Consider the following 57,671-nt stretch of genomic DNA (forward strand, 5'->3'; position numbering starts at 1 on the left):
TTGAGCGCCAGTGCTCGAGCAATACCAACCCTTTGTTGTTGTCCACCCGATAGCTGTACTGGATAATGCTCCAATCTATCTTGAAGACCAACTTTTTCTAGGATTTCTGCACTTACCTTCTTCGCTTCATTCGAACTTATATTCTTCACACTTGTTAAGCCGATCATGACATTCTGTAACACTGTTAAATTTTTAAATAAGTTATACTGTTGAAAGACCATTCCTGTGGATAATCTTAAAGACTGAATATCTACCTTTCTAGCGGATTCAACATTTACTCTCTTTCCACTAATTTCAACGATGCCATTTGTAGGTTGTTCTAAGAAATTGACACAGCGTAACAAGGTTGATTTCCCTGAACCACTTGGTCCTAAAATAGAAACAACCTCTCCTTTATTAACGGAAAAATTTATCCCTTTTAACACATGCTGTTGGTCAAAATATTTATGGAGATTTTCCACTTTAATCATGAGACAACCCCTCTTTCATATCTCCGGGCACGCTTTTCTACTATAACTAGCAATCTCTCGACTATAATACAAATGATCCAATAAATAATAGAAACTGCTATATAGACTTCAAAAAAGGCTAAACCTCGAGAACCAAGAATTTTGGCTTGTCCCATGATATCAATAACTCCAATAATAAAGACTAGAGAAGTATCTTTAATTGTACTTATAAACATGTTACCTAAATTAGGTATGGCTACCGATAAAGCCTGCGGGAAAATAATTTTCAGCATCATTTGAGTGGGACTCAACCCTATAGCTTTAGCTGCCTCAAACTGACCACGATCAACAGATTCAATTGCTGATCGTATCGTTTCAGACAAATAAGCACCTAAATTAATTGAAAAGGCTAATAAAGCATATACTTCCGGTGCAATGATATTTACATCAATATTCAGAAGCCATCCATATTCAGTTTGAAAAAAGTAAATCACTTTTGGTATTCCATAAAACACAAGATATATCTGCACTAAGAGAGGGGTTCCTCTAACAAAGGAGACATAAAAAGAAGAGATTGTCTTTAATACGGGTACTCGATAAATTTTTATCAGTGCTGTAGTAAGCCCAATAAATAAACTAATAATCAACGAACCCACGGCAATTCCAATTGTAATAGGTAATCTTGTAACTATCGCAGGAAAGCTCTCTATTAAAAAATGAATATCCAATAAATTTTCCATTTCTTCCTCCCTTCCCAGCCTTATTCAGGGACGTATTCTCCACCCGTCCATTTGACTGACAGGTCAGCTAATGTACCGTCTTCTTTGAGTTCCTTTAGAATAGGATCAATTAATCCTTTTAACTCTTCTCCCTGCTTTCCATCTTTAAAAACAATCCCAATCTTATCATTTACGATAGGCTGTCCTACAACTTCTAAATCTAAATTATATTTTTCTATAACAGAATGAATCATAATTGGATCATTTACATAGGCATCCACACGTCCATTTTGTACATCTTGTAAAATTTCTGAAGGGGTTCCACTTTCGCTATATTTTAAAATAATATCATTTTCTGCTTTTTTATTATGTTGTTCAAGTAATAATGTATAAGAATCACCAGCTAAAGCTCCAACTTTTTTCCCCTCTAAATCTTCTACTGTTTGAATATCTGTTCGACCTGATTTCACAACAATAACGGTTTCTGCAGCAAAATAAGATTCGTCTGTAAACAAGTACTTTTCTTCACGTTCAGATGTTTTCGCCACCTGGTCGGCAACGGCCTGAATTTTATTTGATTCTAGTGCAAGAAACATACTGTCCCATGGAGTAGCAACAAAATCAAAGGTATACCCCTCTAATCTTTCATCAATTTCTTTTATAACGTCGATATCATATCCGATAAGTTCATTACTTTCATCCGCATAAGCGAAAGGAGGATAATCATTTTGAGTTCCAACTAAAATAACCTTTTCCTCCGTTCCATCTGCTGTAGTTGTTTCTTTAGAGGAACAACCATTTAATATACCAACCAAACCTACTAGTGCAATACTTGATAACAATAACCTAGATCTCTTTTTCATTTTACTATCTCCTTTAAAATAAATTAATTATTATTATTGAATGAGAATCTAAGTCATTACTTATATCCAATTCAAATCACTAAAACGGAAACAGAACAATAAAATAAAAAAGCCTCTTCCAATCAGAAAGAGGCTTTTCATCTAAACCTTATCTCTCAGAATGAAACACTCTGCAGGATTTAGCACCTTTCATCCTTCATCGAATGATGGTTGCTGGACGTCGTTGGGCCTGTCCCTCGGTCTCTCGTGATAAGTTATTCATTTTTTATGTTGTTTTTTGTATATTATGATAATATTTAATATTAATACTATTGTCAACTACTTTTTTACTATGTACAATTCACTAAATGATCTGATTTTAGTGTAAACACACTAAATCTTATAGATTATGAGAATTCAGGATAAAAAGATGGGAGAAATGAACTTGAAAGAAGAAGCCTATTTTGATGTAGCAATTATTGGTGCTGGTACAATGGGAATAGCTGCTGGTGCCTTTTTAGCTCAACAGAAAGTAAATACTGTGTTAATCGATGCTTTCGACCCACCACATCATCATGGAAGCCATCACGGAGATACCCGTATGATTCGACATGCTTATGGTGAAGGCAGACAGTATGTAACATTAGTAAAACGTGCACAACAATTATGGGAGGAATTAGAACAGCACACCACCTATAAAATCTTTGAAAAAACCGGTGTTCTTGGATTAGGTCCAAAAGACTCTTCCTTTCTTCAAGAAACGATTGAGGCTGCTAATAAATATGATTTGCCATTAGATATCCTAAATAGCAAAGAAATAAAAGAAAGATGGCCTGGTTTTTCCGTACCAGATCATTTTATTGGTTGTTTTGAGTCAGAGTCAGGCCTCATCTATAGTGCGAATGCCATTAAAGCTTATAAAGAAATCGCCATTAATAATGGAGCAAAACTTGTTACAAATACACCCGTACAGCAAATTGAGATGGAAGATATGGACAATATAAAAATCTCAACTGAAAACCAGGTTTATTATGCGAAAAAAGTGATTGTTACAGCAGGGGCATGGGTAGCCAAACTATTACCAGACTTAAATCTCCCTATTCAGCCAACCCGTAAAGCCTTCGGCTGGTTTGACGCCCCTGCAGACCTTTACGATATCGCCAACTTCCCCTCTTTTTACGTAGAGGACGATACGAATATGTGTTATGGATTTCCTTGCAAAGATGGAGCAGGCCTTAAGATAGGAAGATCAGATGGAGGTCAAGCTATTGATCCTAACCAACACAAACAGAACTTTGGTCAATACGAAACAGATGAAGAGGAACTAAGATTCTTCCTCCGAACCTATATGCCTAAAGCAAATGGAGAATTAAAACAAGGAAAAACATGCTTATATACCATCTCAAGTGACAATCACTTTATCATTGATTATCACCCTGAACATGAAAATATCATCATTGCATGCGGTTTTTCCGGCCATGGCTTTAAGTTTGGAAGCGTTATGGGAGAAGTGCTCGGCCAACTGGCGCAAAAAGGGAAAAGTAGTTTTGATATTTCTTTATTCTCTCTTAAGAGATTTGATTTGTAATATGTCATCAGTAAATAGAATAACTTAGTCATAACTAGACCAAGATGACCCATAACACGCTAAATCGATCTTTCATGTAATAAGTGTCTATATTTCCAGAGATGCTTATTACATGATAAATTAATTCTACAATTTTTACCTAATTCACCTTCTGCTCTCAAAAACCAAAAAACAGAAACCTATCAGGCTTCTGCTTCTTCTTTCAAAACTACCTTTGCCACTGCCCCACAATGGCTTGAATGGTGATCGCTGTCTATTTCAACACTAACTGCGACACGCACTCCACGTGCCTGGTTCCAATACCGGGTATATACAACTTATAAAATTAATTAAAAAAATGAAGTTATGTATCGGCTTAATTACACTTTGGATAGCAAATAATAAGGCAACTACAACTAAAACCAAAAAGGCTTTGGATGCATTTTTCCAAAGCCTTTTAATATTTATTAATAACTTTGACTAAATAAATTTATTTAAAATTAAATTTCTATGAGTTTTTTTACTTAAATTTTGTAATCATTCAAATTCATTTGCCTTCTTAAAAAGAAAAATTTTTTATTTAAACCAAAAATATATGTTGAAGGTTTTATTTTATAAAGCTTTTTTAAAAATAAGGAAAAAACTATAACCCTGAAATTTATAATCGTATGACGGCTTGCCGGAATACGTAAGTAAATGGTGTCCTCAACCATACAACCATGTTTGAAAGAATAATGTACATGGTTTAATAACTCGTATATATCATTACACAATAAATTAGGAGTTAAATAAGATTTTGCAAAGAGTTTAAGAACTTACTTTAATTAAAACTTCCCACAAACAATTGATACACATGGAAAAATCATAAAAATTCAAGTTCATCTGATGTCCAATTATATATGGGTAAAGTTCATACTATGTCCAATAAAAATAAAATAAAGTTCAACTAGTGTCCAATAAATTGATATTAAAATCGTTCAACAATAAAAAAGAGTGGTTGCCCACTCCATAATTTACATTTTATGTTGTTTTCTCAACTGCTCAAACTGATATTTAATAGCATCAAAGTAAGTAAAATTATGGTCCTGTGAGTCCATTCTTGCAAATAGCTCCGGATTCACCATATATTTTTCATTCTTCCCTCGACCAAAGAAAGAAATAATAAAGTTTTCATGTAGTTCCTTAATATACCGCCTTATTTGCTTATCAGACTTATTTATTAATTCTAATAATCCTTTTCTTGTTAAATGTTCGACTTCAAACATTGTTCCATTTTTAATATTGGATTCTAGTGTCTGCTTTGCATCCATTTTTAAATCGATGTTAGGATTTAATGAAAGGTAATAAGTTTGATAATGAATTTTTGTCATTATCATATACAATAATCCTTTTGCTTCAAGAGATAAATTTGCTGTTAATTCTTTTGCCTTTATTTTATACGTTTTAGTAAAGTTCATGGTCATTTGATTATCATCAAATCGCCCCATCCAATGAAAACTTTTTTCCACCCGATACGCATTGGCAGTAAAAAATTCAGTATCGCCCTTTTTAATCCCTTTCTTTAGATTGGATTTTTGAACAACCCTTGACATTTTTCTTCTTTCCCAATTCAAAATTCCTAGTTCCTTAAATTTCTTTAAATATTTAATTAAAGTTGTTTTCCCTAAACCAGTTACAGCAATAATATCTTCTAAAGTTAAATAGTCACCTGAAATCTTTAAATAACCTTGACTACCAAGGTTCATATGTAAAATCAATTCAAATAGTACACCAGCTTCTGAAATATCAAGCTGAGGAACAATACTCTCAATAGATTCATGAAATGAATTAATATAATGTTTTGATAAGTTTTCCCTTTCCTGCAACCTTTTCTGAATCATTTTTCGAATTCTTTTCCAAGAATCTCTTTGTGCCTTCGTTTTCTTCTTAAAAATTGCATCCCCAACTTCAGTTGAGAAAGTTTTAAGACGAACCATATTACCAAAAGTATCTTCAATAACAATATCACTTAACCCTGCTATTTCCAATAAATGCAAAACATCATCAACATTATACATGTTAAATTGAATATTTAATGCCTTTGCAATAATTCTTAAATTCTCTGCCTGCCTTGTATTTCTAACTATTATATTTTCACTTACTTGCTTAATATCCATAAAAACCTCCATAAGTTAAACCAATTCATCATTACGCTTTGTTAATAATTGTTGAATTTTTTCATTAATCCTTTTTTTCATCAATTAAAGCGCAGTGGTTTTTAAACTTATGGATAATCTTTATTAATAAAAAAAGCCCCTTTGGGCTTTTTTGGTTTCTATTTACAAAGTTTCTTCCAATTTTCAAAGGTATTTACTTCATCAATTAAACCTGCTTTTTTACTTTCATATATTCTGTCATCGATTTCTTGTAGAAAAACTTCTTTGGCAGCAGCGAATATTCTAAGCACTTCCTTTTTATCTTGAATAATAATTTCACTTGCATCTTTTAAAGATATTTTTTTATCTAAAGCATAATTTATTATCTCGTCTATTAAGTTATTTCTGTTATTCATATTTCCTCCCAGAGTGTCCTACTTTATTATTATTTTATCATGTTTTTTAAAATAATAATAAGATATGTAAAAATTTAGGGGGACTGGGTATTAAGGTGAGCGAAAAATAAATATATATTATCAAATCAATAAGAAACTTTTGATAACCATCCTATAAAAATTGCTTTTTCTACAATTTAATTACCTTCTTCAGATTCGTCATAGTTTTTCAATGTCCTTAATTTTGTATTAAAACGTAGTTCTATCCTTTTAAGCAGTATTCCATTTTTTTTGGCTTGGGCTACTAAATACTCGGCAAGTTGATTTTTTTGCCCTAGAACGCCCTTATAAGCCGGAAAACCATTTATTAAATTAAAGGTTTGTTTCATTTTATATTTATTCTTTGTTTTCGCTACATTATAAAGCATATCTTTTAAACCACGATAAGTATCACGAGACAAAGTAACAGATACTTTTTTATCAACAATTTGTATTTCAAAAGCAGACAAATCACTGATTTTTAAAAAAACTGGTGAACGTCGAATATCAGAAAATTTATCATCATAAAGAAACTCTCTTGGAACCATACCTTCGGTATGCAAAACCAGAACAAGATGTTCCCATCGCAGATAATAGAAATTTGCAATGCCTTTGCGCTTTTGTCTATGACGTTGCCATTTGTTTTTATCTGTCTGGTACTTTCCAATAAATTTTGCGTCTATATCCCCCCATTTAGATTTTTTATTGACCGGAAGTTCCGTTATATGATAGTAGTAATATCCCTTGCCACAGAGATTTACCAATAGTTGAATCAATCCTTGCCAGGATGAAACTAAGTAATTTTGTTGTGCCATAAATACCACCTCCCGGTAGAAAAAACAACAGCACTATTAAGTCCGCCAGGACAACCAGATTGCCACATCCAGCCCTTTCACTTTTTCTGCATATCCCAATCGCTTTCAGTCGTCTCAAATCCAGAAGGTCGCCAAACCCTCACAAGAACTAACGCACCCACTGCTTACGCAGGTTTGTTAAAAACCTAATTGCGAAATCTCCCACCGTTGGCATTACCCAGTACGGTTTCCCATTTTAGTCATACTCTTCAAAAACAAGCTCAGGTCGGCTCCAAGATAAATCTCAAGGACAGAATATGGAAGCTTCCTCTTACTCGCCCAAAAGGGTTTTCGGTCGATTCTATCTCTTCACAGCCAGTTCAGCATCCTCTTCTTGTTTTTTTACTCGGTTGGTCCCAACTAAAGCGCTGGGTTCCTTTACTATGGAGCATGTTCCATAGCCTTTACGGGTTGAGCTATTCGTATTTGTATTCCCTTTCGGAAACCAAGCTTTTACTTGGCAAATCTATGTTTCTATAGATTTTTCCTCCCCCGCCGAGCTGAGCGTTGAGCCGTTACCGGACCTCCCCGCCAGGTGGATTTTCACCACTTTGATTAATTAGCCCAAAGCTAAATATATGACGGACAGTAATTCACATCGCCGAATTACCATCATTTCAATGTCGCCCATCATCCTGAATTTTTTCATTTCATTGGGTAGAAGCGATTTTACTCGCAGCCCCCGTTGATTCGACGCAAGCCTGTCTCCAGGCACGTCGCTTCAGGTGGACCAGGTTTCCTTTCATTAGGCGAATGAAATTCCCCCTGGAACAGCCAGCTCTATCGGATTAGCGTTCCGATATGCTAACTTGCAAAAATTAAAGTGAAAGTTTTTTTATCTAAATTTTAAAGTTGGAATTGGCGATTCCAACTGTGGCAATTTATCTAAAATTCATTAACAAAAATATGGTTGGCAGCCATATTTTCTTAACAGCTGCTGTCGGTTCCCGCCAGTCGAGCTACGCTCGAAAAGTCAAAACCTCCATATTCCTAAATAGGAGTAGCGATTTTCCATTAAATAGTTTATAAATCAACATTTCTTCCTAGTCTTTAAAATTGTAATTCAATTTTTCAAAAAAGGTTAAAAAATCTATAATCTACCATTCCTTTTTATTCTATTATTTCGCCCCCCTCTTCTGAGGTACGTTATTTCTAGTAATATTTTAAAGGCAATAAAAAAATGCCCTATCGGGCATCTCAAAGTGAACTTTCTTTCATTAGAGATTGAGAAAATTTTTGTAAAATGTTATTGGTAGGATAAACTGACATTGATGCTAACTTATTAACGGCTACTATAGGAAGTAAGGCATTTTGGAACTGGCTTGATTTTAACTCGCACAACATCCTAATAATTTCCTCTATACCCATCATGTCTTCTTTAACTGGATTTTCAATATATTTTCCAGTAGGAATAGATGCAACAACTATACTTTTATCATCAATCTTAATAAAAGCTTTTGAACCATAATTAACCCTTTCACCGTAGGAGGTTGTATCGCTATCACCATTTTTTATTTGAGAAAATATATATTTATTATTTGGTATTAAGAATTCACCCTTTTTCTTTAGCTTTTTTTCAAGTAATAATGAGTGTTCAAAGAAAGCACCTGACTTTTCAATACCCACTAAGTATAATTCTACTTCCTTTTGCTTAATAAAATCTAAGAATTCTCTAATTGGTTCAACTAATCTTGAAAACTGTGAATGGAGTGATAGCGGTCCATCCTTAAGTAATAAAACTTTAGATAATTTGTTTTTTCCTTCATTAAATAAAATCCTAACGTAGCTTAAGAGTAGAAGATGTTCCATTACCTGCATTAAATTAGCAGCTATACTTTCATTCGTATTGTCTTCATAAAAATCCATATGAAGACTAATATAGTCAGTAAAGTATATTTCTTTCCCACAATCAGAGCAATTTTCTGTATCAAACTCCTTAAAAAATTCATTTTGCTTTTCGCATAGAGGACAATTAAACTTTAAAACTACATTAGGGTCACTATCCCATTTTCTATAAACTAAAAATTTTAGGGTATCATATAATATTATATTTTCTACTTTTAAAGTAATATTAACGATTCTTCTAATTGTATCTAGGGGTGTTAAATTCTTTATCCTAATATTGTTTAATGGGAGAACCGTTGCTAGTGTATCAGAATATTGAGTTATTATTTCATTTAAAAGCTTGGGATTAACTATAGGCGCTTGTGCTTTTTTTAGTTTATCTAGGCTAATCATAAGAGTAGCAACTTTAATAAAGGAAATAGACTTTTTCTGATTTAAAGGATTTGTTATGGAACTGTAACTTCCGTCGATTGCAATTACTGAATTTATTTTGGGTTCTTTTAGCTCTATAATCGACGAATAACTCGAAGAAAAATCTAAATCCTCTAGGTTTATTTTGTCAGATTCAAATTCCTTTATAATTGTAGAAATAAATTCATTTTTAATTATGGGGAGATGACCTAGTTTGCTTGCAGATTCATAGGGCATCGAGCCATTTCCAGAGTAAGCCATTTTTACACCCCAAACAACTTAATTTGTACTGGTAATGCATACATATGGGATTTAGTTGTCATACGTACAAATCCCTTAGACTTTGTTTTTTGAATATCAATGCCTACGTCCTTAAACTCATAAAATTTGGTAAGCTCTTTTATTTCGTTACTGTCATTAAGATGGGCAATAAAGAAGTTTTCTGTATTCTTCAGAAGGTCTCGACTCAAGCTTGTTATACTTTGAGTTGAATAAACAATACCGATATTTAATTTTGCTCCTTCTTTAGCAAGCCGGTTATATATATTAGTTAGGTCATTATCGTTAGATGGAAATAAGTTATGAGCTTCTTCAAAATAAAACTGTACATATTTATCTTTAAGATTATTATTCGTAAACGCTTCCATCTGCATTGAAAATACCGAATTACATATCTTTTCAGAAAAGAAATTAACGATAACTGGATTTGAATTACTTAAATCTAGAATAACGGTTTTTCCGTTATCAAGATGGTGCAAAATGGTGCTAAGAGCATCTTTAGCATTTCCGTCATGATATATTTTATAATTCATTATTTTTTGTGTTCCACTTACATTTGCTCCATTATTTTTTTTGCCGGTTAAGATGCTAAGTAAGGAAATATCTGTTTCGTTAAAGTAATTTTTCTTTTCTTTTCCAGAGGTAAACGGAGGATTATCCTTTATTTCACAATATTTATCCCAGATTTTTTGGTAATAATCCACAGCATCTTCTATTTTTACTTTCTTTTTATCAGGATAATTAGCACCAAAAACTGTCTCTAGGATATCTTTATTAAAATTGAAGTTAACCTGGTGGCTACCAGTAATTTTGAAGCCGGCTTTGTACAGGATACATTTGTATATACTCTCATGCCTTTGATATCGATTGTATCTTCCAAAATCCTCTTGTCTTAGGTCATTAATTTCCTTTTTATCTAAAACTTCAAAATTTAAGAAGCCATTAAGGTAGTCAGCTTTAATATTATCCATCTGCATTAAATGTTTTATTATTTCATGTCCTAGCTTTAAATCCTCATAAACATTCACTTTTAATGTGCTCATATTTCCTTTAGGATTGACGGAGTATCTTTCACATCTATCTTGATATTTATCATATAGTGACGTATTATCTTGCTCGTTTACATTCGCATATTCTCCATTTAAGTCAAATATTAACTGTCCTACATTTTCATAGTTTTCTAATATAGACTCAGCAATTATTTTAACGGTATTACTTTTTCCCATTCTTGTCTTTCCAAATAAAGCTGTTCTTGCAGCAACAAAATCCTTCGCTGAAACTTTTACATCCACATCTACAGCTTGATGCAATTTCGACTCTGTGTATCTTAATTTGCCGATAACAAAAGAACTTTCATTATCAATAGAATGGTTTATTAGTTTATAAAGTATATCATCTGAAGCCCGAAATACTTCGTACAAGTGAGGTGAATAGTAACTTTCAATATCTCCCGCATATTCAAGTTCACCTTTGTCATTTTCGTAATAAGTTCCTAAGACGGTTATTTTTAGTGCACTCCATTGAAGCTCAGCTCTTGTGAAAATATCGATTTCAGGCATATGATTCTTATGTAATTCAAAGTAGGTACGTGAAACATCATTAGCAAGTGGGGTACTAGTTGGTTCTTTAACTCTAGCAAGAATATAGTGCTCAGGAATTTCTATGTTTTCACCAATTCTTGTTTCTATTAACTTAATGATTACAAATGAATTCTTAGGAATTCCTTGGTTTCTAACCTTAAAGAAGTCGTTTGTTATGACCGTCCCGTCTTCATATCCTAAAGACATAACATACCCTAATAGTGCATCCTCATTTTCTTTGAAGTATTCCCTAAATTCTTTAAAAACTGATAATTCGGTATTAAGACCGTCCAAAACACTACTCATCTAATCCCCCCTATTTCAATCTATAAATTTATAATTATGTCATTTTTTTGGATACAACAATAAATAATGGACCTTATAAACATATATGCTTCATACCGATTCGTTTATGTATTGAAAAAAGGCAATTAACAACCTCCTTTTTTCAATTAAGCATGAAACGACTTCTCTTATTTATAGAGCATTCAAAAAACTATATTTTTTAGAATCCCATTTCTTCACATTCTCTAAGTAAATCGTCTGCTCTTCCTTTGTAAGCATACGCAATTTTTGCTGCATCTTCATGAGTACGATTATTAATTAATAGATGGTGTACTCCATGCATTTTTATTTTTTTACCTGTTTTAGTATTTGCTTTATTCTCTTCTGATACCATCATGTAATAAAATAAGGTAAAGAACCTTTCAACCTTATTCCTTAGAGCAGCTGGATACGTTTGAGCAATTTGCTTAATATTACTTACTACAGCAGTATCAAACGCTTTTTCTGTCTGATTATGAATATTTAATAAATCTTGATATACATTTTGATTAGAAGTACCACTTGCGATTTCATTAAAATATTTGAAAACAGTTGCATCTTTATAACTAGTTGTAAAACTCCCGTTTGAAGAGGAATACGTTACCCGCCAATTATCAATATCTCCTGTATCATAATAAATTGTACTTCCATCTGATAATGTTGTAATTTCTCTCATTTTTTCCCCTCTTTGTATTTAATATTTTGATTCCTTACCGCAAGGACTTATTACCCTCATCAAATGAATTAGATATTTCCATTTTAGCCCAAAAACAAAGAAAATTAAATAATAATTAGGCGAGTAAGATGATAGAATAATAATGTAATAGCAAAATTTAAATTGATTAGGGAGTGCTACTATGAAAAAGGGTGGATTTGGTGGTGCGTCAACAAAAACAGGACTTATTTTTGAAGAACGAGTAGACTTGTCAAAACAATTAGAATCTATTCCTGGTTACGATGTAATAGGTGATGATGTCTTTTATGACGGAAAAAAGGTAGCGCAATTATTAAAAAAGCATAAGTTATATAAAAAATTCTTAGAACCTCAAGGAGTAAATTATAAAGATATTATTTCTGCTAGATTATTACCTGATGAGGCAATATATGTGATTGACAAAAAGGAGATACATATTGTTGAAATGAAATTTCAACAAGGTAGTGGTTCTGTGGTTGAGAAACTACAAACCTGTCATTTTAAGAAAAAGCAATACATCAAATTATTGTCTCCATTAAATATTAAGGTTAATTTCACATATATCTTAAGTGATTGGTTTAAACAAGAAGGTTTAAGAGATGTCTTCGAATATATAAATGATTCAGAGTGTAATTACTTCTTCTCGGAAATCCCTTTAGAATATCTTGGTCTACCACATTAAGAGAGTAATCCATTGATGTTCACAGAGAAGAAATTGCTCAAGATTGGAAACGTAATAAGTGCATTAAATTAAAATGTTTTAAACCAAAAAAAGATGTGAGTTCTCACATCTTTTTTTGGTTTAATATTTTACAGATTAAAACTCACCTGAAAATTATCCTTGTATCTAGCAACGGTTAAATCCAAATATTCTTTTTCTATGTCTATTCCTGTATATCCCCGATTCAACAAACGAGCCGCAACGCCTGTTGTACCACTCCCGTTAAAAGGGTCCAGTATCTGGTCGCCTTCATCAGTAGAAGCCAATATTATTCTCTTTAATAGTTCTAAGGGTTTTTGAGTTGGATGTTTGCCAAATTTCTTCTCTGATTTACTAGTAGTAGAAAATTTCCAAACATCTTTCATTTGCTTTCCACCATTTACTTCCTTCATCAGTTGATAATTAAACTTATGTTTTGCTTTTTTACTTTTTCTCGCCCAAAGAATTGTTTCTGTAGAATGGGTAAAAAATCTACAACTAAGGTTTGGTGATGGATTTGACTTTTCCCAAATAATATTATTGAGGATTTTATAATCAAGTTCCTCTAGTGCCATTCCAATCGAATAAATATTATGATAAGTGCCAGATATCCATATTGTCCCATCTTTTTTTAAAAGCCTTTTACATTCATTTAGCCAAAGCTTATTAAATTTGTGTTTTTCTTCAATTGATAGGGACTTATCCCATTCCCCTTTATCAACAGAAACCATCCTGCCAGAGCTACAGGTAATACCGCCACTAGAAAGAAAATATGGTGGGTCCGCAAATATCATATCGAAACTTCCCTCTGGAAGACTTTTCATAATTTCCAAACTATCGCCAAGTATGAGATTAAAATTCTCATCTGAAAAATAATTATGGTTATTTGTATTACTTGTCATTGGTTCACCTCTTTTATAAATACAGTTTAAAATTAATGAGGGAACACTGCAAACACTAAATACTGGATAGAACTTGAAAAACTAATTATAAATACAATTGGTTTAGGTTCTTAAGCTTTTATTTTATTTTCTAATAAAATAATTTCATCAAGAATACCCTCTGAAATCATTTGTAAATTTAAGGTATAATCATTTAAAATAAAGGTTTCCTCTAGTGCAGTTCTTGCCGTATGCCATCCCATACCATCTGTAACCCAAATAAATTTAATACCTTGATTCGAAAGAAATTTTTGTACCTCTTTATACTCACCAGCAGTAGCTTTTAGTTTCGACCCACCACCACTATAATAGTTAACCTCTATTAGGGTTAATTTCCCATAATTATCAACAATGGCAAAATCAAACCTCCGATTGATTTTATCAACATTTATAGAGATATCCCAAGCATCTTTTAATTTGCTTTGTGTAGCTTGACTCATATATTTAAAATTATTTTTTGCACAAAATGCCTTAATGTATACCTCAAGTAGATTTTCCATGCTGGTACCGGTACGATTTTTCCGAGCATTGGTATCCATTCCAGCTTCTATTCCTTTACAATAATCTACTAAATTGCTAACTTCCTTATATACAAAAAACCTTTTTAATCCTGTTAAGTTAAAAAACACCTTTAAATCATTAATAATGTTTTCATCCAAAGGAACTTTAGGGTCAAATAATTCTTTTTTATTTACTGCAATCATTGTCTTAATATCATCAATTACTGGTGTTTCTGCCATTTTGTTTAGTCTTGAAGCAATAAGTAATGGTAGGACTTTTCTAACTTTGGGGTAATCCATGATAAGATTAGTAAAGATGTCTTCAATTTCATCCTGTCCTAATCCTAATAATCTATTAAGAATAAGTAGTTCTTTTTCAACTAAGCGAATATTTCCTAATACTTTATCAAAATCAACAAAATAATCCCAAGTAAATATGCTATCTTTTAATGTATTTAATAAATAGCCAAAAGCCTCTTCATTATTCGATAAATTTCTATTAGAATAGTACGGTAACATTTTCAAAATTGCATCCACTCCAAAATTAAAATATCAACCCATATAGTATATTAGTCTCATTTTTAGAGGATGTAAATCAAATTTGAAAATATTGTCTTTGGAAAGAATGTATATTTTTTCATTTACAAATAATAATTTATGATAGAATATCTAAAAAGGAACATTCGTTCCTATGGAGGAAGAAATGACTAAATTAAAACTCAAAGCAAAACCGTTTTTAAAATGGGCAGGTGGGAAAACACAATTACTACCGGTAATACACGAACGTATTCCAAATGAGGTTAAGTCAGGTAATATTAAATACTATGTAGAACCCTTTGTTGGCAGTGGTGCCGTATTTATTGATTTATTACAAACAGAAGGTTATAGGTTTGAAAAGGCATATATTTGGGACGTTAATCCAGAATTAATCAATGTTTATAATATAATAAAAAGTAAATCAGTTTCTTTACTAATTGAAATTTTAAAAGAAAAAGACGCTGAATTTAATGGTACTGAGGACAAAAATGTTAGAAAGCACATTTATTCTAGTACCAGAGATAAATTCAATAAAGAATTAGAATTAATTGATAATGAAACTACATCTAAAGATTTCTACGTTGAAAGAGCAGCGGAATTTATTTTCTTAAATCGAACATGTTTTAATGGTTTATATAGGGTAAATAAGGCAGGCAAGTTCAATGTACCAATGGGCGATTATAAACATCCCAAAATATGTGATGAGGAAAATTTATTAGCTGTACATGAACTACTTGAGAAAGTCGAAATAAACCTAGGAGACTACAGAGAAAGCCAAGCAGTTATAGGGGACATTATTGAATCAGGAGAAAAGGTTTTTGTTTATTTTGACCCACCCTACAGACCTCTAAATGTAAGTTCTAGCTTTAATTCCTATAGTAAATTTGATTTTAATGATGAGAGTCAGACAGAATTAGCAGCGTATTTTAAAGAACTGGATGAATTAGGAGCGAGCCTAATGCTAAGTAATTCTGACCCTCATAACACTGATGAAACAGATGATTTTTTTGATGACCTATATGAAGAAAATCTGCATGGTAGAAGAAATAATATTAGCAGAATACCAGCCAGAAGGAATATTAACTCTAAAGGTGATAAAAGAGGACATATTAATGAATTATTAATAACCAATTATTAATATCCCTGTGTATTACAGGGATATTTTTTCCAAATTTGACTAATATCAAAAAGGATGGGAAAGTTTCTTACCCATCCTTAATCAATTTCTTCATTAATTAATTTTTTGAAAACATCCCTCTGATGAGCAATAAAAAAGCGAGGATTTACATGGTTAATACTACCTTTAAGTGTTTTATTATGATATTCATCATCTTCATAATAAAATACCGCTTTTTTATGAAGATAATCAATTGTAAAATTACCATCATCAAATTCAGCGTGGTGACTAGGGCATAAACCAATTATGTTGCTATATTTGTCATATTCTGGGGCAGATTCAAATTTTAATACATGTGCGCCAATAACCTTTAGTTTCCCATGTCGGTTTTTTTTGTTCCAACCACATATCACACACATATTACCACTTAAAAAGACCCCTAATTCTTTTGAATCTTTATTCCTTTTACTCAATATTGATATGTCCTCCAAGGTTGATTCTGAGGATTTTTCTTGTTTAATTCTTTAATTTTGTTTTCAACAATATTATACAATATTTCCCAAAGATTGCTATCTTTGCTTGCCCTGTTAAGGTCGTTATGATACGTTGTTTTATATGTGTATTTAATCTTTTCAATTAACTCTTTTTTACATTCGTCAAATAATGTATTTGGATTATAAAGCCAACCGCAAATATGTTGCTGTACATCTAAATAAACATTTGCACGAAAACAAGCAAGTAAAGGGTATTGCAGTTGTTTTGGTAAAATATATTCTGGTTTTCTTCCAAAAAAAATGGTCTGATATTTAGTTCCACTCCTTTGGATTATTGAGGTAAAAGAAGCTAATCTTGTATCAATGTGAAAGTTACAAATCATATGTTCATGAAGTTCGATAATGTCATTAATAAGTGGATAAACATGTTCATACATTACCGCATTTTTTTCCCACTTTTTAAAAGCAGCTGCTTTTCCTGAAGCAGATACTGTTGGTTGGTCTTGAACAGAAGAATATCGACTTGAATACAGATTGACATTGAAAACATTAATCATTGCAATTAAGTCGTTTGCTTTGAGGGGATTATTATTAGGCACCACTCTTCCCTGATGCCACTCAATTGATTTTTCATAATTACTATCCATGCATTTTTTTATTCCTTCAAATAGTCCCTTCTTCTCAGCAATGCTATAAGGTAAAACAGGGGTAGTTGTATTTTTTGCAGCAGCTATCTGAGCAAGTTTTTCTTTCGAAAAGTCCCCTACAGTAATTGTTGCCTTGACAAGTGATTTAGAAGTATCAAACAACTCCTGAGCATCCATAATTGCAAGTTGTGTATGTGCTCCGTTGACAATTCCTGTACCAGGCTCAAAAGTTATTCGTACTTTCTTCCTTTTTTTGTCAACTATTTTTACATCAGTTGCAATAACATCAATCCCCAAACTATATTCATAAAAGTCCAAAGGTGAAAATCGTAGACAGTTCAACATATCACGGTATGGGACGGACTTTAAACAACTAGGTGTCCGAACATTAGCATCAATTGGAAGGGCTTTAAACTTGTGGCACTTTATATAAAGTGTATATTCAGGGTTACTTTGAGGCTGTGTATGTACTATATCATTACATTCTACTTCAACCACAATTGGAGTTACTGCTGCTTTTGTCTCTGGTGTAATAGAAACCATGTTTATTTTTCCTCCGAGTTTCGTTTTTTCTATAATTAGGTATTTCTCACCAAGATATTCATAATAAGGAAACAATATAATCAGGAAAATGTTCCCTCGGTCAGAAAATACCCCAATACCATCACAATGTAAAAAAGGGAAACCTCCAACTGATAATATATTTTTTATAGTGGAAGATGAATAGAGGCATTATACATAATAAGGAACAAAGGGAAAGGAGGTCGCCACTAGCCATCCTATATGTTTTTATTAACTATAATAGAACCATACTTTTTCTAACATTATAATAAAATGAAATAAAACAAGAAGGACATTCCTCCCCCTGCTTAACAATAATTATAAATATATGACCAGAAACCTTAACAAGATACCCCTCTTTACCCATTTATTGGTATAATGTTAACGTATCACTTTTTATCTATAAGGGGGTAATGTACATGGCAATTCTAAAGCAATATTCTGATGGTACTACCATAACTCGGTCACGAGGAAGAATTGATGATTGGTGTATTTTTGTAGATAATAGAGCACCTTATGATAGTGACTATTTTAATGAGTTACATCAATTAGCCAATGATTATGGTGTTAATAAGGTCTACAACGATTTTAAATCCATATATGATAAAACAACTGACGAAATTAACCCAGCAATATTTGACGACTTTATTCCTTCCATTGCTTCGACATACGGAAATGATAGTTTAAGAGTTGAAAAGTTATTTGGTACTTTTTACACGGTTATGCTTGCAGAAGAAAATAGGTATTTCGGAAGAACAAAAACAAAACTTGGTAAAAGAGTAAAAGGATTAGCAGCTTATCAAATCCTTTTTGAAAATTACTCCATTAAAGATGCTTGTGATTTTAGTAAAGGAAGAGGTTGGCAAGAGTTAGCGGGACTTTGCGATTCCCGTGGACTGCAGAGATAAAAATAAAAACTTAGACATTTTAAAATGTCTAAGTTTTTATTTCTAATAGATGCTTAGGCTTTTTTTGGTTATTTAACCTAGTTTCCAGTGAATTCCTTTTCTTTAAAATACTTATATTTGCTATCTAAAAGCCCAAGCATTTCATCATCTCCCAATACCTTATGTGCTAAGTGCTTAAATAATTTAACTTGAAAGGCTTGACCAGCTGCACTTCCCCATTTTTCCTTGGAAAAGTCCTCTTTGCTTAAATTACCAAAAAACTCCTTTAAATTTGCTTTTTTAAATGGTTTGTTATTAATATTAAAATGAATATAAACATAATAAAGTAACTTCATCAGTGCCCCGAATCCAGTAGTTTTTAAAAATACATAGTCTTTTTTATTTTTCCATTCCTCTGGAAACATCTCACTAATCGAAAGGAAATAACTTAAAAGTAATTGAATTATTTCTTTATTATCTTTTCCCTGTAAAAACGATTTATGTTTGTTCGTTCGACGCTCTTTAACATACTTAATTAATTCATCAATAAACGCTGATTGGGATATAGAACCATATCCGGTACCAAGCATTTTTATTTCTTCATAAAAGGGAGAAATTTCATTAATATTTAACCATTTTACAATTCCATGACAACGTTTAATTTCGTTATATTCTCCTGTATCAAATGCTTGGAGATCATATAAAAGAGATTTATTTACAGGTCTCTGGTTCCCGTTAATAGTTGCAAATATCTCTGCTTGAAGCGGTATTTCTAAGTTTAAAAAGAATGTTACAACCAAATCGTATTCTTCAACTTTATCCTCTGCTCCAACAAACGCAGCCAGTCGATGCTGACCATCGACAACGAAAGCATTAACCTGGTCACGATATATTTTTAGTGTATACATTCCAGGAACTTCAGAATCATTTAGTTCAAATCCTTCTTCGTACTTTTCTAGAAGTTCTTCTTCATTCTCGTCTTTAAACTTAGTATTTAAAGCAATAATTAAGCTATTTGGAAAAATCCCTTCTTTTTCTTTTATGTAAGTTGCTAATTTTTCTAATCGGTTTAACTCCAGTACCCTTTGTATTCCCTCTTCTTCTGAAAATCCACCATGAAGCTTTTCTTTTACTTCATTCAGATACTTATTTTTTTGACTTTCTTGGCTTCCACGCCATTTTACTGTTGCTATGCTGATTAAATCACTAGCTTTTATCTTCCCAATATAAAAAACATTATTGTTCTGTTCAACTTCGAATACATTAACAGTTATAGTTTTTTCGTTACCACTCATTTGGTTAAACCTCCCTTCTACAATTCATTTGCGTCTATTTCTTCCAATAAAGCTTCATTTTCTATTTCTAAACCATCAGAAATCTTTTGCGTTGTAGGGTTATCAATTATTCCTGATGCTTCATGTGCAACCTCAGCAACAGCTTGTTTAAAATTATCATTGCTTCCATCCTTATTAAAAACCTCAAATGCATCTTTTAATTTTGACATTATGGTGATTATCCCTACACTTTTGTTTTCAAGGTCATCAAATTTTGTATAAAATCCACCAATTTTTTCAGCTTTAACATCAATTTCTTTTTTTGTCTCTTCTATTGATGTAGCAGAAGCTTCTATTTCTGCCAGTATAGAGACTGCACTTGTTTTGGCTTCAGCTGCAGCTAATTGTGTCTCTGCGACCTGCGTTTTCAATAATGTGAGTTCCTCAAAATGTGCTTTAGCTTTCTTTGAGTTTATATGGTCATTTATTGCTAGAAATGTGGCAATACCAGCCACAAAGGTAGCAAACAAAAGCAGTGTGGAATACATGAAGTCCTTGTCAGAAGTAATTGATTCAATTCTGTCATTCATTTGGGCAACAGTTTTATCGTAAACGTCCTTATATGTGTCGGTATCTATTTTGCCCTTAGTTTCCGTCTTTAGTTCTTCTATATCATTTTCAATTTGATTAATTTTTTCATTAATTATTGAATTTTGCACTTCTTGGTTCTTTTCATCTGCTACATTAGTCTCAGCATCAACTTTAATAGAAATAGATAAGACTATCATTACAATTGTTAATATTAAAATTTTTCCTTTTATAAAAGATGAAAACAAAGCCTTCATTTTCTTCCTCCCACTTTACTTATGCTGGAAAATATCACCTACCATTCTACTTTACTATATTTGTATTAAAGGGAAAAGCATAGGATAAAGATTTTGGGTATCAAACAAAAAATAGTTCTAAAGCCCCAAAAAGTTTTCTTTAGAATTTATGTTTTTTAAGTTTAAATTCTTTATTCTAAGAATGAATGATGGTCAAGCTTAGTCAAGCCGGCTAGCAAGGATAACTTATTAAATATTATTTAAAGAATACAGCTTACCATCCAAATTATATTTGGAGGTTATTAAAAATGAAAAAACAAGTAACTTATTCTTTCGTGGCTAAATCACCTTCATTTGAATCATTATTGAAGGATTTATTAATAAAGGAACAAGATACTTTTTTTGAAGAGCTATTTCAGGAGGACAAAGAACATGAGGAAGAAAACGACGCAGCATAAGATACAGATTATAGATAAGGAATTATTAACCAAAGATAATCGCCTTAGTCAGAAAGGTATAGCAGCAAACTATGTTCGTGTTTCTACCAATCATGAAGAACAAGAAACTTCAATACAAAACCAAACAGAACTTTGTTCTGAGTATATTGAAGAACATGGTTGGAAACGTGTTATTCATTATGAAGATATTTGCAGCGGTCGTATAGGTAAACGCCCTGCATTTAAACAATTATTAGCTGATATGGAAAAAGGATTCTTTAAATATATTGTGGTTAAAGAAGGCTCCCGTCTTACTCGTAATACAACTACAGCAAACAAAATCAAGGAAATCTCAGAAAAAAACCATATTCATTTGTTCAGTGTTGATGGACAACTTAATACCAAAAAGTATGGGTATGATAACATAATAGAAGTTGCACTAGAAGCTCAAAAAGAAGCAATGTTAGCAAGTAAAAGAAGTAAATCCGGTCTCCGAATGAAAGCAAAACGGAAGGAATATATGGGTTCAATTCCCCCATATGGTTATAAGCTAGTTGAAAATACCTTAGTAGTTAGGGAAGATGCATCTCCAAATGTAGTAAAGCGTATTTTTAATGATTATTTAGAAGGAAAAGGTGCTCCAACTATAGCAAAAGAATTACAAACGGAAGGTATCCCTACTCCATCAATGGTCTTCGGAAAAAGAAATGCTACAGCTAACTGGCGCGATACTAGTGTATATAGCATTTTACGAAATGAACATTACATTGGAAATCTTGTGTCATGTAAGGAATCGACTACAGTGACCAATGAAAAATTGTATAGAATTAAAAATCAAACAGAAAATGTTGTTAGGCATGAAGATGTTCATGAAGCAATAATCACCAGTACAACATTTGGTAGAGTTCAAGAAATTCTGGCATCTAAACCACAAAAAGGGCAAAAAGAAAAGAATCACTTGTATTCGCATATATTGTTCTGTTCAGATTGTAGCAGTAATCTAGTGTATAGGAAAAATTGGAATAAAGGTTCTTATATCTGTGGGAATTATTCAAAAAATGGAGTGACTGCTTGTTCCAATCATGCTATACAGGAAAAGGAAATGTCTTTTCTTTTGTCAGAGGCTCTAGTAACTTTCTTAAAATCTTTTGACCTTGCCTCCTATTTACCAAAAGTAGAAATTGCCTTTAAAAAGAAAAAACGGTTTTTTGAAGGGCGTAAATCTGCTTTGGAAAATGAATTAAGAGTAATTGAAGATAGGATGGATACTCTTACGGACTTTCTTTTAGATAAAAAGAAAACTTTATTTCAACTTGAAAATAAGATGGAAAAATTGCAAAATGAATTAGAAGTTATTAAAGAATCTATTGAAGAAATACAAAAGAAAATATTAATCCTGGAAGATAAGGATGCCCACCTAAAGTTAAAGAACAGAATTATAAACTTCTGCTCTTTTACTGAAGTAACACCAAAGATTGTAAATATGTTTGTTAATAAAATTGATATAAATGAAAAAAAGGATGTAAATATACAATTTGGTTTCAGAATGCCATAAATAGGATAGATACGGTTAGAGCAGGTCAAAAATTGACCTGTTTTTTTATAATCATTTTTAATCCCATAAATTTCAATAAAGCTATAATATAGATATCCAAAGTGAAGCCGATGCATCTATTCGAAAGGAAGATATGAATGAGATGTGCAGGATACATTCGAGTTTCTACGAATAAAGAAGAACAGAAACCTTCTATTCAAAATCAAAAATCTCTTTTTATTAATTACATCAAGGAGCAAAACTGGATAATTTCTGATTTCTATGTAGATGTTGAAACAGGTACTACATCGAAAAGGGAAAGCCTCCAAAGGTTAATAGCTGATGCTAAGCAACGAAAGTTTGATGTAATTATAGCTAAAGAGTTATCTCGTTTGGCTCGTAATGGTAGCTTATCATACCAGATTCGTGATGTTTGCCAAGATAATAATATTGGGATAATTACTCTTGATGGAGCAGTAAATAGTGTTAAGGGGGATGTAAGTAAATACGGACTATACACATGGTTGTATGAGGAAGAGTCACAAAGAACTAGTGAACGTGTAAAATCTTCTTTAAAAACCCTTGCAGCAAAAGGTCTTTTTAAAGGTTCCAATGCTCCTTATGGCTATTTCAAAGAAAACGATAACCTTATTATCCGGAAAGATAATACTCCAAATGTAGTAAAGTGGATTTTTGAACAATATATCTCAGGAAGAGGATTTGACTCAATTGCAAAAGAGCTATACGTTAGGGGTCAACCCACACCTTCAGTTATTGCTGCAAAAACAAATGCAAGTCCAAAATGGCATGGTTCTACAATTAAAAATATTATTCAAAATCCTCATTATACAGGGAAATTAGTACAGCATCGTGAGACATCTATTAGTGCCACAAATAAAAATAGAATTAAAATATCACCTGATAAGCATATTATCGTTGAAAATACACACGAATCAATAATTTCTGAAGAAACTTTTCAACTTGCCCAAGAACTATTAAATATCAGGTCAAAAAATAGAAATACCACAAGAAAGCATTTGTTTTCAGGTTTAATTTTTTGTTCGGATTGTGGCTCAAGCATGCACTACAAAGATAACCGAAAAGGCTATATTTGCGGTGGATATGTTAAATTCACAAAAAAGTTTTGTACTCATCATGCTATTAAAGAAAATTTAATTTCACAAAGTATATTCAAGGATTTAGACATTCTGAATGAACTGATTACTAACAAAAAGAAATCGGAACAACTATTTTTAATTAGTAAAAAAGAACACGAAAGATTAATAAAGAAAAGTAGTAATATTGATGGTAAGTTATTAAAATTACAAGAAATAAAGTCAAAATTAATAAATCTTCTCATTGAAGAAGTGATATCTAAAGATGATTACCATCATAAGGTCGATGACTTTGAAAAACAAATAAACAATTTAAAAGGAGAACAAGCACATCTTCATAACTTAATTAACAGTAAAGATAGTATTGAACAAATGAATGAGCTTTTCAATCTTTCAAAAAAATTTTCGGATGAAAGATTATCTAAAGAGAAAATAATTCCTCTAGTGAAACGAATAACAGTAAACTCTGATGGTGTTCCAATAATTGAATATCGATTCAATATGCTTAATTATGTAAGTATGATTTAGGCAGAATATTTCGTTTATTAGATATCCTGCCCAAATGATTACTAAAAGGTTGAAAATTAAACATTTATTCTTTTCTATATATACTTGCTACGCATTCGACGTGTGTCGTCTGCGGAAACATATCCACAGGTTGCACTTCCACAGTTTTATACCCACCATCTTCTAAGATCCTCAAATCCCGAGCCAAGGTAGCTGGGTTACAGGATACATAAACCACCTTTTTCGGTTTCATGTCAATAATCGTTTGCAAAAATGTCTCATCACAGCCCTTCCGCGGCGGGTCCACGACGAGCACATCAGCTGAATTCCCTTCTTTATACCACTTAGGAATCACAACCTCTGCTTCCCCTGCTGCAAACTCCACATTCGTCATTCCATTAAGCTCTGCATTTCGTTTTGCATCCTCAATCGCCTCTGGAACAACTTCTACTCCGAATACCTTCTTTGCCTTTTGGGCTAAAAATAAGGATATCGTTCCGATACCACAGTAGGCATCAATGACTGACTCTTCCCCACTTAACCCCGCATACTCAAGTGCCTTTTCATAAAGAACCTTCGTTTGAACAGGATTTACCTGATAAAAAGATAGAGCAGAAATGGCAAATTTCACATCACCAATCGTGTCATAGATCACTTCATCGCCCCAAAGGACGGTTGTTTTTTCGCCGAGGATTACATTTGTACGCTTTGAATTAACGTTATGTACAATCGACTTAACTTTTGGAAGGCGTGCAGCAATTTCCTCAACTAGTTTGTCTTTGTTTGGAATATCCGTGGTTCTGGTAACAAGCACCACCATTAGTTCCCCTGTTTGTTGTCCATAACGAGCCATAATGTGTCGCAGAACACCTTTATGTGACTCTTCTTGATAAGCTGATATCCCTAGCCCACTGCATATTTCCTTCACTGCCTGAACAGCTTCGTTTATTTCAGGAAGTTGTATCAAACTTTCATCAGTATCTACAATTTCATGGCTTCTAGGCTTGAAAAACCCAGCAATCAACTTTCCATCCTTTTCACCAACAGGTACCTGAGCTTTATTTCGGTAATGCCATGGGTTGTCCATCCCTAAGATTGGGTGGACAATTACGTCCTCAAGTTTTCCGATCCTTGTCAGCACCTGACGCACTTGGTTCTCTTTATATTTCAGCTGTCCTTCATAACTGATGTGCTCCAGCTGGCAGCCGCCATATTTATGAATCTCACTATTAGGAACTTCCACACGGTATGGGCTTTTTTCATAAATTTCAATCAAACGCCCGAAGCCGTAACCCTTGTTCACTTTAATCACTTTAACCTGCGCCTTCTCGCCGGGCAGGCCGTTTGGTATGAACAACGGAAAGCCTTCCACCTTTGCTACCCCTGCACCATCGTGAGTTAAATCTTCAAATACCACATCTATATAATCATTTTTTTTAACCGGTATTGTCTTCTTCATTATTTACTTCCTTTACTCCGATTTGACTAGCAAGATTGTACCATAAACCCATTCTAATTGCGAAATCAGTCATAAATTGATTGTATACCATCTACTACCTGCATAAAATGTCGGAGCATTTTTATTTAACAATATAACAAAAGTGTTTATAATTATAACATCCCGGAAGGAGGTGGTTACGATAAAGAAGGTATATTTTCTTCCCATCGCATTGCTGCTTGCCTTCATATTCTTTTCCGTTCTTCATACTTCCAACTTATTCATTCAATCACATCATTCTAATAAAGCTGTGTTATTGATAGATGATTGGAATATGAAATCACAAACGGACGATGAAGAGAAACATTTATTTCATTTTGACTTGATCGAAGTTCTTACCCTAATCTCATTGATCGTAGTCACCATTCACAGAATCTTTTCTGATAACCACACCAGGAACTCCATTTTTCTAATCCCGGTTTTTCATCAATCCAATTATGTAATCCTCTCCCCTAAATTTATAAGTTAAAACTTACAAAGGGGAGGAATAAATGATGTGGATTCGTTTTGTGATGATTGGTGTTTTTTCATTAACTGCAGCTGGTATGCTAACCTTTCAAGGCATAGAAATTTACCATGCTTTCGTGGATTTCTTTAAACAAAAATAAAATGTGATGGATCCCGCGGGTTTTAAACACAATCCCGCGGGATTTCCTATTTATTCGGCGAGAATCGGAAATAACTCCATTAACTCTTGAAGTTTTTCCGCGGGCTCCTAAGCATAATTCAGCGAACCTTCTTATTTTCATACAAAAAAGACACCCTTTAATAATGGGTGCCTTACACTATCTATTCTGCCTTCATTTCAGCCACTTTCTCTTTTACTTCTTCAATATTCCTCATCTTGTTATCCCAGCATTTTTGGCTAAGATCGACCGGATATTCCTCAGGATTCATTGTACGTTTATACTCATCCCAGAGAGCAGCAAGATTTTGTTTTACATATTCACGTGATTCTTCCAGGCATGGCATCTCATAGACAAGCTCGCCATTTGAAAAAATCACTTCATGAAGCTCTTTTGCCGAAAAGTTTGTCACGATCTTATTCATATAGGTATGCGTTGGGTGGAACATTCTCAAGCGCTTCTCCGGCAATTTTTCATCCTCGAGCGCAATGTAGTCCCCTTCAGCATGGTTATTCTTATTATTGATAATACGGTAAATTTTCTTAATCCCCGGAGTCGTTACTTTTACCGGATTGGAAGAGATTTTAATGGTATCCTCCATTTTGCCGTTCTCGTCTTCAATGGAAACAATTTTATAAACAGCTCCTAGTGCTGCCTGCTCGTAAGCGGTAATAAGCTTCGTTCCTATTCCCCAGCTGTCAATTTTTGCACCCTGTGCTTTCAAATTGAGAATCGTATACTCGTCGAGATCACTTGAAGCAAAGATTTTTGCATCCTTAAATCCTGCCTCATCGAGCATTTTACGGGCTTCCTTTGAAAGATAGGCAAGATCACCGCTGTCTAAACGGATTCCTATGAAATTAATAGAATCGCCCATTTCCTTGGCGACTTTAATCGCATTCGGTACACCCAGACGAAGGGTATCATATGTATCAACTAAAAAGACACAATCCTTATGTGACTCAGCATATTTTTTAAATGCGATATATTCGTCTTTATATGCTTGAACCATCGAATGAGCATGCGTACCAGAAACAGGAATTTGAAATAATTTACCTGCTCGAACATTACTTGTTCCATCAAAACCTGCTAGGTATGCAGCTCTCGTTCCCCAAATAGCCGCGTCCATTTCCTGCGCTCGGCGAGTACCGAACTCCATTGCAATTTCACTTCCAAGCACCTGCTTAATACGAGATGCCTTTGTCGCGATTAATGTTTGATAATTAATGATGTTCAATAGTGCTGTTTCAATCAACTGAGCTTCACAAAGCGGGGCGTCTACGCTTAAAATCGGCTCATTTCCAAATACAAGCTCGCCTTCTTTCATACAGCGAATGGTACCTGTAAAGCGCAAGTCCCTTAAGTATTCTAAAAAATCATCCTGGTAGCCGACTTCATTTTTTAAATACTCCAGATCATCTTCTGAAAAGCGGAAGCCCTGGATAAACTGAATGACTTTTTCCAAACCAGCGAATACCGCATATCCATTCCCAAAAGGGAGCTTTCGGAAAAACAGTTCGAACACTGCGCGTTTATTATATTTGCCGTCTCTCCAATACGTTTCTACCATATTGATCTGATATAGATCAGTATGCAGTGCTAAGCTATCATCCTGATAAATGTTTTTCATCCTAACCCTCCGAACAACTACTTTTTCAACATATTAAATAATTTTACCATTATAAAAACTATTTAACCAGCGCTCCAAGTGATTGTTCAAAGTCTCTAATGCCCATTCATGTCCCTTTTGTTTAAAGGAAGCAACTGCTTCTTTATAAACCACGATTAAAACCCCGATTTTAGGTGTCTACAGCTGTGTGAAGAAACCACAGGAATGAATATTAAAAAAGGTAAACACAATAAAAATTGTGCCTACCTTTTTGAGGTACAAAAACTCTTATTTAAATGGATTTGCTGCGTTTTTAAAGGTTTCATATACCAAGCGTGGCTCTTCGTTGTCGAATCGCATTAATCCCATGGTAGAAATTCCGTTTATCTGTTGGTTATAGCCTAACCTTTGTTTATAATCTTTTAACACCCAGAACGTATATCCGGCCATATAATCTAGACGGTTGGAATCTGTTACCTGGTTCCAGTGATTTAGGAATTTAGCGGATTGCCATTCTTCGGTCCCGGACGTTGTAGGTTCTCCATGTTTGAGTTCCTCTTCTGCATAGGCCCACGTTCCATTTTCGGTAATTAGTATCGGTTTATTAGGATGGTTTCTATGAACTGCTTCTAAAGTGGTCCCTAGGTCCTCATCCTTCATATAGAAATAACCGAAATATTCATTTAAACCGATGACATCTGCCAAGTCATAGGCTGGGTCCCAACTGCTTCCAGATGCCCATGTGACAGGACGGTTTTGGATATCAACACTTTTGACAGCACTCTTCATATCCGAAAGCCAGTCACGGTAAACTTGCTGATCATCCCAAATTTGAGACTCATTTTGTAATGACCACATGATAACAGAAGGGCGATTAATTTGATTCCATGCCATACTTAATACTAATGCTCTTGAAAGTCCGTATGAGTTTGTTTGTAACGCTTCTTGCTTCGTATCAAGCCACATATTATCAACATCATCTAATACCATTAATCCATGCTTATCAGCAAAATCATATACATATGGGTGACGGTTGTAGTGACTGTTACGAATAAAGTTTGCATTTACATTCAGAACATGATTCAACTCGGTATCATACTCTTCAATTGTCATAGATTTTCCATTGGCAGCTGTTTCCTCATGCCAGTTAAGACCTTTTAAAATTACCTGTTCTCCATTTAATGTTAATTTACTACCCTCTGTAGCAATTGTTCGCATTCCATAATTTGTTGAAAGACTGTCATCAACGGAGCCAATTCCACTCTGTGTAACTTGACCTTCACCTTTTCCCTTATAAAGAGTTGCGGTTACTTCATATAGAGTAGGGGAGTCCGGTGTCCAATAGCTTGCACTCTTAATATCAAAATCCATTGAGACCACTTTTACTTCGCCTGGATTTAATTCTATTTCCTTTGACTTAGGCTTTCCTCCAGTTTGTTCACCAGGATCTACAACTAGTTGACGTTCTACTTTTTTATCTCCATGATTATATACAACAACTTTTGTTGTTAAAGTATGATCACCTGTTGCAGTAAGGATTTTACTAACATTTACATTTGATGTTGCTTCCAAATACACGCTGCGTGTAATTCCTGCATATCGCCAGTAGTCTACAGGTTTGTATGGCAGTTCCACGTCATTTGTAACAGGCTTCGCATCCGGACTTGTATAAGAATCAAAGTCTGCTCTGCGATGTACTCGAACCGCAATCACATTATCTTTCCCTGGTTGTAAATATTCACTAACATTAAGCGCAAAAGGAGTATTTCCACCTTCATGTTCGCCTACAAAATGACCATTAATATAAACCCATGCACGATAGTTAACGCCGAGAAAATTAAGTTTTACGAATTGATTTTTCCAACTGGCATCAGGTGAAAAATGTGTCCTGAACCAGGCATCACCATCGTAAAATGCCGTTCCTTCACCAAAATTCGAACCATCGTATGTACCAAACCCAGGTGTATCATAAAGATCCCAGCTGCCTGGCACCTTTTCTTGCTGCCAATTTGAATCATCATAATCTTTTTGGTACCATTTTTCAGTCATCCCTTGGCTATTGGGATCCATAGCAAATTTCCATTTCCCATCAAGTGATAAGTAGTTTCTACTCGGCTCTTCTTGTGTCCAAGTATCAAACGATGGGACTGGTTCACCATATTGGTATAAAACATTTGTTCCATCAATGGATTTTACTTGCGTGTTCATTGGCTCACGGTCTGCTACTGGTGTATTAGTAATGGCAGAAGCTCCTCCAGTAATAAGGGTAGAACTAAGAAGAAGAATGCCTATCCCGAGTTTAGTAAATTTTCGAAACATAATAAACCTCCTGTCTTACTGTAATTTTTTTTTAAACTTTTAGAGTGAATTGTTCGAAAAACATTTGATCCTTCTTCTAGAATGAAATCGGTTTCATAAAAATAAATACAAAATGAAGAAATCAAAACAAATTGGCATACATTTATTTAGCTCTTGGCATACACCTCCTTAAATATGTTGCGGGTAACTTAACTGTTCAGACACCAGCTAAAGTTTCAGGGTAGTATTATTTGCTTATTAATGAAACGGGTTTCATTTTAAAGAAAACAGAATATTTAGTAATTACCATTAAATAGTAACAAGCCTAAGCTTAATATGTAAGTAACTTATGTACTAGCTGATTATAGACAAAAAGTAGGATTTTAAAATCAGGATTACTTACATCAAGTGTGTAAAAAGTAGAATATTTCTTTTAAAAAAAGAAAAGCCCATTCCTCATCGGAACGGACTTTTTCAGCTATATCTCTGACCCGGTACCCAATCTGTTGGTTTATCGAGTGGTCTTATGTCATCGAGTGGGACAAATACCTCTAAATGCCTGTACAAGTTGGCGAACTCTGCGGGCAGCAAGCCACCGAATTCACCATCAAGATTCAATTGTACCTTTTCATTAGAATGTACTTTTATCCGGCTCGCTTTTGCATAAATGACATTGGGATCATTCACATGCTCACCGCGGATGGCCAAGGTTGCAACTCGAATAAACTCGGCCAAATTAATTTTTTTCAAGATAAGCAATGAAAATAGACCATCATTAATCGATGAATCTGGAGCAATCTTTTCAAATCCTCCGATAGAATTGGTCAGCCCTACAAGGAATAACATCGCTTCCCCTTCAAAAAGCTTGCCATCATACTCAATACTTATATCCGAAGCTTTAATGGAAGGAAGCATTTCCATCCCTTTTAAGTAGTAAGCAAGCTGCCCAAGCATCGTCTTAAGTTTACTTGGAACCTCGTATGTAAGCTCCGTGATTCTACCCCCACCAGCGATATTAATAAAATAACGGTCATTGATTCGGCCAATATCCACTGGAATCCGTTCACCTTTGGTGATAATATCGACCGCTGCGCCGATATCTCTTGGTATATGGAGAGCTCTTGCAAAATCATTCGTTGTGCCCGCTGGAATAATTCCTAATTTTGGCCGGAACTCCTGCTCAGCAAGTCCGTTGACGACTTCATTTATGGTACCGTCACCTCCAGCAGCAATAACAACATCATATTGTCGTTCAACTGCTATCCGAGCGGCTGATGTTGCATCACCTTCACCCGTCGTTGCATGGCAAGAGGCCTCATAACCGGCAATCTCGAGTTTCTCTAGTATATCCGCCAGATGGCGCTTAAGGATTTCCCGCCCTGAAGTAGGATTATATATTAATCGTGCTCGTTTCATATTCATCATCCTATTTTTTGTAATCAATAAATGGCAGCTGATGGACCTTTTCTATATTCTACCAATTTACCCCTTGGCTTACAATTATTAACCTAAGCAACAAATATTAGTCTGTCCATAACTCTGCCGACTACTATCATACCCTTTTTTTATTTTTTTGCAAAAAAATAAGATGTGAACTAATTCGAATTTAAACTAACATAAGGAGTATTGGTGATAGTAATACCATACGTGCCCTCACCTGATTGGTATACAGCGTCTACTCCTTCAACATTTGGATCCACCTTTTCGGTTATCTTCCATGCTCCATCCTTACTATTTGCTTCAGTTATTCCAAGTGCTGCAATATTCAAATTACCATCTTCAACAACCTTTATATTTAGTGAAGAGGCACCATTTATACTCCAGTTATTCTCAAGATTCCTTGGGTTTAACGTAATCTCATTTCCGTTTCCAATTACCTCAAGTTTCACACCTTTTGGGATAAGAATGGTTGAGGCAACTTCTTGATGACTATAAAACGGTCCCACTTCATTCGGAAGTGTCTTTACATTTATAAAAAGAGTATCTCCTTTTTTGTTTGCATGCACATATTCATCCGCAGTTGTTAGGAGCTTTTTCTTTTTCGTTGTCTGTGTTCGGTACGTACCAAACATTGACACTTCCTTTTCATCCGTTGCTTCGATCGTTGTTTGGTAACCTACGGTTCTTAAGACAACACGTTTTATGCTGTCATCCACCTGGTGATTAAAGTCTGGCAGTTCAAAAGACATCTCTTCCCTTGCAACCACTTCCTCCACTTTTCCCATAACCCCCGTTGCACTAAGGGTCGCAAACAGTATCCCTACCATACCTAGCAATCCAACAAAGAGGATACTGACAAAGTCATATTTTAAAAGAGGCTTCTCCTGCCTCGAGAAAAATAAGTAGAGGAGAATTTCAATCCCAAGAACGATTAACAAAATGGGCCACCAAGCCGACATCACATGAACTAGATCCAATCCTAAAAAGCGTGAGAGGGAAAGGAAGAGGCCAAGTAAAACGAGTGAGGCCCCCATCGAAAACGTACCAACACGCCAAGTTCTCATGCCTGTTCCTCCTTTCCTTTTCTAAAAATAATCCCAATTCCTGCACCGATTAAGAGGACTCCTGCTAGTGTGTTTTTCCACCGTTTCATGATCTCTTTTCCTCCCTTTTATGCTTGCTGCCTGATAAAAGCTTAATGCCGCCGCCAATTAACAGCACACAAACAATCCCCGTTTGAAAATAACTTTGTATCCAGTACATTAAATCGATTTGAATGATATTTGAAAGCATCGGGGCAAACACAGGAATGACCACATTCATAAATAGGTAATAAACCCCCAGCACGACTAGACCAATTCCAACCCACTTTTGATGATTAATTAAGTAAGAAATAATCGGAACATCCTCAATCTCTTCCTCACCGTATCTGGAAACCTTTTGCATAGCGTCAAAAAAGCTATAAAACCAGATTATCGGTATCAAGAACAAGAAAATACCAAGACGTAAAATATCTAATATATAGATTGAAAATAGGAAAGCCGCCATTAACTGAATACCGCGTTTTTGTAAACCGAGATAAAGGTGCCCTGCACCCGGGAAAATTGAAAGAAAGGTGGCAATAGATTTGCTCTTTTTTCCATCTTCTCTACGTGTTTCAAAGTCTTCGAAAATGGTTCGGTCTATCAGTTCCTCGCCACGCTGTTTCTTGTTTAATTGCTGAACGGAATCAAAAAAACCATACACCCAGATGATTGGCAAACCTGCTAAGAAAACAAGAAACTCTGAACGGCTGCTAAGAGCCGTTATGAAAATCACCATAACACCAAGGCCTAAAAATGCTGCTAACAAGGTGAGTCCTCGGTTCATCAGTCCCAGCTGAAAGTGACCTAATCCGGGGACAAACGATAGCACAATTGTATAAAATCGCTCTGAGTCTTGTGTAGCCTGTGCGGAAGGGCCATCAGGATTAGCTGCTGCCAATGCCCTCTTCTGTTTCGAAATTTTTAGGCCCAGATCAATAAAACTAACTAAATAAACGAAGATACCCACCATAAAGCATAGTACAGCTACTTCATTATTGTTGGTAGCTAACCCAATGACGGTAATGAATGCTAAACCGACCACAGACATTAAATAAAACACACCCCGAACCATGTTGCCGTAATACATATGACCGAGGCCTGGGAAAAGCGATAGGGTTAACGCTTTGGTTGAACTTTTCATTTCTTATTTGCCTCCTTTTTTTCTAGTGAGTCCATCCATGCAAATGTTTTGTCAATAACGCCTTCTGTCACTGTAAGCTTTTTCTCCTTACTATGCGGAGGAGCCTCTACTGCACTTGCGTATGTGGCAAGTGATTGAAACACCCCTGAAAAAGTAAGCAATAGTGTTGCAGCAGCTGCAATTAAATAGTGAAAAGATGCCTGTTGGAAGAATGGCTTTTTCGTTTTTATCGGCTGTTTCAAGGTGGGCTGTATCTCTGTGAACTCTTTTTGTTTAGAAACCTCAGTCATCACCAGGTCAGTAAAGTCAATCTCATTTGAAAGAACAGGAAGTGATGATTCATGTTCTGAGACAGCTTTTAAATAATCCTCTAGACATTGGTCGCATGTATATAAATGACTTTCAAATTCCTCTCGGGTCTTGACGTTAATTTCGTCTTTCACATAGCTCAACCACTCATCATAACTGTAATGCTTCATGAAAAATCTCCCTCCTTCCAATTCTTTTTCATCCAAACCCGTGCCCTGTAAAGTTTTGTTTCAATTGTTTTCACCTGTACATTTTGTTCTTCAGCCATCTGCTGATAACTTTTTTCCGCTATATAGAAACCATAGATAACATCTCGATAATTTTCGGGAAGCTCATCCAGTCTTTTTCTTACTAGCCTTACCCTTTCCTTAACAATCAGTTCCTTCTCAACACCATCCTTTGGAGTGCCAAGTGCCTCTTGCTCCAAAGCCTCCATCACTTCTTCTTTTCTTCGTGCTTGCTTTCTCTTTATATCGATGGCATGATTAACGGCTATTCTGGTCATCCAAGTCTTAAAGCCTTGATTTTCATATTGGGAGAGAGAGGAATATATTTTCATAAATACTTCCTGAGCGGCATCTTCTGCTTCCTTTTGATCACGAAGAACAGCAAAGACGGTCCGGAACACATCATTGCGGTACTTTTCAACCAAAAGGCGAAAGGCATGGTCACTGCCATCCATTACTTTTTGTATTAATACTGAATCACTAATCGCTCTCTCCCCCTTTCTATCTGACCTTCACCATAATAGACGAGATGATATTTACAAACCCCTACAGTTTTTTTAAAATTTTTTCTTCAGATAAAATAGTAGCATAAAAGAGTCAATTACTGGATTTATGTGCCGACATATACGTGCCAAAAGAAGGGTCCATGCCTCATGCTCATCGGTTAAGGACTAATCCTCCTAGAGGCTCATGTGATTTGTCCTTAAGACCCCCTATTAAGGACGAATCTTTCTTAGTAGCTCGTTCGATTTGTCCTTAAGACCCCACATTAAGGACGAATCTTTCTGACGGCCCGGGCGATTTGTCCTTAAGACCCCCTTTTAAGGACGAATCTTCTTAGTGCCTCGTGCGATTTGTCCTTAAGACCCCCTATTAGAGACGAATCTTTCTAGTGCCTCGTGCGATTTGTCCTTAAGAACCCCTATTAGAGACAAATCTTTCTAGTGCCTCGGGCGATTTGTCCTTAAGACCCCCTTTTAAGGACGAATCTTTCTAGTGGCTAGTGTGATTTGTCCTCGAGACCCTCGATTCGAGAGCACCAATCGTGTGAAAACAGCATTTAAAAATCAAAAGACGTGCGGTAGACCCGCACGCCTTAGGTATATCTATTCTTGCAGCCTTAAAATACAAACATTACATTCATGTGGAATTACAAAGGAATCCTGGTCAGATAAAGTATAGGTTAAATCCTGTAGTGCTTTTTCCCTTTCGCCTGAGTCTAACCCTGCAAGCCAGGAGATGGATTCCACCCTTTCTACCCAAGTCTCCTGGGTAAAAGCAACGTTATAGTTAAGGCTATAAAAATCACTTACCTTGAATCCATTGGTCTGCCATTCATCGAACCACTCAGCAGGAAAGCCGTTAATCCTCTGGCTGGATTCAGACTTTGTCCCTGCTGGTTTAAGTCCACCACTCACATATTTTGATAAAACCTCATATGTCTTTTCAACCACTGATGGTCCTTCAAGAAACCCAGAATCTATAACGATTAGTGTCCCTTTTGCTTTTAATATCCGCTTTATTTCTGCAATTGCCTTTTCACGGTCAAACCAGTGCCAGGCACGCATAACTGTTACCATATCAAACTGAGAATCATCTAAACCAGTATTCTCAGAACTGCCATGCAGATAAGGAATGTTATAATTTTTTGACTTATTTAACTCCACTGCATATTGTAGCATTTCTTTTGATGGATCTACCCCAGTAACATCTGCTTTCCTCATAGCGATTTTTCTTGTTAAGGATCCTGTCCCACAACCAATATCCGCAACCTTTTTCCCATCAAGAAAAATACCTCGGACATAAAGACTATCCATTAAACTTACGGGAATATCTTCTCTTGTTTTCGCATAACTTTTAGCAACTTGACCAAAATCTATCTGTTCCATTCTAGTCGCCCCTTTAATATTTCCTATTTAAGGAATTATTAAAATAATACCATTGAAGTATGGTAAAATGCTATTGTTATAGAAGATATTCTGGCAAAGGAATGATGATATGCTTTGGCTGCTGCTCCTTTCCTCCTATTTGATTGGAAGCATTCCGACTGCGCTAATTGTGGGCAAGCTAGTTTACGGTATTGATATTCGTGACCATGGCAGTAAAAATCCTGGTGCCACCAACACATTAAGGGTACTTGGTAAAGGATCTGCGATTATCGTGGTTCTTGTTGATATTGGTAAAGGAGCACTTGCTGCTTACTTGCCAGTATATTTCAACCTTGATGTTGAACCACTTTACTTTGGCCTGCTGGCTGTAGTAGGACATTGCTTCCCTATTTTTGCTGGTTTTCGTGGTGGAAAAGCGATCGCTACTACTGCCGGAACCTTAGCAGTAGCAAATTTCCCTCTAGCTGTAATTGCGTATGTTACCTTCTTTTTAATCATTTTTATAACAAAGTACGTATTTTTCGGCTCCATCTCAGTTGGTCTCAGCTTATTGGTTTACTCTTTCATTTCTCCTGAACAAAATTTTGAACTTATTTTTCTATTTTTTACTTTTTTTCTGATTTATCTTCACCGCTCTAATATTCGTAACCTCATCTTGGGAATTGAACCGAAAATAAATGATAAAAATCTTATCAATGAGCGTATTCCTCCAAAAAACAGTAATTTAAAAATGTAGAAGAAATCCCTGGCCAATGGCCAGGGATTCTTTAAATTTTACAGAAATGCGGTCATGATACTGTTTGCAACAGTTTGCCAAACCGATGAGTCAGTCTGATAAGATTGACCGAGACGTTTATATAAAGCCATTTGCTTATCCTGGAATTCCGGAGCGTCCTTATCAGGCAGTTCTGCACGGCCTTTTTCTACAAGCGCTTGCATTTCAGGGGCACGTGGTCCCCAAACTCCCACTTCATTTCCTTCTTGATCGATGAAAATAAAAATAGGAATCGCTCTTGAGGTGCCATTCGTTAAATATTGGTCCATTAGTTCAAGGTTCTGGTCCCGCAGAACAAAACGAACTTCCATTCCTGCAGCTTCAGCCAATCTAAGCAAAACTGGATTGTTAAGCATGGCGTCGCCGCACCAATCCTCTGTCAGAACAATGGCACGTAGTTTTTTTGACTGGACTGCTTCAAGTTTCTTTTTAACATCTTCAGTTAACTCAAAGCGATCATAAATAGAAGTCATTTCTTCTTTATTCCGAGTCATTGAGCTTATGTATTCATCTTTCGTTAAACCCTTTTGAAACCAAGCATTTAATTCCAAACTAAACACTCCCTTCTATTTCCTTTATCATAGCCGTTCCATTTCTTCGTTACAAATAAAAGGAATTATATCTTTTATACTGGTATTCCAAGTGTACTTTAACCTATTTTAGGAAAGTAAAAAAATACTAGTGGATATAGTTATATCCAGTTGATAGAATATTTTATATATAGAAAATATTATTGTAATTATTTTTTATCATAATAAAGGGGGAAAAAGTATGTCTAATGAAACACTACAACTTGTTTCGATTGGAATTTACCTTGCGATGATGCTTTTTATTGGTTGGTATTCTTATCGTAAAACAAGCAATCTAACAGACTATATGCTTGGAGGGAGGTCACTAGGACCAGCTGTCACAGCATTAAGCGCTGGAGCTGCAGATATGAGCGGCTGGCTATTAATGGGACTGCCAGGAGGAATCTATGTAACGGGTTTAGCAGACGCATGGATTGCGATTGGTTTAACCATTGGAGCATACCTGAATTGGTTATTGGTCGCACCTCGACTTCGTTCCTATACTCAGGTGGCAAACGATTCTATAACCATTCCAAGTTACCTAGAAAATCGTTTTAAAGACAACACCAAACTCTTGCGGATTGTATCCGGTATCGTTATTCTGATTTTCTTTACGTTCTATGTTTCTTCAGGTTTAGTATCGGGAGCAGTCTTTTTTGAAAGTTCATTTGGAACAAGCTACCTTACAGGACTTTTAATTGTTGGTGGTGTTACCATCGCCTATACATTATTTGGCGGATTTCTTGCTGTTAGTTACACCGACTTTATCCAAGGATTAATGATGCTGATTGCCCTTCTTCTAGTTCCGGCGATTGGGATTTTTAGTGTAGGGGGGCCTGCAGAAACGTTTGATACGATTCGTGCTATTGACCCAACATACCTTGATTTCTTTAAAGGAACAACGACTTTAGGGATTATTTCTGCAATGGCTTGGGGACTTGGTTATTTTGGCCAGCCGCATATCATTGTGCGTTTCATGGCCATTACAACGATAAAAGAAACAAAAAGTGCCCGCCGCATTGGAATGGGCTGGATGATATTCTCGCTGCTAGGTACCATCTTTACTGGATTCATTGGAATTGCTTACTTCCATAATAATCCTCAACATGTATTAGAGAATCCAGAGGCAGTATTTATTGAACTAAGTCAGATTCTATTCCATCCCTTATTCGCTGGTTTTGCTTTAGCAGCCATTCTTGCAGCGATCATGAGCACCATTTCATCACAATTAATCGTTACATCAAGTGCACTAGTGGAAGACTTATACAAAGTAGTCATGAACAAAAAGGCTTCAGACAAACACCTTGTTTTCTTAGGAAGAATGGCTGTTCTTTTAGTAGCAGTTGTTGCTGCCATCCTGGCTCTTGATCAAAACAGCACCATTCTAGACCTAGTCGCATATGCATGGGCAGGTTTCGGAGCTGCATTTGGTCCTATCATTATTCTAAGCTTATTCTGGAGAAAGATGACCAACTGGGGTGCTCTTTTCGGTATGATTGTGGGCGCTATAACCGTTATCGTATGGAAAAACGTTGGACTCGGTGACAGACTTTACGAAATCGTACCTGGTTTTGTTTTTAACTTAATCGTTTCTTATATCATCAGCTTACTTACGTATAAGAATAATGAAGACATTGAAAAAGAATTTAATGAAAGTGTCAGCTTATTAAAAAAGGAATAGAACTTTTCTGAAATGCCTGGGTAGCAAATCCAGGTATTTTTTTATCTATCAGTCTGACAATTTCTCCTTATTCCTTGTTAATCAATCGTTTGATTAGTTTTAATTGACCACTTACTATTAAAGGTTTCTACCTTAAAAAACCGTAGAATGATGTCATTTAACTAATCATTTGATTAAATAACGGGGAAATGCCTAAACGAAGGGCTTTCTACACAAATTGTAGTAAACATATTGTCGATTTAACAGCCCAATTCTTATAGATTATCATTTTGCCTGACGAGTTAGGAACGATTCGACATTGTTCCCAGCGTCACTATTAATCAAACGTTTGATTAAAATAGGCTTCAACCCTTAATATTAAAAGCTTTTCCTTAAAAAAGGGATGAAAGATGTCGACTAATCAAACGTTTAATTAGTTTGCCTCAATCCCCATGTTGAATGAGTTTCCTGGGAAATCTTTAGAAATTATTTGTCGAGATATTTTCGACAAAAAAACTGGCAGAATGAAATCTGCCAGCGTGGGATTTATCGTTTGCTTAATTCCTGATTCAATAATTGATTTACTACTTGTGGGTTTGCTTGTCCCTTTGTTGCCTTCATTAGCTGCCCAACGAGGAAACCAACTGCCTTATTTTTACCATTTTTAAAATCTTCAACGGATTGAGGATTTGCATCGAGAACTTCAGAAATGATTTTCAACAGTGTTCCTTCATCTGAAATTTGTACGAGCCCTTTTTCCTTTACAATTTTCTCAGCATCGCCGCCGTTTTCAATCAACTCTTTGAAAACCGTCTTTGCAATTTTGGAAGAAATCGTTCCGTTTTCGATAAGCTTAATCATACTAGCTAATCCTTCAGGTGTTAAAGCGATTTGATGAAGTTCTTTCCCCTCAGCATTCAGGTAAGCAGAAACATCACCCATAATCCAGTTGGAAGCCAATTTCGCCTCTGCTCCTGCAGCTACTGTACCTTCAAAGAAATCAGCCATTTCTTTCGTTACAGTTAGTACCTTGGCGTCATAGACAGGTAATCCCAGCTCCTCCACATAGCGCTTTTGACGCTGATCTGGGAGCTCCGGAATTTCAGCCGCAATTCTTGCTTTCCATTCCTCATCAATAAAGATATCGAGTAAGTCTGGCTCCGGGAAGTAACGATAATCATCCGATCCCTCTTTTACACGCATAAGTAAGGTAGCGCCTGTCGCTTCATCAAATCGGCGTGTCTCTTGATCGATTTTTCCGCCGTTAGAGACAACTTCACGCTGTCTTTTCTCTTCAAATTCGAGCCCTTTTCGGACAAAATTGAAAGAGTTTAAGTTCTTCAATTCTGTCTTGGTTCCAAACTCTTCTTGTCCAACCGGACGAATAGATATATTGGCATCACATCGAAGCGAGCCTTCTTCCATCTTACAATCTGATACTCCAGTATATTGGATAATCGACTTTAATTTTTCAAGATACGCATTGGCCTCATCAGGTGTACGGATATCCGGTTCTGATACAATTTCCACAAGCGGTGTTCCCTGGCGGTTATAATCCACTAATGAATAACCACTACCGTGACTGAGTTTCCCTGCATCTTCTTCTAAATGAATCCTTGTGATTCCAATTCGTTTTGTATAGCCGTTTACTTCAATTTCAATCCAGCCATGCTCCCCAATTGGCTTATCAAATTGAGAAATCTGATACGCCTTCGGATTATCTGGATAAAAATAGTTCTTACGGTCAAATTTCGTATGAGTGGCTACCTGGCAATTCAAAGCCATTGCTGCCTTCATTCCGAATTCCACTGCTTTTTTATTCAGGACCGGCAGTACACCGGGATAACCAAGGTCAATTACACTTGTATTTGTATTTGGCTCTGCACCAAAATGGTTTGGGCTTGCCGAAAAGATTTTCGAATCCGTTTTTAACTCAACATGAACTTCTAGACCAATCACTGTTTCAAACTCCATTTTCTTCACCCCCTATAGTCCTGGCTTTTGTTTATGATAATCTGTTGCTTGTTCAAATGCATGTGCGACACGGTAAATGGTCTTTTCATCAAAATGCTTGCCGATGATTTGTAAACCTAGCGGCAATCCGTTATCAAATCCACAAGGGACAGAGATTCCTGGTACCCCTGCTAGATTAACGGGAATTGTCAAAATATCATTCACGTACATTGTTAATGGGTCATCGATATTTTCACCAATTTTAAACGCAGGCGTCGGAGTTGTTGGACCAATGATGACATCATATTTTTCAAAAACATCTTCGAAGTCCTTTTTAATTAAGGTACGGACTTGCTGTGCTTTTTTATAATAGGCATCGTAATAACCTGAACTCAATGCAAAGGTACCGAGCATGATACGGCGTTTTACCTCATCACCAAAACCTTCCGCTCTTGATTTTTTATATAAATCAAGTAAATTATCGGCATTCGGTGTCCTATAGCCATAGCGGACGCCGTCAAAGCGGGCTAGATTTGCCGACGCTTCCGAAGAAGACAGCAAATAATAGGCTGCTAATGCATACTTAGAATGCGGCAAGGAAACCTCTTCCCAAACTGCTCCTTGTTTTTCAAGCACCTTTAAAGCATCCAGCACCGACTGGCGAACCGTTTCAGTAACACCCTCGCCTAGATACTCTTTAGGTACAGCAATTTTCAACCCTTTTACATCACCAGTTAATGCAGACACGAAATTCGGTACATCAACATTGGCTGATGTGGAATCCATTGGATCTAATCCGGATATAGCTTGGAGGAGATAGGCATTATCTTCAATTGTTCTGGTAATAGGACCGATTTGATCAAGGGAAGATGCAAATGCAACTAACCCGAAGCGGGATACACGTCCGTAGGTCGGCTTTAATCCTACTACTCCGCAAAATGCAGCTGGCTGTCGGATAGATCCCCCTGTATCGGAACCTAATGAAAATAGCACCTCACCTGCAGCCACCGAAGCAGCAGAACCGCCTGAAGAACCGCCTGGTACTCTATCAAGATCCCAGGGATTGCGCGTCTTTTGGTAGTGTGAATTTTCATTTGAAGAGCCCATCGCAAACTCATCCATATTTAACTTTCCAATCGTTACTGTTTCTTGCTGCTGCAGCTTTTGAACTACGGTAGCATCGTAGATGGGATTAAAATTTTCAAGAATTTTACTAGCACATGTTGTCCGAAGTCCTTTTGTGACAATATTGTCTTTAATGCCGATTGGCATTCCAAATAACAAGTTACTTGCGGGATTGGCGTTAAGCTTCACATCCAGTGAATTTGCTGTTTGTCTCGCCTTCTCTTCGTCCAATGTTAGAAAAGCTTGTACCTTGCCATCCACCTGAGCAATACGTTTATACGACTCATCAACGAGATCTGCCACTTTTAGTTCTTTTTTATGTAAAAGTTCATGTAGATCTGAAACTTTATAATCAAATAAGCTCACGTTTTCCTCCTTACTCCCCGATAATTGCAGGAACTTTAATTTGTCCATCCTGATGATCAGGTGCATTTTTTAATACTTCTTCACGTGGCAATCCCTTTTCCTTACTGTCCTCTCGGAATACATTTTTCATATCGAGTACATGATAAGTCGGTTCAACATTTGTCGTATCCAGTTCATTCAACTGTTCTGCAAATGTAATAATGGCGTCCAGTTGCTTTGTGAAGATTTCAGCTTCTTCCTCTGATATTTCTAACCTCGCTAGGTTAGCGACATGCTTAACCTGCTCGTTTGAGATTCGTGTCATTTTTTTCAATCCTCCAATCCCTTATGTCTTAGTTAATTTACTATTGATAATACCAGACTTTTCCGCTTCACCGCAATGATTCCCTCATCAGTATTGGCATATTACGTTCTTTTTAGATTGGTAGCCACAAAAAAAAGGAGCATTTTGCTCCCTTCCTATGTATTCGTCTATTGTTGAGGAATAACCTCGCCATTACCATTTAAGGCTCTAACCTGCGGGCGGAAGCCTATTCCTACATAATAGCGTTTCCCAGCTTTCTTCATTATCTTAGCTTTTTTATAATCCTCAGTATCCTGATCGGCTATTTCAATGGCAGTGATATTCTCACTTTTGATTTCTCCAAACACAACATAAATATCTTTAAGGACATTTCCTTTATCGTCATACTTGGTATAATTTTCATGGTAAATGGAATAGGTTTCGCTCTCTGCATGTTCCCAGCCATTTGGACCATCATTTTTCCATCCCTCTTCATCATTCCCTTCGAAGAAAGAGACACCCAGAACCGGCTCTTTTATATGTCTTACTTCTTTTCCTTCTGCCTTCGTAGTGTAAAGTACGATTGTGATTCCATCACTTTTTGTCTTGTACAAAACCTCTTGAACTTCAAATGGAATCGTTTCAGCAATCGCTTTTTCTAGTGTAGGATATTCGCACCCCGTAAGCGTAAGCATTAAAACAACCGCGATAAAAAGAAATTTACATTTTCTCATAATTCTCTCCTCCTAGATTTTGGCCAGATGTTATGTTAGTAATCTAGTAATCTCTAGTAAAAAGTAATAGGGAATAGAAACCCCCACCTTCTTACCTGACCATTTTTCTTTTCGTGCCCATTATGAGTTTTACTGTCCTCCTTAAATGGTAATCTACTTATAAATAATAATATTCTAATTGTTTATATAATTCCAGTTATATCCATTTTTAGGTCGTTATACCTCCTCCTATTAACCCAATAAAAAATACAAGCAGTCTAATCGACTGCTTGGTTGTTTGCCTATCATCGTTTAAATAATTTCGCAAAAAGTCCTTTGCTTTTTGGGGGTTCAGGCGGGCTGATTTCTTTTTGAGTGATATAAATCTCTTCCTTATCGATTGCATGGTCCATCGCCAGCAATAGGCCGATATCAGTGTCGCGTTCCTTATTGGTTACAATTTTATGCTCAATCTTGTGTTTGGCAGCCAGCTTTACATATTTGGATAGAGCTGTGTATTCGATATTTCCATTCAATAAGAGATTGGCCTGAGGATTTTTTTTCATTTCCCTCTCCACTTGAGGGTAAATCGTTGTTTCCATCACTTGGTTTTTCTTAAGAGCAAGAATAATTCGTTCCCGTAAAGTTCCTAAAAATTGCCGTCTTTCATCTGGCTTCGTTTCCAAAGCGCCATGAATTCCCTGTTGAAGGACATCCTCCACACTCTGCTTTTTCAAAAAAGATCAACTCCATTAAAAGGGCTACTATTATGTATGATAATACCCTAAAAAGTGTTCATTTCCAAAAAAGCATGTTTGTTGTGGTTATCCGAGGGTGTTTCTTGCTATCCGCAAGTATTTCTCGTCATCCGCAAGTATTCTCCGCCATCCGCAAGTATTTTCTGCCATCCGCAAGTGTTTTCCGCTATCCGCAAGTATTCTCCGCCATCGCGCAAGTATTTTCCGCCATCCGCAAGTATTTTCCGCCATCCGCAAGTATTTTCCGCTATCCGCAAGTATTTTCCGCTATCGGCAAGTGTTTTCCGCTATCCGCAAGTATTTTCTGCCATCCGCAAGTATTTTCCGCCATCCGCAAGTATTTTCCGCTATCCGCAAGTATTTTCCGCTATCCGCAAGTATTTTCTGCCATCCGCAAGTATTTTCTGCTATCGGCAAGTGTTTTCCGCTATCCGCAAGTATTTTCTGCCATCCGCAAGTATTTTCCGCCATCCGCAAGTATTTTCCACCATCCGCAAGTATTTTCCGCTATCCGCAAGTATTTTCCGCTATCCGCAAATATTTTCTGCCATCCGCAAGTATTCTCCGCTATCCGCAAGTATTCTCCGCTATCCGCAAGTATTCTCCGCTATCCGCAAGTATTCTCCGCCATCCGCAAGTATTTTCCGCCATCCGCAAGTATTTTCCGCCATCCGCAAGTGCACTACCTAAAAAACAAGAAGCCCCCTCTCCAATCGGAGAAAGGGGTTCATACCATTCTATTATTTTGTAAACTGTTCTTCCTCTGTTGATCCTTTTAATGCGGTTGTGGAGGATGTTCCGCCTGTAATCACCATGGACACTTGGTCAAAGTAGCCTGTTCCTACTTCACGCTGGTGTCTTGTTGCTGTGTAGCCGTATTGCTCGCTGTCGAACTCAGCTTGCTGTAATTCGGAGTATGCCGCCATACCGCGCTCTTTGTAGCCGCGTGCTAGTTCAAACATACTGTGATTCAGGGCATGGAAGCCTGCAAGTGTAACGAATTGGAATTTGTAGCCCATTTTTCCAAGCTCTTGCTGGAATTTGGCAATGGTATCTTGGTCGAGTTTCTTCTTCCAGTTGAAGGAAGGCGAGCAGTTGTAAGCAAGCATTTTTCCAGGGAACTTCTCATGAATCGCTTCAGCAAAACGTCTTGCCTCTTCAATGTTTGGCTCAGATGTTTCACACCAGATTAAATCTGCATATGGTGCATATGCTAAACCGCGGGCAATCGCCTGATCAAGTCCTGCCTTGGTCCGGAAAAAGCCTTCAGCAGTGCGCTCACCTGTAATGAACGGTGCGTCGTTCATATCAATATCACTTGTAATCAAATCAGCAGCATTTGCGTCAGTACGGGCAACTAATACAGTTGGAACTCCCATTACATCAGCAGCTAAACGAGCCGCAATTAGGTTACGAACCGCTGTTTGTGTTGGCAGTAAGACTTTACCTCCCAAATGACCACACTTTTTCTCAGAAGAAAGCTGATCCTCAAAGTGAACACCTGCTGCTCCTGCCTCAATCATACCCTTCATTAACTCGAAACAGTTTAACTGACCACCGAAGCCTGCCTCTGCATCCGCAACAATCGGAACAAACCAGTCGATAGAATTATCGCCTTCTGAATGGGTGATCTGATCAGCACGTTGTAATGCTTGATTGATTCGTTTTACTACACTCGGCACGCTGTTTGCTGGATATAAGCTTTGGTCTGGATACATATGACCAGATAGGTTGGCATCCGCTGCAACCTGCCATCCGCTTAGGTAAATGGCTTTTAATCCTGCTTTAACCTGCTGAACTGCTTGATTTCCTGTTAGTGCTCCTAAAGCATTAATGTATTCTTCTTCATTCATTTGCTTCCAAAGTTTCTCTGCTCCACGTCTAGCCAATGTATGCTCGATATCAAGTGACCCACGAAGCTTGATAACATCCTCAGCCGTATAAGGTCTAGTAATTCCATTCCAGCGTTTATCCATTTCCCAGTTTTCTTGTAATGCCTTCGCTCTTGAATTTGTCATTTTAAATTCCTCCTATTAATCTATTAAAATTTTTCATAAAAGCTTATATCCAGGTAATGTTAAAAACTCTACAAATTCATCATTTATAATCAAGCTGTCAAATAGCTTAACTGCTTCCGTAAAACATCCAGTTTTATAGGCTTCAGCGCCAATTTCCTGCATTATTTTTTCTAATTCTTCAGCCTTAAATTGCTCATACATTTCAAACGTTACTTTTCTTCCATCCGCTAACACACCCTTTGGATGGCGAATCCACTGCCAAACTTGAGCCCTTGAGATTTCAGCAGTTGCTGCGTCCTCCATTAAGTTGTCAATGGGTGCAGCTCCTCTTCCCGATAACCAGGAAGCAATATATTGAATCCCGACATTAATATTAGTGCGGACACCTTCTTCGGTAATCTTACCGCTAGGTGACTCAAGTAAATCACTGGCGGTTATCGTAATCTTTTGCTGTTTGGTTGTATGAATCTGGTTCGCCACTGGCATTTCTCTATCAAATACTTCTAACGCAACCGGTACCAGACTTGGGTGCGCTACCCATGTACCATCATGACCATCCCGCACTTCTCGCTCTTTATCAGCACGAACCTTCGCAAATGCTTCCTCATTTGCCTGCGGATTATCGCGAATTGGTATTTGTGCTGCCATTCCTCCTATCGCTGGTGCCTTCCGGCGATGACAGGTTTGAATAGTAAGCAATGAATAGGAACGCATAAACGGAACCGTCATCGTTACCTCGGATCGATCTGGCAGAATGATCGTTTCATGGTTACTCAGTTTTTTTAAGTAACTAAAAATATAATCCCATCTGCCGCAGTTCAAGCCTGCTGAGTGCTCTTTCAATTCGAATAAAATTTCATTCATTTCAAATGCCGCCATTATCGTTTCAATTAAGACTGTGGCTTTAATGGTTCCTTGAGGAATTCCAAACCTGTTTTGTGCAAAAATAAAGACTTCATTCCACAGCCGCGCCTCTAAATGACTTTCCAGCTTTGGCAGGTAAAAATAAGGACCTGTTTGTCTTGCCAGCAGATTTTTTACATTGTGGAAAAAGTACATTCCAAAATCAAAGAAGCTACCTGAAATGGGCTTGCCATTAAGCAGCACATGTTTCTCCTCTAAATGAAGTCCACGCGGTCTTACAAACAGGACGGCCGTTTCCTCATTTAGCACATATCTTTTTCCATTTTGATTTTCATAGGAAATCGTCCGATTTACTGCGTCTCTTAAGTTGATTTGTCCTTCGACGATATTTCCCCAGGTGGGTGAAGTGGCATCTTCACAATCTGCCATAAAAACTTTTGCCCCCGAATTTAGAGCGTTGATGACCATCTTTCTATCGGTAGGTCCGGTAATCTCTACACGGCGATCCTGAAGGTCTTTTGGTAAAGGCGCAATCGTCCAGTCGCCATTACGAATTTTCTTTGTTTCGGGTAGGAAATCCGGAAGAGATCCATTATTGATTTCCTCTTGGCGCTTTTTCCTGTACTGTAACAGTTCAATTCGCCTTGCTCCAAATTTTTTTTCCAGCTCCTCAATAAACTTCAGCGCCTCGGGAGTTAAAATCTCATCGTATTGCGATTTGAGAGCTCCAACTACTTCAATACCTGTTGTTTGCGTCGACATAGACTAGTTCACCTCTTTGTTATAATACAGTATATTACTATGTGTTGTATTATATAACACGATATTTAAAAAAGGAACTAGTTTTCAGAAAATTTTATAAAAATAGGTAAAATAATACATAATACCTATTTTTCAAAAAAAGGTTGTGTTAAATTTGAATGTTGATTCTCCGCTCCATTATGGAAAGATTCTTTAACTAATCACCGTAGTGACAGGCGGCCTCTGCCTGTCACGTGGCAATTCGAGGACCCTAGGGCGACGATGGGGGCCTTGGATTATCGATACTATCCTGCCCTGATTGTTACCATAAAAGGAGGAGCCTTGCATTATCGGCACCATCCCGGTCAGGTTGTTACCGAACGTAATTTGGTGACCTTGGATATTCGGGGGTCTTCGTTCCTTCCGCTCCAATCAAAAGCGCAAAATCAACACAGCCTTAAAAAAAGAGACTGTTGAAGTTATCAACAGCCTCTTCTTTCACATTAATCCTTCAAATCGCTCTTTAGCTAGGATATACATAGCGCTTCCCCATCCCAATGGGGTATTAGTGTTGTATTTTTCAGATTGAGCAAAATACAATTCGGGTAAGCTGCCATCAGGAAGCATTATATTCTCGGTTTGTGCTATATACTGTTTAGCCTTTTTGACATTTCCTAATTCTAAATGGCATAATGCAAGCCAGGGCAATCCAAATGTCCACTCTGCCTCAGTACCATAATAAAAAGATAAATCGTGATGCCTTCCTTCATGTTCAATCGTTGAATAATAGGAATCTCCCTTGTAGCGGATTACCCCCCGTTCTCGTAAAAGATGGGTTTCAATTCGGTCAACAACCACTTTCGCTTCATTGCCAGCCAAAACACGATACGGATAGATTAAACTTAATTGAGCTAAGTCAAATGGGCGCTGGTTACTTTCATGCGGGAAGATATTTGATAGAGTTTCCAAGCCATTCGTAATCCATTCACCAGGAACAAATACAATGTCTTTTACTGCTTGAAGGCCAGCAACACATGCCCCCACTGAGCTTGAATGGACCTCTCTCCATTCCTCCCACATCCCATTATCCTCGTCCTCCCAATACCGAACACACCCTAAATAGCCAACAAGCTTTTGAACAATTTCATGATCCTTTGCATCTCGGATAATCCTTTTACCTCTCTGCTGCCCCATTCCAATCCCCCATAGTATCGCTCCAATGGCATCATGCTGTGCATGGCCCCATGGGGTATCCATTTCCCTTACTTCGGAAGCAGAATACCTCGAATGAAGGTATTCCCATTGCTCTCTTGGTCTTTGAACGGTATGAATATCCAGTTTCCATTCGTATTCTCTAAATAAGTCCAGAATCCGATGATAGGTCAATTCATAAATTTGATTATTTTGCTTTAAATAAGGCAGTGACATATAAAAAGAATCCCGTAACCAAACATACTGATAATCCTGGGACGAAGAAGCTAAATACAAACCATGCGGCAAACGTAACTGATCTAGGATTTGATAGCTATTGCTTATTTTTTCGTTCATAAATTCACCCTCGCAGCTTTTTTCTATCTTTCTAGCCATTTGGTGAACTTTTTATACAAGAAAAATGATGTATAAACTATCAAATATTTGCCCATGCTGATGCTATAGAAATAGATTAGGAGACTAGGGAAGGAAAATTCAAAATGGGGAGTGAGCATTGATGAGCGTTGATGAATTAAACAAGATTATTGCTGTAAAAAAGATGGACTTAGAGGAATGTGAGCATGAACTTAATAATCGATATTACCCTTCGATTGTAAGAATAGCGATGATGAATTACATTATAAATCTACAAGAACAATTAGAGGAGTACGATAACGACGTGATAAATTTGTAAAAAAATGACGTGTGGAGTTCACACGTCATTTCTTGTGTTTTGCAATAACCGTAAAAAGTCAGCTTCACGATTCCTACTATTCAAGAACTCTCGACCAGCAATTGCGGATAATATTTTTCTTTTTCTCGATGCATCGTTCACTTCTTTCAAGACTCGCTGCCGGGCTGAAAATAAAAATTCTAGATACTCGTCAAATCCTTCATCAAATTGCTGTTCCAGCTGTTCCCTTATTTTCCTAGCCAAGGTTGGACTGGCTCCGCCTGTTGATACCGCAATGCTCAATCGTCCCCGCTGAATATGTGAGGGTACATGAAAATCCGATCCTTCCGGGTCATCAGCAATGGTGACAAGCTGTTGGTCACTCGCCGCCATTTTTATAGACTGATTTAACTCATTGTCGTTCGTTGCGGCAAAAATTAAGAACGCATCCTCCACGTCTTCTTTTGAAAAGGATTTTTCATGCCACTCTATCCTTCCGCCGCTAGCTAACTTTATAAGTTCATCTGTGGCATTGGGGCTAATCACAGTGATAAATGAGCCCGTACCAAGCAGTCCGGTAACTTTCCGTTCTGCCACTTTACCACCGCCTACCACGACTACCTTTTTACCCTCGAGCTTTAACATAATCGGATAATTCGAATTCAAGCATACACCCTGCCTTTCCTATACAATCGGACACTGGATTAAGTATTCAACTAACGCTTCCCTGGTTGGAGAAACAGGCATTCCAGCTGTTATAAGACCAACACGTTCAACTTGCTCTTTTGTACGCTGCCCCATGCAAACCACTTGGACATCTTTTAAAAGGTCGAAAACGTCAATTCCGCACTTCTTTAGGCCGTCGATAAATACATTCACCGATGCCCCGCTTGGGAATAACATCGTATTCACTTCAGCTTCCTCAAGCATGCGTTGAAAAATTGGCAGGAACTGCTGGTCGAGCTCTTTTTTACTTGTGACTAAGAAATCAGCATTTTCAACCTCATACTTACGATCGTCACCGACCACCAGCAAGCTTCCTTCTTGCGGCATGTCTTCGATGAGGCTAGCGATAAATCCACGTTCTTTTAAGGCATTAATAGATTTGCTGGAGCCGCCATAGAAATCAGCCTTTATTTTTCGAATATCGATGCCCTTTTCAATAACCGCCTGAAAAAATTCTCCAATACTTTCAGGGGATGTGAACAATATTTTATCGTAATTTGTGACATTCCCTACCTCAACAGGTAAAATCGTCTTTTTCCATTTTGGAAATTCGATTACATCAGCACCCTGCTCCATTAATCCTTTTGCCAAACCGCTTGCACCTTCACTTGTACGGGCTAGAAGAATTTGTCGGCCGTATAAAGGCATTTTTTCAAACCAGCTTATTTTTTCACGAAGGGAAATGACCTCTCCCACAAGGATGATTGACGGGTTGCTAAACTTAGCTTCCAAGACTTTATTTGAGATATCAGTTAAGGTTCCCTGAAGGGTTCTCTGGCGGCCAAATGTGCCCCACTGAATTAAAATAACCGGAGTGTCAGCAGGCTTTCCGTGAGCTATCAGATTTTCACTGATAAACGGCAGATTCGCTACACCCATGTAAAAAGCGATCGTATCGACACCACGGACAAGTCCTTCCCAATCAAGCATTGGTTTGCCTTCAATCGATTTATCATGTGCGGTTACAACGGCAAACGATTCAGCGTGTTCGCGATGGGTAACAGGAATTCCTGCATAAAGGGGGGCTGCAATCCCCGATGAAATGCCAGGAACTATTTCAAATGGAATTTGATAGAGAGCAAGAGCTGCGGCTTCTTCACCAACGCGGCCAAAAACACCAGGATCTCCGCCTTTTAACCGAACCACCACTTTACCTTCCAGCGCCTTTTGTACTAAAAGGTCATTGATATTCTCTTGGCGTAATGTATGCCGATCAGGTAATTTCCCGCAGTAAATCAGCTCGCAATCAGCTGGAGCAAACTCCAATAGCTTTGGATTGGCAAGCCGGTCATATAAAATGACCTCAGCCTGCTTAATTGCCTCCAAACCTTTTACCGTAATTAATCGAACGTCCCCTGGCCCTGCTCCTACTAAAAATACTTTTCCTGATTCCATCCTGCAGCCATCCTTCCTGTCTCTTTATATAATAATATAAACGTTATCCGCTTCGACTTCCACTTGATAGGTTTTAACTTGCCCTTCGTCTGGTGCCTGTACCTTTCCGTCTACCAAGGAAATCTTCCAATCATACACTGGACAGAAAACATATTCACCGCTTACTAACCCTTCCGTCAAGACTCCGCCTTTTGGATGCGGACTGCGATTTTCAATACCGTACACCTTACCATTTGTTACTTTAAATAAGGCGACTTCCTCATCATTCATTTTTACGGAATATCCAGACCTAACTTGAAGGTCAGAATAATTAGCAACTAGAGTACGAGTTTTTGTTTCAATCATTTATTATCACTCTCCAGCCTTAACAGTGTGTTTTGTGTAGTATTTATCTTTAATTTCTTCACTCTCAATTGCCTCGTTCCAAGGCTCAATGTATTTCTTTAACGTTTGATCCATACGCTCATTTAATTCTTTTCTAGTTTCTGCGTTTGCTAGGACTTCTTTTACATGCTCTAAACCAACACGCTCTACCCACTTGGAAGTACGCTCTAAGTAATTTGCTGTTTCACGATAGTATTGTAGGTACGCTCCGGTCATTTCCATTACATCCGCTTCTGTTTTCACTGTAGCTAAAAGGTCACCTGCACGGAGGTCTACCCCCCCATTACCTGCCACATAAATTTCCCAGCCTCCATCAATTCCAACGAAGCCAATGTCCTTAATTCCTGCTTCTGAGCAGTTTCTTGGGCAGGCTGACACACCCATTTTTACTTTATGAGGAGTATCAAGACGTTCAAACTTCTTCTCTAGTTCAATTCCCAGTGACATAGAATCCTGTGTTCCGTAGCGGCAGAACTGTGCTCCTACACAGGTTTTGACAGTGCGAAGTGTTTTTCCATATGCATAACCGGATGGCAAGTCGAGCTCTTCCCACATACTTGGCAGATCTTCTTTTTTGACTCCGAACAAGCCAATCCGCTGTCCGCCAGTTAGTTTTACAAGTGGAACCTCATACTTTTCTGCCACTTCGGCAATCTTTTTCAAGTCGGCAGCAGTTGTTACACCGCCATACATTCTAGGTACAACCGAGTATGTTCCATCCTTTTGGATATTCGCATGCATTTTTTCATTTACAAGACGGGAGTCACGGTCATCCTTATATTCATCCATGTGAATCATACCTAGGTAGTAGTTAATTGCAGGACGGCATTTCGTACAGCCTTCCTCGTTATTCCACTCTAGAACGTTCATCACTTCTTTAACACTCGTTAAGCCCTTTTCTTTAATTTCAGCCACCAACTCTTCACGGCTGATGGTTGTACATCCGCAAATGCTCGTTTTCTGCGCAGCGGATGCGTCAAATTGGTCACCTAGTGTATAAGCTAGAATGTCATTTACCATTGGCTTACAGCGCCCGCAAGAACGTCCGGCATTCGTGCAGTGACTTACTTGATCAAGAGTTGTCAGACCTTGTGTCTTAATTGCTTCAACAATGGCTCCTTTTGTCACGCCATTACAGCCGCACACCAATTCATCATTCAGCATGGAAGCAATATCACCGCCACCGCCATCAGCTGAACATTGCGATTCAAAAATGGAGATTCCTGTGATATCTTCTTTTTTTGAAAGCATTCGGAACAATCTGGTGCTATCTTTGGTATCACCATAAAGGACAATTCCCACAATCCTGTTATCACGGACCAAAACCCGCTTATAGATCCCTTCGTATTCGTTATAGACCATAATTGATTTTGTTGTACCATCTTCAAAGATCTCACCAGCTGAGTAAAGGTCTACTCCAGCTACTTTAAGTTGCGTTCCAGTTACGGAGCCTTCATATGGTGCAGCTTCTTTTCCACAAATTCTTTCAGCAAGGATTTTCCCTTGTTCGTATAAAGGTGCTACTAGGCCGTAAACAATCTCTCTGTGCTCGGCACACTCACCTACTGCATACACATTTGGTGCACTTGTTTCCATAAAATCATTAACAACAATTCCTCGATTTACATAAATTCCGCTTTCTTTCGCAACCATGGTGTTTGACTTGATCCCAATGGCCATTACAACAAGGTCCGCTCTTGCAAAAGATCCATCTTTAAAGCGAAGACCCGCGACACGCTCATCACCTATAATTTCAACTGTCTCTTTTTCCATTAAAAATCTCATGCCTTGAGATTCAAGCTCTGTTTTTAGGAGACTAGAAGCAATTGGATCTAACTGGCGCTCCATTAGACTTGGCATTAAGTGTACAACATCAACCTTCATCCCAAGGTTCAGTAATCCTCGCGCTGCTTCAAGTCCAAGAAGCCCGCCTCCAATTACTATTGCCTTTTTATAGTTTTCTGCTGACTTGATCATCATTTCACAATCTTTTATATCACGAAAACCGGTAACACCGATCTTGTCGGCACCTGGAATCGGCAGAATGAACGAGTTCGAACCTGTAGCAATAATTAAGTCATCATACTCTACTTCACGTCCCTGGTCGGAAATGACCTTCTTTGCTGCTATATCAATCTTCGTTACTGCTTCTCCTGTGAATAATTGAATATTATTTTCTTTATACCAGTCTAGTGGATTAATAATGATTTCTTCGAAGCTTGTATCACCTTGAAGAATATTCGATAACTTTATGCGGTTATAGTTCGGATGTGGTTCTTGTCCAAAGATAGTTATTTCAAATTGATTTGGTGAGAGTTTAAGAATTTCCTCAATTGTTCTAACCCCCGCCATCCCGTTTCCAATCATAACAAGTTTTTTCATGTTTGATCGCTCCCTTGTATTTGATAATCCATGAATTTACGTTATTTAAGTTTTGCTCTATAGATACATTGTAAATGCTGAGGTCTTGAAAAATTGTGAGGTACGTCACAATTGGTAGGTGCTTGTGAATAATTTCACATTATTGTCATAAAGATGGGGATGATTTATTAGGAGAACTTATTTTTGTACACTTTTTGGGGGGTTTTGGACATTTTTTCAGGAGTTTTGTACATTTCTATAATGGTTTTGTACATTTTTCAAGGTGTTTTGTACATTTAGCCATTTTTCCCCATAAACTCACCAAACAAAAACCCCTTCTCTACAAAGAAGAGGTAAAAAATGTAATATTAATACATCATGTTGAAAGATGTTTATATCGACTATATCAGCAAGGGTTAGGCCGCCACGTCTCTACGTGTAAAAAGGAGCCAGGAAATCAGATTGAACACGAGAAAATAGACAGTGAGCACTCCGATGGAAAAGGACAATGTCATTCCTTCTTGGAAAGGATGTCCGTTCAGGTACTGGGTGAGATCCGTGTTGGCGAACAACAGGTACTTGCTCCAATCAAACCGCTGCAGTGCCTCCAGAACAATATTACCCGCAAACAAGGCGCCGATGGAAAACCCGATTGCCATCGCGCTGCTTCGGAACGCGGACGAAATCGTAAAGGCCATCGTTACGTACATGACCGTCGATACACCGTTAAGCATATACGTTTTCCACAGATTGAGGACCATATTACTTTCGACGATTTCCCCCTCTGCAGTCATGCTGATCAATGGGAGATCCATGTATCCAAAGCCGTATAGAATTCCATTCACCACGATGGAAATGATAAACAGAGTGAGTAACAACAGCATACCGAACAACAGAAAAGAGATATACTTTGAGACAAGAATCTTAACCCTGCTAGCAGGCCTGATGAGCAGAAGCTTGATCGTGCCGGACGAAAATTCTCCCGCCAAGCTGTCTCCCGCAATGATGATGGTGAAAATAGTAATCACGATCATCATGCCTGCCGAACCGTTCACGCCATCCCACATTGTGCCGTCCGTTGAGCGAATATTCTGTTCCAAGTGATAGTCGTTAATGGCAATCCGCTCCTGGTAGAACGTTCGATCATCTTCACCCAGATCTGGCTGCTTCAGAATTTCGCTATATTGCTGATTCTCCTGCTGCAGTGCTGCCCTCCAGCCCACGCCTTCCGCCTTTTTCCCATCGGAATGCCATTCAATGAAATTGACAAAAAGTACGAAAGCTGCCATTAGTCCGACCAGAATCCAGGTTCGGACCCGTCGGTAAATCTTCATATTTTCATTGAGTACTAGATTAACCAATTTGTCTACCTCCCGTAATTTCCAAGAATCGTTCTTCTAGAGACTGGCTAACAACCTGGACGCCATAAATACGAATATGGTTCTTCATTAGACCGGCTAGAATGTCCGGGATGCGTTCCCGCTCAGTGTTAACTTCGACAAGCCCATCTTGAATCAGTTTGACATCCTGGACTCCATCCATCTGTCTGATGGTCAACAACGCCTGTTCCGGTGGCTGCGCTTGGATCAGATACGTTTGAGTTTGATCATTCTTGCGAGTAAATTCTTGAATTGGCATTACCTCGACCAGCTTGCCCCGCTGAAGGATAGCGACCCGGTCGCACATAAGCTCCATTTCGGATAACAGATGGCTGGAGACGACTACGCTGATTCCTTCTGTACGGGTTAAATGCCGCAAATAATCACGCAGCTCACGAATCCCAGCTGGGTCAAGACCATTTGTCGGTTCATCCAGTATGAGCAGTGATGGCTGATGCAGCAGTGCTTGGGCCACTCCCAGACGCTGACGCATGCCGAGTGAGTATTTTTTGACTTTGTCATGGATGCGATTTTCTAGCTTGACTAGCGATACCACCTCGTCAATCCGTTCCTTGGTTACCCCCGGCACCATTCGGGCATAGTGAACCAGGTTTTGGTACCCGCTCAGATACTTATACATTTCTGGACTTTCCACGATGGCACCGACGTGGCGGATTGCCTGCTCAAATTCGGTTTTGATATTTTTACCCTTTATCAATATCTCGCCCTTCGTGATTGACATTAGACCCACGATCATGCGGATAGTTGTTGTTTTACCGGCACCATTTGGACCAAGAAAACCAAAAATTTCGCCTTGCGGTACGTCAAATGTAAGATCGTCGATGATGGTAGTTCGGCCAATCCGTTTGGTCACATGACTCAAGCTGATGATAGGTTCGTTACTCATACATTTTCCTCCGTTAATCATTGATTTGGACATTTCGTCTTTTAGTTCACCAAATAAAATATTCCTACTCCGTAAGGTCTTCATCATTTTTGAGATTCACAAAGCAAGATAGGAAGTCCCAAAAGCAAAAATATTTATTATCGTTTTGACTTTAACACATTATTTATTGTTTCACAATAAATAATTATCATTTATTATAACAAAGTTATTGTTAAATGATTTCCCATTTCAATTTATACGGAAAAAGCATTTCTCTGTCAGACAGGGAAATGCCTTTTAGCTTTAAACGATTTAATTAATACTTGTGCAACGAACCTGCACCACTATTAATAACAATTTAATTTATTGCCCCGTATCTTTGATGGGTATTCAAAACGTTTATAGATCGAAGAGATATTCAAAGGGGGAGTTGTAAATGACTCTGTTTTTATACAGCAAAACCTGGAGAAATATATCAGACTAAAGGAGTAATAAACAATACTCCATAGTCACGTTTTTTT

At 37.0% G+C, this 57,671-nt stretch carries 51 protein-coding genes and 1 riboswitch (1 of these 52 only partly in view); of the genes, 11 read left to right on the top strand and 40 right to left on the bottom strand.

Features of this window, described 5'->3' with window-relative positions; translation table 11 throughout:
• The 3 genes in view from F4694_RS27160 to F4694_RS27170 are tightly spaced (at most 20 nt apart) and all read right to left on the bottom strand, a layout consistent with a single transcriptional unit that may run on beyond the window.
• On the bottom strand, nt 1-470 hold the 5' portion of the coding sequence (locus tag F4694_RS27160) for an amino acid ABC transporter ATP-binding protein (RefSeq protein WP_179603046.1). The gene continues 268 nt to the left of window position 1, outside the view; only the first 470 of its 738 coding nucleotides appear in the window; the start codon lies at nt 468-470; its stop codon lies beyond the left edge, outside the window.
• Nucleotides 467-1,189 (bottom strand): amino acid ABC transporter permease, encoded by a 723-nt coding sequence (locus tag F4694_RS27165; protein WP_179603047.1) that lies wholly within the window; start codon nt 1,187-1,189, stop codon nt 467-469. Before F4694_RS27165 ends, F4694_RS27160 begins: the two co-directional genes overlap by 4 nt.
• Nucleotides 1,190-1,209: 20 nt before the next feature.
• On the bottom strand, nt 1,210-2,031 hold the full coding sequence (locus F4694_RS27170) for a transporter substrate-binding domain-containing protein (RefSeq protein WP_179603048.1): 822 nt from the start codon (nt 2,029-2,031) through the stop codon (nt 1,210-1,212).
• 145 nt (nt 2,032-2,176) lie between these two features.
• A riboswitch (SAM riboswitch) is annotated at nt 2,177-2,287 on the bottom strand.
• Between the two features lie 132 nt (nt 2,288-2,419).
• Between F4694_RS27170 and solA the strand changes: the two genes are divergently transcribed.
• Complete coding sequence (gene solA / locus F4694_RS27175) at nt 2,420-3,598, top strand: N-methyl-L-tryptophan oxidase (protein WP_257029421.1); 1,179 nt, start codon at nt 2,420-2,422, stop codon at nt 3,596-3,598.
• 992 nt (nt 3,599-4,590) lie between these two features.
• Here the strand turns inward: solA and F4694_RS27180 are convergent.
• From F4694_RS27180 to F4694_RS27205, 6 genes are all read right to left on the bottom strand, one after another.
• Entirely contained in the window at nt 4,591-5,733 is a 1,143-nt protein-coding gene (locus tag F4694_RS27180) for a hypothetical protein (protein ID WP_179603049.1), read from the bottom strand.
• 158 nt (nt 5,734-5,891) lie between these two features.
• Nucleotides 5,892-6,128 carry a hypothetical protein gene (locus F4694_RS27185; RefSeq protein ID WP_179603050.1) on the bottom strand — a complete coding sequence of 79 codons (237 nt, stop codon included), beginning with the start codon at nt 6,126-6,128 and terminating at the stop codon, nt 5,892-5,894.
• Between the two features lie 176 nt (nt 6,129-6,304).
• Nucleotides 6,305-6,961 carry a hypothetical protein gene (locus F4694_RS27190; RefSeq protein WP_179603051.1) on the bottom strand — a complete coding sequence of 219 codons (657 nt, stop codon included), beginning with the start codon at nt 6,959-6,961 and terminating at the stop codon, nt 6,305-6,307.
• A gap of 1,236 nt (nt 6,962-8,197) precedes the next feature.
• Entirely contained in the window at nt 8,198-9,517 is a 1,320-nt protein-coding gene (locus F4694_RS27195) for a hypothetical protein (protein WP_179603052.1), read from the bottom strand.
• Nucleotides 9,518-9,519: 2 nt separating this feature from the next.
• Nucleotides 9,520-11,421 carry an ATP-binding protein gene (locus tag F4694_RS27200; protein WP_179603053.1) on the bottom strand — a complete coding sequence of 634 codons (1,902 nt, stop codon included), beginning with the start codon at nt 11,419-11,421 and terminating at the stop codon, nt 9,520-9,522.
• Nucleotides 11,422-11,620: 199 nt separating this feature from the next.
• On the bottom strand, nt 11,621-12,115 hold the full coding sequence (locus tag F4694_RS27205) for a DUF7004 family protein (protein WP_179603054.1): 495 nt from the start codon (nt 12,113-12,115) through the stop codon (nt 11,621-11,623).
• 181 nt (nt 12,116-12,296) lie between these two features.
• On the opposite strand from F4694_RS27205, the gene F4694_RS27210 reads away from it, so the two are divergent.
• Nucleotides 12,297-12,815, top strand: coding sequence for a hypothetical protein (locus tag F4694_RS27210; RefSeq protein ID WP_179603055.1), 519 nt, complete (start codon nt 12,297-12,299; stop codon nt 12,813-12,815).
• Nucleotides 12,816-12,943: 128 nt separating this feature from the next.
• On the opposite strand, the gene F4694_RS27215 is transcribed toward F4694_RS27210, so the two are convergent.
• Nucleotides 12,944-13,735 carry a DNA-methyltransferase gene (locus tag F4694_RS27215; RefSeq protein ID WP_179603056.1) on the bottom strand — a complete coding sequence of 264 codons (792 nt, stop codon included), beginning with the start codon at nt 13,733-13,735 and terminating at the stop codon, nt 12,944-12,946.
• A 110-nt stretch (nt 13,736-13,845) separates the two neighbouring features.
• On the bottom strand, nt 13,846-14,793 hold the full coding sequence (locus F4694_RS27220; RefSeq protein WP_179603124.1) for a type II restriction endonuclease: 948 nt from the start codon (nt 14,791-14,793) through the stop codon (nt 13,846-13,848).
• Between the two features lie 184 nt (nt 14,794-14,977).
• Here F4694_RS27220 and F4694_RS27225 point away from each other — a divergent pair, with 184 nt between their 5' ends.
• Nucleotides 14,978-15,949, top strand: coding sequence for a DNA adenine methylase (locus F4694_RS27225; RefSeq protein WP_218895861.1), 972 nt, complete (start codon nt 14,978-14,980; stop codon nt 15,947-15,949).
• Between the two features lie 77 nt (nt 15,950-16,026).
• On the opposite strand, the gene F4694_RS27230 is transcribed toward F4694_RS27225, so the two are convergent.
• Together F4694_RS27230 and F4694_RS27235 are read right to left on the bottom strand one after the other, a co-directional pair.
• Nucleotides 16,027-16,401, bottom strand: coding sequence for an HNH endonuclease (locus F4694_RS27230; protein ID WP_179603058.1), 375 nt, complete (start codon nt 16,399-16,401; stop codon nt 16,027-16,029).
• Nucleotides 16,398-17,687, bottom strand: coding sequence for an AIPR family protein (locus F4694_RS27235; protein ID WP_218895862.1), 1,290 nt, complete (start codon nt 17,685-17,687; stop codon nt 16,398-16,400). Before F4694_RS27235 ends, F4694_RS27230 begins: the two co-directional genes overlap by 4 nt.
• A 362-nt stretch (nt 17,688-18,049) precedes the next feature.
• Here F4694_RS27235 and F4694_RS27240 point away from each other — a divergent pair, with 362 nt between their 5' ends.
• Nucleotides 18,050-18,538, top strand: coding sequence for a DUF7004 family protein (locus tag F4694_RS27240; RefSeq protein WP_179603060.1), 489 nt, complete (start codon nt 18,050-18,052; stop codon nt 18,536-18,538).
• A gap of 77 nt (nt 18,539-18,615) precedes the next feature.
• On the opposite strand, the gene F4694_RS27245 is transcribed toward F4694_RS27240, so the two are convergent.
• Both F4694_RS27245 and F4694_RS27250 read right to left on the bottom strand, forming a co-directional pair.
• Nucleotides 18,616-19,812 (bottom strand): DGQHR domain-containing protein, encoded by a 1,197-nt coding sequence (locus tag F4694_RS27245; protein ID WP_179603061.1) that lies wholly within the window; start codon nt 19,810-19,812, stop codon nt 18,616-18,618.
• A 17-nt stretch (nt 19,813-19,829) separates the two neighbouring features.
• Nucleotides 19,830-20,636 carry a hypothetical protein gene (locus F4694_RS27250; protein WP_179603062.1) on the bottom strand — a complete coding sequence of 269 codons (807 nt, stop codon included), beginning with the start codon at nt 20,634-20,636 and terminating at the stop codon, nt 19,830-19,832.
• A 287-nt stretch (nt 20,637-20,923) separates the two neighbouring features.
• On the opposite strand from F4694_RS27250, the gene F4694_RS27255 reads away from it, so the two are divergent.
• The 3 genes from F4694_RS27255 (at nt 20,924) to F4694_RS27265 (ending at nt 24,229) form a co-directional block, all read left to right on the top strand.
• Nucleotides 20,924-21,073, top strand: coding sequence for a hypothetical protein (locus tag F4694_RS27255; protein WP_179603063.1), 150 nt, complete (start codon nt 20,924-20,926; stop codon nt 21,071-21,073).
• Complete coding sequence (locus F4694_RS27260; protein ID WP_179603064.1) at nt 21,048-22,607, top strand: recombinase family protein; 1,560 nt, start codon at nt 21,048-21,050, stop codon at nt 22,605-22,607. Before F4694_RS27255 ends, F4694_RS27260 begins: the two co-directional genes overlap by 26 nt.
• A 137-nt stretch (nt 22,608-22,744) precedes the next feature.
• Complete coding sequence (locus F4694_RS27265; RefSeq protein ID WP_179603065.1) at nt 22,745-24,229, top strand: recombinase family protein; 1,485 nt, start codon at nt 22,745-22,747, stop codon at nt 24,227-24,229.
• 64 nt (nt 24,230-24,293) lie between these two features.
• Here F4694_RS27265 and rlmD read toward each other — a convergent pair whose 3' ends face one another.
• The 10 genes from rlmD to F4694_RS27320 form a co-directional block, all read right to left on the bottom strand.
• Nucleotides 24,294-25,667, bottom strand: a complete 1,374-nt coding sequence (rlmD, locus tag F4694_RS27270; RefSeq protein ID WP_179603066.1) for a 23S rRNA (uracil(1939)-C(5))-methyltransferase RlmD — start codon at nt 25,665-25,667, stop codon at nt 24,294-24,296.
• Nucleotides 25,668-26,495: 828 nt separating this feature from the next.
• Nucleotides 26,496-27,962, bottom strand: coding sequence for a nicotinate phosphoribosyltransferase (locus tag F4694_RS27275; RefSeq protein WP_179603067.1), 1,467 nt, complete (start codon nt 27,960-27,962; stop codon nt 26,496-26,498).
• A 267-nt stretch (nt 27,963-28,229) separates the two neighbouring features.
• The gene (locus tag F4694_RS27285; protein WP_179603068.1) at nt 28,230-30,260 is read right to left on the bottom strand and encodes a glycoside hydrolase family 2 protein; all 2,031 of its coding nucleotides are present in this window, start codon (nt 30,258-30,260) and stop codon (nt 28,230-28,232) included.
• Nucleotides 30,261-30,713: 453 nt separating this feature from the next.
• Nucleotides 30,714-31,655, bottom strand: a complete 942-nt coding sequence (locus tag F4694_RS27290) for a diacylglycerol kinase (RefSeq protein ID WP_179603069.1) — start codon at nt 31,653-31,655, stop codon at nt 30,714-30,716.
• Between the two features lie 179 nt (nt 31,656-31,834).
• Nucleotides 31,835-32,743 (bottom strand): hypothetical protein, encoded by a 909-nt coding sequence (locus F4694_RS27295; RefSeq protein WP_179603070.1) that lies wholly within the window; start codon nt 32,741-32,743, stop codon nt 31,835-31,837.
• Nucleotides 32,740-32,832, bottom strand: coding sequence for an LPXTG cell wall anchor domain-containing protein (locus F4694_RS27300; protein WP_179603071.1), 93 nt, complete (start codon nt 32,830-32,832; stop codon nt 32,740-32,742). Before F4694_RS27300 ends, F4694_RS27295 begins: the two co-directional genes overlap by 4 nt.
• Nucleotides 32,829-33,905, bottom strand: a complete 1,077-nt coding sequence (locus F4694_RS27305) for a hypothetical protein (protein WP_179603072.1) — start codon at nt 33,903-33,905, stop codon at nt 32,829-32,831. Before F4694_RS27305 ends, F4694_RS27300 begins: the two co-directional genes overlap by 4 nt.
• Nucleotides 33,902-34,384 (bottom strand): anti-sigma factor, encoded by a 483-nt coding sequence (locus F4694_RS27310; RefSeq protein ID WP_179603073.1) that lies wholly within the window; start codon nt 34,382-34,384, stop codon nt 33,902-33,904. Before F4694_RS27310 ends, F4694_RS27305 begins: the two co-directional genes overlap by 4 nt.
• Nucleotides 34,381-34,896 carry a sigma-70 family RNA polymerase sigma factor gene (locus F4694_RS27315; RefSeq protein WP_179603074.1) on the bottom strand — a complete coding sequence of 172 codons (516 nt, stop codon included), beginning with the start codon at nt 34,894-34,896 and terminating at the stop codon, nt 34,381-34,383. The genes F4694_RS27310 and F4694_RS27315 overlap by 4 nt, the downstream gene beginning before the upstream one ends.
• 651 nt (nt 34,897-35,547) lie before the next feature.
• Entirely contained in the window at nt 35,548-36,330 is a 783-nt protein-coding gene (locus F4694_RS27320; RefSeq protein WP_179603075.1) for a class I SAM-dependent methyltransferase, read from the bottom strand.
• A 109-nt stretch (nt 36,331-36,439) separates the two neighbouring features.
• Here F4694_RS27320 and plsY point away from each other — a divergent pair, with 109 nt between their 5' ends.
• The gene (gene plsY / locus F4694_RS27325; RefSeq protein ID WP_179603076.1) at nt 36,440-37,066 is read left to right on the top strand and encodes a glycerol-3-phosphate 1-O-acyltransferase PlsY; all 627 of its coding nucleotides are present in this window, start codon (nt 36,440-36,442) and stop codon (nt 37,064-37,066) included.
• Nucleotides 37,067-37,104: 38 nt separating this feature from the next.
• Here the strand turns inward: plsY and F4694_RS27330 are convergent, their stop codons facing one another.
• Nucleotides 37,105-37,656 carry a thioredoxin family protein gene (locus F4694_RS27330; protein WP_179603077.1) on the bottom strand — a complete coding sequence of 184 codons (552 nt, stop codon included), beginning with the start codon at nt 37,654-37,656 and terminating at the stop codon, nt 37,105-37,107.
• A 220-nt stretch (nt 37,657-37,876) separates the two neighbouring features.
• Here F4694_RS27330 and putP point away from each other — a divergent pair, with 220 nt between their 5' ends.
• Nucleotides 37,877-39,355 carry a sodium/proline symporter PutP gene (putP, locus tag F4694_RS27335; protein ID WP_179603078.1) on the top strand — a complete coding sequence of 493 codons (1,479 nt, stop codon included), beginning with the start codon at nt 37,877-37,879 and terminating at the stop codon, nt 39,353-39,355.
• Between the two features lie 525 nt (nt 39,356-39,880).
• Here the strand turns inward: putP and gatB are convergent.
• The 5 genes from gatB to F4694_RS27360 form a co-directional block, all read right to left on the bottom strand.
• Nucleotides 39,881-41,308 carry an Asp-tRNA(Asn)/Glu-tRNA(Gln) amidotransferase subunit GatB gene (gene gatB, locus F4694_RS27340; protein WP_179603079.1) on the bottom strand — a complete coding sequence of 476 codons (1,428 nt, stop codon included), beginning with the start codon at nt 41,306-41,308 and terminating at the stop codon, nt 39,881-39,883.
• A 12-nt stretch (nt 41,309-41,320) separates the two neighbouring features.
• Entirely contained in the window at nt 41,321-42,778 is a 1,458-nt protein-coding gene (gene gatA / locus F4694_RS27345) for an Asp-tRNA(Asn)/Glu-tRNA(Gln) amidotransferase subunit GatA (RefSeq protein ID WP_179603080.1), read from the bottom strand.
• 10 nt (nt 42,779-42,788) lie between these two features.
• Complete coding sequence (gene gatC / locus F4694_RS27350; RefSeq protein WP_179603081.1) at nt 42,789-43,082, bottom strand: Asp-tRNA(Asn)/Glu-tRNA(Gln) amidotransferase subunit GatC; 294 nt, start codon at nt 43,080-43,082, stop codon at nt 42,789-42,791.
• Nucleotides 43,083-43,249: 167 nt separating this feature from the next.
• Nucleotides 43,250-43,795 (bottom strand): hypothetical protein, encoded by a 546-nt coding sequence (locus tag F4694_RS27355; protein ID WP_179603082.1) that lies wholly within the window; start codon nt 43,793-43,795, stop codon nt 43,250-43,252.
• A gap of 284 nt (nt 43,796-44,079) precedes the next feature.
• Complete coding sequence (locus F4694_RS27360) at nt 44,080-44,511, bottom strand: YueI family protein (protein ID WP_179603083.1); 432 nt, start codon at nt 44,509-44,511, stop codon at nt 44,080-44,082.
• Nucleotides 44,512-44,543: 32 nt separating this feature from the next.
• Between F4694_RS27360 and F4694_RS27365 the strand changes: the two genes are divergently transcribed.
• Complete coding sequence (locus F4694_RS27365) at nt 44,544-45,302, top strand: hypothetical protein (RefSeq protein ID WP_179603084.1); 759 nt, start codon at nt 44,544-44,546, stop codon at nt 45,300-45,302.
• Here F4694_RS27365 and aceA read toward each other — a convergent pair.
• From aceA to F4694_RS27380, 3 genes are all read right to left on the bottom strand, one after another.
• Nucleotides 45,273-46,550, bottom strand: coding sequence for an isocitrate lyase (gene aceA / locus F4694_RS27370; RefSeq protein ID WP_179603085.1), 1,278 nt, complete (start codon nt 46,548-46,550; stop codon nt 45,273-45,275). The two genes, F4694_RS27365 and aceA, sit on opposite strands and share 30 nt — an antisense overlap.
• Nucleotides 46,551-46,583: 33 nt before the next feature.
• Nucleotides 46,584-48,176 (bottom strand): malate synthase A, encoded by a 1,593-nt coding sequence (gene aceB, locus F4694_RS27375; protein WP_179603086.1) that lies wholly within the window; start codon nt 48,174-48,176, stop codon nt 46,584-46,586.
• A 477-nt stretch (nt 48,177-48,653) separates the two neighbouring features.
• Nucleotides 48,654-49,703 (bottom strand): glycoside hydrolase family 15 protein, encoded by a 1,050-nt coding sequence (locus tag F4694_RS27380; protein ID WP_179603087.1) that lies wholly within the window; start codon nt 49,701-49,703, stop codon nt 48,654-48,656.
• Between the two features lie 160 nt (nt 49,704-49,863).
• On the opposite strand from F4694_RS27380, the gene F4694_RS27385 reads away from it, so the two are divergent.
• A complete protein-coding gene (locus F4694_RS27385; RefSeq protein WP_179603088.1) occupies nt 49,864-50,040 on the top strand; it encodes a hypothetical protein in 177 nt (58 codons plus the stop codon).
• 18 nt (nt 50,041-50,058) lie between these two features.
• On the opposite strand, the gene F4694_RS27390 is transcribed toward F4694_RS27385, so the two are convergent.
• The 6 genes from F4694_RS27390 to F4694_RS27415 all read right to left on the bottom strand — a co-directional run bounded on the left by F4694_RS27390 (nt 50,059) and on the right by F4694_RS27415 (nt 57,171).
• Nucleotides 50,059-50,685, bottom strand: coding sequence for an NAD(P)-binding protein (locus F4694_RS27390; protein ID WP_179603089.1), 627 nt, complete (start codon nt 50,683-50,685; stop codon nt 50,059-50,061).
• A gap of 18 nt (nt 50,686-50,703) precedes the next feature.
• The gene (gene cobA / locus F4694_RS27395) at nt 50,704-52,140 is read right to left on the bottom strand and encodes a uroporphyrinogen-III C-methyltransferase (protein WP_179603090.1); all 1,437 of its coding nucleotides are present in this window, start codon (nt 52,138-52,140) and stop codon (nt 50,704-50,706) included.
• A 24-nt stretch (nt 52,141-52,164) separates the two neighbouring features.
• Nucleotides 52,165-52,485: a nitrite reductase small subunit NirD gene (gene nirD / locus F4694_RS27400; RefSeq protein ID WP_179603091.1), complete on the bottom strand. Its 321-nt coding sequence runs from the start codon at nt 52,483-52,485 to the stop codon at nt 52,165-52,167.
• A gap of 6 nt (nt 52,486-52,491) precedes the next feature.
• A complete protein-coding gene (gene nirB / locus F4694_RS27405) occupies nt 52,492-54,906 on the bottom strand; it encodes a nitrite reductase large subunit NirB (protein ID WP_179603092.1) in 2,415 nt (804 codons plus the stop codon).
• Between the two features lie 395 nt (nt 54,907-55,301).
• Entirely contained in the window at nt 55,302-56,246 is a 945-nt protein-coding gene (locus tag F4694_RS27410; protein WP_179603093.1) for an ABC transporter permease, read from the bottom strand.
• Entirely contained in the window at nt 56,239-57,171 is a 933-nt protein-coding gene (locus F4694_RS27415) for an ABC transporter ATP-binding protein (protein WP_179603094.1), read from the bottom strand. Before F4694_RS27415 ends, F4694_RS27410 begins: the two co-directional genes overlap by 8 nt.
• Nucleotides 57,172-57,671 lie beyond the last annotated feature (500 nt).

The organism is Neobacillus driksii, from assembly GCF_013409995.1.
Taxonomy (GTDB): Bacteria; Bacillota; Bacilli; order Bacillales; family Cytobacillaceae; genus Neobacillus; species Neobacillus driksii.

Coding starts and splice junctions, on each gene's coding strand:
- F4694_RS27165 (WP_179603047.1), bottom strand. CDS start 1,189: ATGGAAAATTTATTGGATATTCATTTTTTAATAGAGAGCTTTCCTGCG.
- F4694_RS27170 (WP_179603048.1), bottom strand. CDS start 2,031: ATGAAAAAGAGATCTAGGTTATTGTTATCAAGTATTGCACTAGTAGGT.
- solA (WP_257029421.1), top strand. CDS start 2,420: ATGAGAATTCAGGATAAAAAGATGGGAGAAATGAACTTGAAAGAAGAA.
- F4694_RS27180 (WP_179603049.1), bottom strand. CDS start 5,733: ATGGATATTAAGCAAGTAAGTGAAAATATAATAGTTAGAAATACAAGG.
- F4694_RS27185 (WP_179603050.1), bottom strand. CDS start 6,128: ATGAATAACAGAAATAACTTAATAGACGAGATAATAAATTATGCTTTA.
- F4694_RS27190 (WP_179603051.1), bottom strand. CDS start 6,961: ATGGCACAACAAAATTACTTAGTTTCATCCTGGCAAGGATTGATTCAA.
- F4694_RS27195 (WP_179603052.1), bottom strand. CDS start 9,517: ATGGCTTACTCTGGAAATGGCTCGATGCCCTATGAATCTGCAAGCAAA.
- F4694_RS27200 (WP_179603053.1), bottom strand. CDS start 11,421: ATGAGTAGTGTTTTGGACGGTCTTAATACCGAATTATCAGTTTTTAAA.
- F4694_RS27205 (WP_179603054.1), bottom strand. CDS start 12,115: ATGAGAGAAATTACAACATTATCAGATGGAAGTACAATTTATTATGAT.
- F4694_RS27210 (WP_179603055.1), top strand. CDS start 12,297: ATGAAAAAGGGTGGATTTGGTGGTGCGTCAACAAAAACAGGACTTATT.
- F4694_RS27215 (WP_179603056.1), bottom strand. CDS start 13,735: ATGACAAGTAATACAAATAACCATAATTATTTTTCAGATGAGAATTTT.
- F4694_RS27220 (WP_179603124.1), bottom strand. CDS start 14,793: ATGTTACCGTACTATTCTAATAGAAATTTATCGAATAATGAAGAGGCT.
- F4694_RS27225 (WP_218895861.1), top strand. CDS start 14,978: ATGACTAAATTAAAACTCAAAGCAAAACCGTTTTTAAAATGGGCAGGT.
- F4694_RS27240 (WP_179603060.1), top strand. CDS start 18,050: ATGGCAATTCTAAAGCAATATTCTGATGGTACTACCATAACTCGGTCA.
- F4694_RS27245 (WP_179603061.1), bottom strand. CDS start 19,812: ATGAGTGGTAACGAAAAAACTATAACTGTTAATGTATTCGAAGTTGAA.
- F4694_RS27250 (WP_179603062.1), bottom strand. CDS start 20,636: ATGAAGGCTTTGTTTTCATCTTTTATAAAAGGAAAAATTTTAATATTA.
- F4694_RS27255 (WP_179603063.1), top strand. CDS start 20,924: ATGAAAAAACAAGTAACTTATTCTTTCGTGGCTAAATCACCTTCATTT.
- F4694_RS27260 (WP_179603064.1), top strand. CDS start 21,048: ATGAGGAAGAAAACGACGCAGCATAAGATACAGATTATAGATAAGGAA.
- F4694_RS27265 (WP_179603065.1), top strand. CDS start 22,745: ATGAGATGTGCAGGATACATTCGAGTTTCTACGAATAAAGAAGAACAG.
- rlmD (WP_179603066.1), bottom strand. CDS start 25,667: ATGAAGAAGACAATACCGGTTAAAAAAAATGATTATATAGATGTGGTA.
- F4694_RS27275 (WP_179603067.1), bottom strand. CDS start 27,962: ATGAAAAACATTTATCAGGATGATAGCTTAGCACTGCATACTGATCTA.
- F4694_RS27285 (WP_179603068.1), bottom strand. CDS start 30,260: ATGTTTCGAAAATTTACTAAACTCGGGATAGGCATTCTTCTTCTTAGT.
- F4694_RS27290 (WP_179603069.1), bottom strand. CDS start 31,655: ATGAAACGAGCACGATTAATATATAATCCTACTTCAGGGCGGGAAATC.
- F4694_RS27295 (WP_179603070.1), bottom strand. CDS start 32,743: ATGAGAACTTGGCGTGTTGGTACGTTTTCGATGGGGGCCTCACTCGTT.
- F4694_RS27300 (WP_179603071.1), bottom strand. CDS start 32,832: ATGAAACGGTGGAAAAACACACTAGCAGGAGTCCTCTTAATCGGTGCA.
- F4694_RS27305 (WP_179603072.1), bottom strand. CDS start 33,905: ATGAAAAGTTCAACCAAAGCGTTAACCCTATCGCTTTTCCCAGGCCTC.
- F4694_RS27310 (WP_179603073.1), bottom strand. CDS start 34,384: ATGAAGCATTACAGTTATGATGAGTGGTTGAGCTATGTGAAAGACGAA.
- F4694_RS27315 (WP_179603074.1), bottom strand. CDS start 34,896: ATGGATGGCAGTGACCATGCCTTTCGCCTTTTGGTTGAAAAGTACCGC.
- F4694_RS27320 (WP_179603075.1), bottom strand. CDS start 36,330: ATGGAACAGATAGATTTTGGTCAAGTTGCTAAAAGTTATGCGAAAACA.
- plsY (WP_179603076.1), top strand. CDS start 36,440: ATGCTTTGGCTGCTGCTCCTTTCCTCCTATTTGATTGGAAGCATTCCG.
- putP (WP_179603078.1), top strand. CDS start 37,877: ATGTCTAATGAAACACTACAACTTGTTTCGATTGGAATTTACCTTGCG.
- gatB (WP_179603079.1), bottom strand. CDS start 41,308: ATGGAGTTTGAAACAGTGATTGGTCTAGAAGTTCATGTTGAGTTAAAA.
- gatC (WP_179603081.1), bottom strand. CDS start 43,082: ATGACACGAATCTCAAACGAGCAGGTTAAGCATGTCGCTAACCTAGCG.
- F4694_RS27355 (WP_179603082.1), bottom strand. CDS start 43,795: ATGAGAAAATGTAAATTTCTTTTTATCGCGGTTGTTTTAATGCTTACG.
- F4694_RS27365 (WP_179603084.1), top strand. CDS start 44,544: ATGTATGATAATACCCTAAAAAGTGTTCATTTCCAAAAAAGCATGTTT.
- aceA (WP_179603085.1), bottom strand. CDS start 46,550: ATGACAAATTCAAGAGCGAAGGCATTACAAGAAAACTGGGAAATGGAT.
- aceB (WP_179603086.1), bottom strand. CDS start 48,176: ATGTCGACGCAAACAACAGGTATTGAAGTAGTTGGAGCTCTCAAATCG.
- F4694_RS27380 (WP_179603087.1), bottom strand. CDS start 49,703: ATGAACGAAAAAATAAGCAATAGCTATCAAATCCTAGATCAGTTACGT.
- F4694_RS27385 (WP_179603088.1), top strand. CDS start 49,864: ATGAGCGTTGATGAATTAAACAAGATTATTGCTGTAAAAAAGATGGAC.
- cobA (WP_179603090.1), bottom strand. CDS start 52,140: ATGGAATCAGGAAAAGTATTTTTAGTAGGAGCAGGGCCAGGGGACGTT.
- nirD (WP_179603091.1), bottom strand. CDS start 52,485: ATGATTGAAACAAAAACTCGTACTCTAGTTGCTAATTATTCTGACCTT.
- nirB (WP_179603092.1), bottom strand. CDS start 54,906: ATGAAAAAACTTGTTATGATTGGAAACGGGATGGCGGGGGTTAGAACA.
- F4694_RS27415 (WP_179603094.1), bottom strand. CDS start 57,171: ATGAGTAACGAACCTATCATCAGCTTGAGTCATGTGACCAAACGGATT.